60 protein-coding genes (2 of these 60 running past the window's edge) are annotated in these 54,283 nt (G+C 66.2%); 37 read left to right on the top strand and 23 right to left on the bottom strand.

The window, feature by feature from the left end; all coding sequences use genetic code 11:
• From K3M67_RS00275 to K3M67_RS00285, 3 genes are all read left to right on the top strand, one after another.
• Window positions 1–292: the 3' portion of a DUF3617 domain-containing protein gene (locus K3M67_RS00275; protein WP_285831971.1), read on the top strand. 278 nt of this gene lie to the left of the window's left edge; only the last 292 of its 570 coding nucleotides appear in the window; the start codon falls outside the window, past its left edge; it ends in the stop codon at window positions 290–292.
• A 34-nt stretch (window positions 293–326) separates the two neighbouring features.
• Window positions 327–563, top strand: coding sequence for an HNH endonuclease (locus K3M67_RS00280; protein ID WP_066864379.1), 237 nt, complete (start codon window positions 327–329; stop codon window positions 561–563).
• Between the two features lie 91 nt (window positions 564–654).
• On the top strand, window positions 655–1,161 hold the full coding sequence (locus K3M67_RS00285) for a DUF3617 domain-containing protein (protein ID WP_285831972.1): 507 nt from the start codon (window positions 655–657) through the stop codon (window positions 1,159–1,161).
• A gap of 9 nt (window positions 1,162–1,170) precedes the next feature.
• Here the strand turns inward: K3M67_RS00285 and K3M67_RS00290 are convergent, their stop codons facing one another.
• The 3 genes from K3M67_RS00290 to K3M67_RS00300 form a co-directional block, all read right to left on the bottom strand.
• Window positions 1,171–2,388 carry an MBL fold metallo-hydrolase gene (locus K3M67_RS00290; protein WP_285831973.1) on the bottom strand — a complete coding sequence of 406 codons (1,218 nt, stop codon included), beginning with the start codon at window positions 2,386–2,388 and terminating at the stop codon, window positions 1,171–1,173.
• A gap of 89 nt (window positions 2,389–2,477) precedes the next feature.
• Window positions 2,478–2,726, bottom strand: a complete 249-nt coding sequence (locus K3M67_RS00295; protein WP_066864370.1) for a hypothetical protein — start codon at window positions 2,724–2,726, stop codon at window positions 2,478–2,480.
• 238 nt (window positions 2,727–2,964) lie between these two features.
• Complete coding sequence (locus tag K3M67_RS00300; RefSeq protein ID WP_066864367.1) at window positions 2,965–4,485, bottom strand: fumarate hydratase; 1,521 nt, start codon at window positions 4,483–4,485, stop codon at window positions 2,965–2,967.
• 630 nt (window positions 4,486–5,115) lie between these two features.
• Between K3M67_RS00300 and K3M67_RS00305 the strand changes: the two genes are divergently transcribed.
• Window positions 5,116–7,014 (top strand): ribonucleoside-diphosphate reductase subunit alpha, encoded by a 1,899-nt coding sequence (locus tag K3M67_RS00305; protein WP_443019621.1) that lies wholly within the window; start codon window positions 5,116–5,118, stop codon window positions 7,012–7,014.
• A 46-nt stretch (window positions 7,015–7,060) separates the two neighbouring features.
• Here K3M67_RS00305 and K3M67_RS00310 read toward each other — a convergent pair whose 3' ends face one another.
• Window positions 7,061–7,306, bottom strand: coding sequence for a DUF2171 domain-containing protein (locus K3M67_RS00310; RefSeq protein WP_285831975.1), 246 nt, complete (start codon window positions 7,304–7,306; stop codon window positions 7,061–7,063).
• A 59-nt stretch (window positions 7,307–7,365) separates the two neighbouring features.
• On the opposite strand from K3M67_RS00310, the gene K3M67_RS00315 reads away from it, so the two are divergent.
• From K3M67_RS00315 to K3M67_RS00330, 4 genes are all read left to right on the top strand, one after another.
• The gene (locus K3M67_RS00315) at window positions 7,366–7,641 is read left to right on the top strand and encodes a hypothetical protein (RefSeq protein WP_285831976.1); all 276 of its coding nucleotides are present in this window, start codon (window positions 7,366–7,368) and stop codon (window positions 7,639–7,641) included.
• Between the two features lie 11 nt (window positions 7,642–7,652).
• Window positions 7,653–8,705 (top strand): ribonucleotide-diphosphate reductase subunit beta, encoded by a 1,053-nt coding sequence (locus K3M67_RS00320; protein ID WP_066864361.1) that lies wholly within the window; start codon window positions 7,653–7,655, stop codon window positions 8,703–8,705.
• A gap of 152 nt (window positions 8,706–8,857) precedes the next feature.
• Entirely contained in the window at window positions 8,858–9,112 is a 255-nt protein-coding gene (locus K3M67_RS00325; RefSeq protein WP_285831977.1) for a hypothetical protein, read from the top strand.
• 205 nt (window positions 9,113–9,317) lie between these two features.
• A complete protein-coding gene (locus K3M67_RS00330) occupies window positions 9,318–9,854 on the top strand; it encodes a glycine zipper 2TM domain-containing protein (protein WP_066864358.1) in 537 nt (178 codons plus the stop codon).
• Between the two features lie 349 nt (window positions 9,855–10,203).
• Here K3M67_RS00330 and K3M67_RS00335 read toward each other — a convergent pair whose 3' ends face one another.
• Complete coding sequence (locus K3M67_RS00335; protein ID WP_285831978.1) at window positions 10,204–10,806, bottom strand: thermonuclease family protein; 603 nt, start codon at window positions 10,804–10,806, stop codon at window positions 10,204–10,206.
• 151 nt (window positions 10,807–10,957) lie between these two features.
• Here K3M67_RS00335 and K3M67_RS00340 point away from each other — a divergent pair, with 151 nt between their 5' ends.
• On the top strand, window positions 10,958–11,368 hold the full coding sequence (locus K3M67_RS00340) for a group II truncated hemoglobin (protein ID WP_066864352.1): 411 nt from the start codon (window positions 10,958–10,960) through the stop codon (window positions 11,366–11,368).
• A gap of 2 nt (window positions 11,369–11,370) precedes the next feature.
• Here the strand turns inward: K3M67_RS00340 and K3M67_RS00345 are convergent, their stop codons facing one another.
• A complete protein-coding gene (locus K3M67_RS00345) occupies window positions 11,371–11,688 on the bottom strand; it encodes a hypothetical protein (protein WP_285831979.1) in 318 nt (105 codons plus the stop codon).
• A 140-nt stretch (window positions 11,689–11,828) separates the two neighbouring features.
• Between K3M67_RS00345 and K3M67_RS00350 the strand changes: the two genes are divergently transcribed.
• The 5 genes from K3M67_RS00350 to K3M67_RS00370 all read left to right on the top strand — a co-directional run bounded on the left by K3M67_RS00350 (window position 11,829) and on the right by K3M67_RS00370 (window position 14,878).
• Window positions 11,829–12,209 (top strand): RidA family protein, encoded by a 381-nt coding sequence (locus tag K3M67_RS00350; RefSeq protein WP_066864346.1) that lies wholly within the window; start codon window positions 11,829–11,831, stop codon window positions 12,207–12,209.
• 15 nt (window positions 12,210–12,224) lie between these two features.
• Window positions 12,225–12,581 carry an ArsC family reductase gene (locus tag K3M67_RS00355; RefSeq protein WP_066864342.1) on the top strand — a complete coding sequence of 119 codons (357 nt, stop codon included), beginning with the start codon at window positions 12,225–12,227 and terminating at the stop codon, window positions 12,579–12,581.
• Window positions 12,578–13,633 carry a glycerophosphodiester phosphodiesterase gene (locus K3M67_RS00360; protein WP_066864339.1) on the top strand — a complete coding sequence of 352 codons (1,056 nt, stop codon included), beginning with the start codon at window positions 12,578–12,580 and terminating at the stop codon, window positions 13,631–13,633. Before K3M67_RS00355 ends, K3M67_RS00360 begins: the two co-directional genes overlap by 4 nt.
• Window positions 13,634–13,723: 90 nt before the next feature.
• On the top strand, window positions 13,724–14,152 hold the full coding sequence (locus K3M67_RS00365) for an RrF2 family transcriptional regulator (RefSeq protein WP_066864336.1): 429 nt from the start codon (window positions 13,724–13,726) through the stop codon (window positions 14,150–14,152).
• Window positions 14,153–14,218: 66 nt separating this feature from the next.
• Window positions 14,219–14,878: an MBL fold metallo-hydrolase gene (locus K3M67_RS00370; protein ID WP_066864333.1), complete on the top strand. Its 660-nt coding sequence runs from the start codon at window positions 14,219–14,221 to the stop codon at window positions 14,876–14,878.
• Between the two features lie 14 nt (window positions 14,879–14,892).
• Here the strand turns inward: K3M67_RS00370 and K3M67_RS00375 are convergent, their stop codons facing one another.
• Window positions 14,893–15,324 (bottom strand): MAPEG family protein, encoded by a 432-nt coding sequence (locus K3M67_RS00375; RefSeq protein WP_066864331.1) that lies wholly within the window; start codon window positions 15,322–15,324, stop codon window positions 14,893–14,895.
• 220 nt (window positions 15,325–15,544) lie between these two features.
• Here K3M67_RS00375 and rpmF point away from each other — a divergent pair, with 220 nt between their 5' ends.
• The 5 genes from rpmF (at window position 15,545) to K3M67_RS00400 (ending at window position 18,592) form a co-directional block, all read left to right on the top strand.
• Window positions 15,545–15,724 carry a 50S ribosomal protein L32 gene (gene rpmF / locus K3M67_RS00380; RefSeq protein WP_066864328.1) on the top strand — a complete coding sequence of 60 codons (180 nt, stop codon included), beginning with the start codon at window positions 15,545–15,547 and terminating at the stop codon, window positions 15,722–15,724.
• 68 nt (window positions 15,725–15,792) lie between these two features.
• Entirely contained in the window at window positions 15,793–16,818 is a 1,026-nt protein-coding gene (gene plsX / locus K3M67_RS00385; protein ID WP_066864325.1) for a phosphate acyltransferase PlsX, read from the top strand.
• Entirely contained in the window at window positions 16,815–17,783 is a 969-nt protein-coding gene (locus tag K3M67_RS00390) for a beta-ketoacyl-ACP synthase III (protein WP_066864321.1), read from the top strand. Before plsX ends, K3M67_RS00390 begins: the two co-directional genes overlap by 4 nt.
• A gap of 91 nt (window positions 17,784–17,874) precedes the next feature.
• Window positions 17,875–18,165 carry an integration host factor subunit alpha gene (gene ihfA / locus K3M67_RS00395; RefSeq protein ID WP_066864319.1) on the top strand — a complete coding sequence of 97 codons (291 nt, stop codon included), beginning with the start codon at window positions 17,875–17,877 and terminating at the stop codon, window positions 18,163–18,165.
• Between the two features lie 88 nt (window positions 18,166–18,253).
• Window positions 18,254–18,592: a MerR family transcriptional regulator gene (locus K3M67_RS00400; RefSeq protein ID WP_066864315.1), complete on the top strand. Its 339-nt coding sequence runs from the start codon at window positions 18,254–18,256 to the stop codon at window positions 18,590–18,592.
• Window positions 18,593–18,598: 6 nt separating this feature from the next.
• Here the strand turns inward: K3M67_RS00400 and K3M67_RS00405 are convergent, their stop codons facing one another.
• Genes K3M67_RS00405 through K3M67_RS00420 form a run of 4 tightly spaced genes read right to left on the bottom strand, consistent with a single transcriptional unit; the run spans window position 18,599 to window position 22,825 of the window.
• Complete coding sequence (locus K3M67_RS00405; protein WP_285831980.1) at window positions 18,599–19,120, bottom strand: GNAT family N-acetyltransferase; 522 nt, start codon at window positions 19,118–19,120, stop codon at window positions 18,599–18,601.
• A 10-nt stretch (window positions 19,121–19,130) separates the two neighbouring features.
• Window positions 19,131–19,673, bottom strand: coding sequence for a SixA phosphatase family protein (locus K3M67_RS00410; RefSeq protein ID WP_285831981.1), 543 nt, complete (start codon window positions 19,671–19,673; stop codon window positions 19,131–19,133).
• Complete coding sequence (locus K3M67_RS00415) at window positions 19,670–22,423, bottom strand: ATP-dependent DNA helicase (RefSeq protein WP_285831982.1); 2,754 nt, start codon at window positions 22,421–22,423, stop codon at window positions 19,670–19,672. Before K3M67_RS00415 ends, K3M67_RS00410 begins: the two co-directional genes overlap by 4 nt.
• A gap of 42 nt (window positions 22,424–22,465) precedes the next feature.
• A complete protein-coding gene (locus K3M67_RS00420; protein WP_066864304.1) occupies window positions 22,466–22,825 on the bottom strand; it encodes a PilZ domain-containing protein in 360 nt (119 codons plus the stop codon).
• Window positions 22,826–22,956: 131 nt separating this feature from the next.
• Here K3M67_RS00420 and K3M67_RS00425 point away from each other — a divergent pair, with 131 nt between their 5' ends.
• Window positions 22,957–24,537, top strand: coding sequence for a lysine--tRNA ligase (locus K3M67_RS00425; protein WP_066864301.1), 1,581 nt, complete (start codon window positions 22,957–22,959; stop codon window positions 24,535–24,537).
• A 204-nt stretch (window positions 24,538–24,741) separates the two neighbouring features.
• Here K3M67_RS00425 and K3M67_RS00430 read toward each other — a convergent pair whose 3' ends face one another.
• The 3 genes from K3M67_RS00430 to K3M67_RS00440 all read right to left on the bottom strand — a co-directional run bounded on the left by K3M67_RS00430 (window position 24,742) and on the right by K3M67_RS00440 (window position 27,188).
• The gene (locus K3M67_RS00430) at window positions 24,742–25,212 is read right to left on the bottom strand and encodes an RcnB family protein (RefSeq protein WP_285831983.1); all 471 of its coding nucleotides are present in this window, start codon (window positions 25,210–25,212) and stop codon (window positions 24,742–24,744) included.
• Between the two features lie 265 nt (window positions 25,213–25,477).
• On the bottom strand, window positions 25,478–26,152 hold the full coding sequence (locus K3M67_RS00435; protein WP_066864295.1) for a prolyl hydroxylase family protein: 675 nt from the start codon (window positions 26,150–26,152) through the stop codon (window positions 25,478–25,480).
• A gap of 109 nt (window positions 26,153–26,261) precedes the next feature.
• Window positions 26,262–27,188 (bottom strand): RcnB family protein, encoded by a 927-nt coding sequence (locus K3M67_RS00440; RefSeq protein WP_285831984.1) that lies wholly within the window; start codon window positions 27,186–27,188, stop codon window positions 26,262–26,264.
• 242 nt (window positions 27,189–27,430) lie between these two features.
• Between K3M67_RS00440 and K3M67_RS00445 the strand changes: the two genes are divergently transcribed.
• The 3 genes from K3M67_RS00445 to K3M67_RS00455 all read left to right on the top strand — a co-directional run bounded on the left by K3M67_RS00445 (window position 27,431) and on the right by K3M67_RS00455 (window position 31,411).
• Window positions 27,431–27,970: a biliverdin-producing heme oxygenase gene (locus tag K3M67_RS00445; protein WP_443018178.1), complete on the top strand. Its 540-nt coding sequence runs from the start codon at window positions 27,431–27,433 to the stop codon at window positions 27,968–27,970.
• The gene (locus tag K3M67_RS00450; protein ID WP_285831985.1) at window positions 27,963–30,530 is read left to right on the top strand and encodes an HWE histidine kinase domain-containing protein; all 2,568 of its coding nucleotides are present in this window, start codon (window positions 27,963–27,965) and stop codon (window positions 30,528–30,530) included. Before K3M67_RS00445 ends, K3M67_RS00450 begins: the two co-directional genes overlap by 8 nt.
• A gap of 71 nt (window positions 30,531–30,601) precedes the next feature.
• A complete protein-coding gene (locus tag K3M67_RS00455; RefSeq protein WP_066864285.1) occupies window positions 30,602–31,411 on the top strand; it encodes a DODA-type extradiol aromatic ring-opening family dioxygenase in 810 nt (269 codons plus the stop codon).
• Here the strand turns inward: K3M67_RS00455 and K3M67_RS00460 are convergent.
• The 3 genes from K3M67_RS00460 to K3M67_RS00470 all read right to left on the bottom strand — a co-directional run bounded on the left by K3M67_RS00460 (window position 31,396) and on the right by K3M67_RS00470 (window position 33,720).
• Window positions 31,396–31,950: a (2Fe-2S)-binding protein gene (locus tag K3M67_RS00460; RefSeq protein ID WP_066864280.1), complete on the bottom strand. Its 555-nt coding sequence runs from the start codon at window positions 31,948–31,950 to the stop codon at window positions 31,396–31,398. The genes K3M67_RS00455 and K3M67_RS00460 overlap by 16 nt on opposite strands.
• Window positions 31,947–32,426, bottom strand: a complete 480-nt coding sequence (locus K3M67_RS00465) for a DUF2721 domain-containing protein (protein WP_198163031.1) — start codon at window positions 32,424–32,426, stop codon at window positions 31,947–31,949. Before K3M67_RS00465 ends, K3M67_RS00460 begins: the two co-directional genes overlap by 4 nt.
• Window positions 32,427–32,508: 82 nt before the next feature.
• On the bottom strand, window positions 32,509–33,720 hold the full coding sequence (locus tag K3M67_RS00470) for an LL-diaminopimelate aminotransferase (RefSeq protein WP_066864273.1): 1,212 nt from the start codon (window positions 33,718–33,720) through the stop codon (window positions 32,509–32,511).
• 143 nt (window positions 33,721–33,863) lie between these two features.
• On the opposite strand from K3M67_RS00470, the gene K3M67_RS00475 reads away from it, so the two are divergent.
• The 8 genes from K3M67_RS00475 to K3M67_RS00510 all read left to right on the top strand — a co-directional run bounded on the left by K3M67_RS00475 (window position 33,864) and on the right by K3M67_RS00510 (window position 43,378).
• Window positions 33,864–35,603: a PHA/PHB synthase family protein gene (locus K3M67_RS00475; RefSeq protein WP_285831986.1), complete on the top strand. Its 1,740-nt coding sequence runs from the start codon at window positions 33,864–33,866 to the stop codon at window positions 35,601–35,603.
• Between the two features lie 140 nt (window positions 35,604–35,743).
• The gene (locus K3M67_RS00480) at window positions 35,744–36,682 is read left to right on the top strand and encodes a phasin family protein (protein ID WP_066864269.1); all 939 of its coding nucleotides are present in this window, start codon (window positions 35,744–35,746) and stop codon (window positions 36,680–36,682) included.
• A gap of 116 nt (window positions 36,683–36,798) precedes the next feature.
• Entirely contained in the window at window positions 36,799–37,209 is a 411-nt protein-coding gene (clpS, locus tag K3M67_RS00485; RefSeq protein ID WP_066864265.1) for an ATP-dependent Clp protease adapter ClpS, read from the top strand.
• Window positions 37,210–37,342: 133 nt separating this feature from the next.
• Complete coding sequence (locus K3M67_RS00490; protein WP_066864262.1) at window positions 37,343–37,951, top strand: hypothetical protein; 609 nt, start codon at window positions 37,343–37,345, stop codon at window positions 37,949–37,951.
• Between the two features lie 108 nt (window positions 37,952–38,059).
• On the top strand, window positions 38,060–39,583 hold the full coding sequence (locus tag K3M67_RS00495; protein ID WP_285831987.1) for a glycerol-3-phosphate dehydrogenase: 1,524 nt from the start codon (window positions 38,060–38,062) through the stop codon (window positions 39,581–39,583).
• The gene (locus K3M67_RS00500; RefSeq protein ID WP_285831988.1) at window positions 39,568–41,046 is read left to right on the top strand and encodes a glycerol kinase; all 1,479 of its coding nucleotides are present in this window, start codon (window positions 39,568–39,570) and stop codon (window positions 41,044–41,046) included. The genes K3M67_RS00495 and K3M67_RS00500 overlap by 16 nt, the downstream gene beginning before the upstream one ends.
• Window positions 41,047–41,125: 79 nt before the next feature.
• The gene (locus K3M67_RS00505) at window positions 41,126–42,910 is read left to right on the top strand and encodes a sensor domain-containing diguanylate cyclase (protein WP_285831989.1); all 1,785 of its coding nucleotides are present in this window, start codon (window positions 41,126–41,128) and stop codon (window positions 42,908–42,910) included.
• A 90-nt stretch (window positions 42,911–43,000) separates the two neighbouring features.
• Complete coding sequence (locus K3M67_RS00510; RefSeq protein WP_066864250.1) at window positions 43,001–43,378, top strand: MerC domain-containing protein; 378 nt, start codon at window positions 43,001–43,003, stop codon at window positions 43,376–43,378.
• A 61-nt stretch (window positions 43,379–43,439) separates the two neighbouring features.
• On the opposite strand, the gene glpX is transcribed toward K3M67_RS00510, so the two are convergent.
• Entirely contained in the window at window positions 43,440–44,423 is a 984-nt protein-coding gene (gene glpX, locus K3M67_RS00515) for a class II fructose-bisphosphatase (RefSeq protein WP_066864247.1), read from the bottom strand.
• Window positions 44,424–44,530: 107 nt separating this feature from the next.
• Between glpX and K3M67_RS00520 the strand changes: the two genes are divergently transcribed.
• Window positions 44,531–44,965 (top strand): hypothetical protein, encoded by a 435-nt coding sequence (locus tag K3M67_RS00520; RefSeq protein WP_285831990.1) that lies wholly within the window; start codon window positions 44,531–44,533, stop codon window positions 44,963–44,965.
• A gap of 8 nt (window positions 44,966–44,973) precedes the next feature.
• On the opposite strand, the gene K3M67_RS00525 is transcribed toward K3M67_RS00520, so the two are convergent.
• Together K3M67_RS00525 and K3M67_RS00530 are read right to left on the bottom strand one after the other, a co-directional pair.
• The gene (locus K3M67_RS00525) at window positions 44,974–46,278 is read right to left on the bottom strand and encodes a homoserine dehydrogenase (protein WP_066865245.1); all 1,305 of its coding nucleotides are present in this window, start codon (window positions 46,276–46,278) and stop codon (window positions 44,974–44,976) included.
• A gap of 79 nt (window positions 46,279–46,357) precedes the next feature.
• Entirely contained in the window at window positions 46,358–47,236 is an 879-nt protein-coding gene (locus K3M67_RS00530) for a hypothetical protein (protein ID WP_443019622.1), read from the bottom strand.
• A 249-nt stretch (window positions 47,237–47,485) separates the two neighbouring features.
• Between K3M67_RS00530 and K3M67_RS00535 the strand changes: the two genes are divergently transcribed.
• The 5 genes from K3M67_RS00535 to K3M67_RS00555 all read left to right on the top strand — a co-directional run bounded on the left by K3M67_RS00535 (window position 47,486) and on the right by K3M67_RS00555 (window position 50,554).
• Window positions 47,486–48,148, top strand: coding sequence for an energy transducer TonB (locus K3M67_RS00535; protein ID WP_066864241.1), 663 nt, complete (start codon window positions 47,486–47,488; stop codon window positions 48,146–48,148).
• 72 nt (window positions 48,149–48,220) lie between these two features.
• Window positions 48,221–48,976, top strand: coding sequence for a MotA/TolQ/ExbB proton channel family protein (locus K3M67_RS00540; protein ID WP_198163016.1), 756 nt, complete (start codon window positions 48,221–48,223; stop codon window positions 48,974–48,976).
• Window positions 48,977–49,103: 127 nt separating this feature from the next.
• Window positions 49,104–49,592 (top strand): ExbD/TolR family protein, encoded by a 489-nt coding sequence (locus tag K3M67_RS00545; protein WP_066864236.1) that lies wholly within the window; start codon window positions 49,104–49,106, stop codon window positions 49,590–49,592.
• 24 nt (window positions 49,593–49,616) lie between these two features.
• Window positions 49,617–50,039, top strand: a complete 423-nt coding sequence (locus tag K3M67_RS00550; RefSeq protein ID WP_066864233.1) for an ExbD/TolR family protein — start codon at window positions 49,617–49,619, stop codon at window positions 50,037–50,039.
• Between the two features lie 185 nt (window positions 50,040–50,224).
• Window positions 50,225–50,554 (top strand): PilZ domain-containing protein, encoded by a 330-nt coding sequence (locus tag K3M67_RS00555; RefSeq protein ID WP_066864230.1) that lies wholly within the window; start codon window positions 50,225–50,227, stop codon window positions 50,552–50,554.
• A gap of 31 nt (window positions 50,555–50,585) precedes the next feature.
• On the opposite strand, the gene K3M67_RS00560 is transcribed toward K3M67_RS00555, so the two are convergent.
• From K3M67_RS00560 to K3M67_RS00570, 3 genes are all read right to left on the bottom strand, one after another.
• Window positions 50,586–52,373 (bottom strand): ABC transporter transmembrane domain-containing protein, encoded by a 1,788-nt coding sequence (locus K3M67_RS00560; RefSeq protein ID WP_285831991.1) that lies wholly within the window; start codon window positions 52,371–52,373, stop codon window positions 50,586–50,588.
• Window positions 52,374–52,576: 203 nt separating this feature from the next.
• On the bottom strand, window positions 52,577–53,869 hold the full coding sequence (locus tag K3M67_RS00565) for a class I SAM-dependent methyltransferase (protein ID WP_285831992.1): 1,293 nt from the start codon (window positions 53,867–53,869) through the stop codon (window positions 52,577–52,579).
• 195 nt (window positions 53,870–54,064) lie between these two features.
• Window positions 54,065–54,283 carry the 3' portion of a hypothetical protein gene (locus tag K3M67_RS00570; RefSeq protein ID WP_066864221.1) on the bottom strand. Its footprint extends 174 nt past the window's final position, so 219 of the gene's 393 nt are visible here — the last part of the coding sequence; the start codon falls outside the window, past its right edge; its stop codon occupies window positions 54,065–54,067.

The following is a 54,283-nucleotide window of genomic DNA, read 5'->3' on the forward strand; positions in this document are numbered from 1 at the left end:
GCCCGAGGAGGCCGCCAATCCGGGGGGTGAGATGTTCTCCGGCCAGGAGAACAGGAATTGCACCTATGGCGGGTTCGAGGCGAAGGACGGCGCGGTCAAGGGACAGGTGTCGTGCAAGTCGGAGGGCGGCACGATGAACGCCACCATGTCGGGCCGCTATGCGCCCGAACACTATAGCATGGACATGGACATGAAGATGGCGGGCGGTCCCCAGGGCATGACCATGGCGATGACCGCGCGGTCGGAGGGCAAGTGGATCGGGCCGGAGTGCCCGCCGGGCAGTGAGACCTGACGCGTCGGAGCGCTGCTGGCTCTGCGACCGGCCGATGGGCCGCCGGGTCGAGTGGCATCATCCGCTGCCCCGGAGCCGGGGCGGGCGCGACGTGGTGCCGCTGCACCCGATCTGCCACCGCACCATCCATGCGACGCTGGCCAATGCCGAACTGGCGCGGAGCTATACCGACCGGCAGGCGTTGCGCGCGCACCCGGTCATCGCCCGCTTCCTTGCCTGGGTCGGGGGCAAGCCGCCCGATTTCCACGCACCCACCCGGCCCCGGCGATGATGGGGGGCGGGTTGCGCCGATTCCCCCTTGCGCTTTGCGGGCGAGGCGTAGAGCCTGCACCCGTTCCGTGACGAGAACACAGGGAGAGGATATGCGAATGACTGTGCAGGCGGCCTTGCCGCTGGCGTTGACCCTTGGCCTGGCCGCCTGCGGCAGTGATCCCGCGCCCGCGCCCGAGGCCGAGGAGGCGCCCGTCGTCATGCAGGCGGGGCAATGGGCGCTGACCCGCAAGACCACCGGCTATAATACCCCCACCGTCACCCCGGCCGAATATCAGGAAGCGCTGAAGCAGGTCAGCGAGGACAAGCTGTGCATCGCCGTGGACAAGGACGGCCTGCCCGACCCCAACGCCCTCGCCGGCGCGGAAGGGACGGAATGCACTTACAAGGACAAGATGGCGCGCAAGGGTCGGTTGATCGCCACGCTGAGCTGCAAGGCCGGGGCGGGCACCTCAGAAATCGCGGTAGAGGGCAATTATACCGCCGACATGCTGACGCTCGGATCGACGATGACGAAGACCGAGAGTGGACAGCCGGTGCTGCGCACCACCCATGACCTGACTGGCCGTCGGGTCGGCGACTGCCCCTCGCCCTCCTGACCGGCCGCGTCACTCCAGCGCGCGGATCGCCCGCTCGTCGCATTTTCTGCGCCCCGGCACGACCGGGCTGACGGTCGGGACCAGCAGCGACTGCCCGATCCGCAGGGGGGCGAAGCGCCGCCGCTCTATCCCCTCGCAGCGCAGCGCCAGCTCCAGCATCCGGGGCGGCGTGTCCCATTGTTCGTAGGAGAGGCGGAACGTGCCCCAATGGATGGGGATGGCGGTCGATGCGCCCAGACGCCGGAACAGCTCCACCGCCTGCATCGGACCGAGATGGGCGTCCGACTGCATCTGCCCTTTCCAGAAGCGGAAGGCGCCGATCGGGATCAGCGCCAAGCGGATCGGGCCGATCCGCCGGGCCTCATAGGGCCAGCCCATGTCGCCCGCGCCGGTGTCGCCGGCGAAGAAGATGTTGCCCGCGCGCGTTTCGATGACGAAGCTGGACCAGAGCGCGCGGTTGCGGTCGGCGCCCCAGCGGCTGCTCCAGTGATGGTTGCGGGTCACATGGACGCGATAGTCGGGGCAATGTTCATAATGACCGCACTGGATGACGGCATCGGGCGCCAGCCCGTTGAGCGCCGCGCCGCTGACCGACTGGCCCCAGTCGAGCGCGGTCGCGGGGATGCCCTCCCGCTTCAATATCGCCTCGTTGCCCAGGCTGGTGACGATCTTCGGCCGGTCCCGATCCCACAGCCGTTTCAGCGTGGGCAGGTCCATATGGTCGTAATGATTGTGGCTGATGATGACCAGGTCGATGCGGGGCAGGTCGTCGAAACGGATGCCCGGCCGCGCGATCCGTTTCGGCCCGATCGGCGGAAAGGGGCTGGCATGATCGGACCAGATCGGATCGGTCAGGATGTTGAGCCCGGCCGCCTGCACCAGCACCGTCGCATGGCCGACCCAGGTCGCCACCATGCCGCGCGGCGCGGCGAAGGGGGCGGGGCGGCTGGGCTTGACGGCGATGGCGACGGGCCAGGGCGGCCGGTCGTCCGCGCCCAGCAGCCAGCGGAAGAGGAAGCCCTGCCGGCTGGTGCCGGGCGGCGCGGGCGTTTCGATCGCGCCGTCGGGGTTGAAGAAATGAGCGCCGTCATAATGGCGGCTGACCGGCCCGTCATGATAGATGCGGTCCAGAAAGGGCGGAACGAGCGTGATCGCCAGGCAGAGCGCGATGACCAGGAACAGCAGCCCGATGCCCGCGCCTCTGATGATGCTGATGAGGCGGTTCATGCTGCTCCCTGCGATCCGTGCAGCAGCGACATAGCGCAAGGCGCCGGCAGGACAAGGGCGTGCGGACTTGGCGCGCGCCTGCGTGCCGGTCAGCTCGGCTTGATCGCCGTCCCGCCGTTGGACCGGGCCGACGCATAAGGCAGGTCGCGGCCCATGGACCAGTTGCCCTGCAACCGCACCAGCGGATTGGGCGCGCACCAGATTTCCCCGGAATCGCTCAGCCCCGTCACCCAGATCAGATTATGCTCCTGCCCATAGTCGATGACGGCAAAGGCATAGCCCTTGCCCTTGCCTTCCACATGGACGGGCAAGGGCGGATCGAGCTGGGTAAAGGACATGAGGGGATGCTCCGGCAGGAAGGGGGTGCCGGGGAGAATGCGGGGCGACGGTGGGAGTTCCTGGCGCTTGACCAGGATCAGTCAGTTTGATCGGCCGCGCGCGAAGCGGGGGAGGGGGCGCCCCCGAGTTTGCGCGCCTGCCCGAGGCTCTGCCCTTTTGCCGGATCGCATCGCCGGTCCCGCATTGTGCCGCGCACATGGTTGCCCTCCCCATCTTGCGATGGGGAGGAAGGGAAGGTCATGCCTTTTCCAGCAGGCCTTCCCGCTTGATCTTTTCCTGCCACACCAGCGGGGCGAGGCGGTGGACATTCTGGCCCTCGCTATCGACGGCCACGGTGACCGGCATGTCCTCCACGGTGAATTCGTAGATGGCTTCCATGCCCAGATCCTCGAAGCCGACGACCCTGGATTGCTTGATCGCGCGGGCGACCAGATAGGCCGCGCCGCCGACCGCCATCAGATAGGCGCTCTTGTGCTTGGCGATGCTGTCGGTGGCGGCCGGGCCGCGCTCGGCCTTGCCGACGCAGGCGGCGAGGCCCTGCTCCAGCATCATGTCCATGAACTTGTCCATGCGGGTCGCGGTGGTGGGACCGGCGGGGCCGACCACCTCGTCACGCACCGGGTCGACCGGACCGACATAATAGATGACGCGGCCCTTGAAATCGACCGGCAGCTGTTCCCCGGCGGCCAGCATGTCCGCGATCCGCTTGTGCGCGGCGTCGCGGCCGGTCAGCATCTTGCCGTTGAGCAGCAGGCGGTCGCCATGCTTCCAGCTCTGCACGACTTCGGGCGTCAGCGTGTCGAGATCAACGCGGATCGCTTCCTTGCTCGGCTTCCAGTCGACCTGCGGCCATTCGCTGAGCTTGGGCGCTTCCAGATAGGCCGGTCCCGACCCGTCCAGCGTGAAATGCGCGTGGCGCGTGGCGGCGCAATTGGGGATCATCGCCACCGGCTTGCCCGCCGCATGGCAGGGATAGTCGTGAATCTTGATGTCGAGAACGGTGGCTAGGCCGCCCAGGCCCTGCGCGCCGATGCCCAGCGCATTGACCTTGTCGAAAATCTCGATGCGCAGTTCCTCGATCTTGTTCTGCGGACCACGGGCCTTCAATTCGCCCATGTCGATCGGGTCCATCAGGCTTTCCTTGGCCAGCGCCACCGCCTTTTCCGCGGTGCCGCCGATGCCGATGCCCAACATGCCGGGCGGGCACCAGCCCGCGCCCATCTGCGGCACCATCTCCAGCACCCAGTCGACGATCGAATCGCTGGGGTTCATCATCTTGAACTTGGTCTTGTTTTCCGAACCGCCGCCCTTGGCGGCGACGTCGACGATCACCTTGTTGCCCGGCACCATCTCGACATTCAGCACGCAGGGCGTGTTGTCCCTGGTGTTCTGGCGCGAGAAAGCCGGGTCTTTCAGGATCGACGCGCGCAGGCGATTTTCGGGATTGAGGTAGGCGCGGCGCACGCCCTCGTCGATGACGTCCTGCATCGAGCGGCTGTTATCGTCCAGTCGGCAATCCATGCCCCATTTGACGAAGACGTTGACGATGCCGGTGTCCTGGCAGATCGGGCGATGCCCCTCCGCGCACATGCGGCTGTTGGTCAGGATCTGGGCGATGGCGTCCTTCGCCGCCGGATTGGCTTCGGCCTCATAGGCTTTGCCCAGCGCGCGGATATAATCCATCGGGTGGTAATAGCTGATGAACTGGAGCGCGTCGGCGACGCTCTCGATCAGATCGGCGGTCTTGATGACGGTCATCTACCCTGGTCCCTATCTTGCGGCCCGCCTCTGCACAGCGGCGCCTGGCAAGGCGCGGCTATAGGACTTTGCGGGCCCGAGTCCAGATTTGGCGCGCATGATTCGGGCAGGGGCGCGGGCCTGCGGCCGGGCGGCCGCCCGATGATGGGCCGGGTGGCGGCGGGGCCGAAACCGCCCCCTACGCATTTGCGTGGCAAGCCAAATTTATTTTATCTCCGCCATCCTCCCCCTTGCCTTTTGCGGAGCAAAGGAAAGTCCGCGCGTCGCTGCGATGCGGCGTGCCGGAGCGGCGATGAAATGAATCGGATCAGCGGCAAACAGAGTCGCCGAAACGTCATTTACCCTCTTGCGCCTGAAAGCGGCTGTGGCACTATCCCTTGTATCGGGTTAACGGGGGTTCCCCAACAGGTTGTGATCGTGTCGCCGGATGCTTTTCCGGCGCAGGGGCGTTTTCGCCCCCGCGATCCGCCCGGTTGGGCCCATTTCCGTGCCTGCGCGGTGCGGTTCATGCTAGGATGTGCGCTTGCTCGCACCCCGGCTTGACCGAATCGAACGGAACAGGAACATTGGGGACTCGCAATGGATTTTCGGGACAGTGAACAGACAGGTGCTGGCGACGTGGCGACGGTGATGGACGAAATATTGGAAGCAGCGATCGAGACGAACAAGCCCGCGCCCGCCCCGGCGGCCGAGCCCCTGTCCTCGGAGCCCCTGTCCTCCTCCGCGGTGCAGGCGCGGCGTTTCCACGTCGCGACCGACGCGTCGCGCGATGCGCTGCTGACCGAATTCGGCAAGGATACGCTGAACGACCGCTATCTGCTGCCCGGCGAATCCTACCAGGATCTCTTCGCGCGCGTCGCGGCCGCCTATGCGGACGATGCGCCCCACGCGCAGCGCGTCTATGACTATATCTCGAAGCTCTGGTTCATGCCGGCGACGCCTGTCCTGTCGAATGGCGGCACTGGGCGTGGCCTGCCGATCAGCTGCTATCTCAATTCGGTGGACGACAGCCTGGAAGGCATCGTCAACACCTGGAACGAGAATGTCTGGCTCGCCTCGCGCGGCGGCGGCATCGGCACCTATTGGGGCAATGTCCGCGGCATCGGCGAGCCGGTCGGCCTCAACGGCAAGACCAGCGGCATCATCCCCTTCGTCCGGGTGATGGATTCGCTGACTCTCGCGATCAGCCAGGGCAGCCTGCGCCGTGGCTCTGCCGCCTGCTATCTCGACATCTCCCACCCGGAGATCGAGGAGTTCCTGGAAATCCGCAAGACCAGCGGCGACTTCAACCGCAAGGCGCTGAACCTGCACCATGGCGTGCTGCTGACCGACGAGTTCATGGAGGCGGTGCGCGACGGCGCCGAATTCCACCTGCGCAGCCCCAAGGATCAGTCGGTCCGTGGCACCGTCAACGCCCGCGCCCTGTTCCAGAAGCTGGTCGAAGTGCGCCTGGCCACCGGCGAGCCGTACATCGTCTTCAACGACACGGTGAACCGGATGATGCCCAAGCATCACCGCGACCTGGGGCTGAAGGTCTCGACCTCCAACCTCTGCTCCGAAATCACCCTGCCGACGGGTCGCGACCATCTCGGCAATGATCGCACGGCGGTCTGCTGCCTCTCCTCCATGAACCTGGAAACCTGGGACGAGTGGAAGGATCATCCGACCTTCGCGGAAGACATCATGCGCTTCCTCGACAATGTGCTGCAGGACTATATCGACCGCGCCCCGCCGGAAATGGCGCGCGCCAAATATAGCGCCATGCGCGAACGCTCGGTCGGCCTGGGCGTCATGGGCTTCCACAGCTTCCTCCAGGCGCGCAACATTCCGTTCGAAGGCGCCATGGCCAAATCGTGGAATCTGCGCATCTTCAAGCATATCAACGCCAAGGTGAACGAGGCGTCGATGATGCTGGCGCAGGAGCGCGGGCCGTGCCCGGACGCCGCAGACCAGGGCGTGATGGAGCGGTTCAGCTGCAAGATGGCGATCGCGCCCACCGCGTCGATTAGCATCATCTGCGGCGGCGCATCGGCCTGCATCGAGCCGATCCCGGCCAATATCTACACCCACAAGACGCTGTCGGGCAGCTTCGCGGTCAAGAATCCCTATCTGGAAAAGCTGCTGGTCGCCAAGGCCAAGGACAGCACGGCCGTGTGGAACTCGATCCTGGAAAAGGGCGGATCGGTCCAGCATCTCGACTTCCTGACCCCGGAAGAAAAGGATGTGTTCAAGACCAGCTTCGAGATCGACCAGCGCTGGCTGCTCGAACTCGCGGCGGATCGCACCCCCTATATCGACCAGGCGCAGTCGCTCAATCTGTTCATTCCGGCCGACGTGGAGAAATGGGATCTGCTCATGCTCCACTTCCGCGCCTGGGAACTGGGCATCAAGTCGCTCTATTATCTGCGGTCGAAATCGGTCCAGCGCGCGGGCTTCGCCGGTGGCGTGGAAGCCGACAACACGATCGACGCGCCCAAGTTCGAAATCGGCGAGACCACCGACTATGACGAGTGTCTTGCCTGTCAGTAAGCGCTTGAAGCGGCGCGCGACGGCCTATGCCGCCGCGCCCGTCCGCTCAAGCTTCTTCCTCGAACGTCACCGCGACGTCGGCATTGGCGGAAAGCCGCACCGTGCCGTCATCCTCGACCGCCGCGATCAGGCCCCGGCTGATATAGTGATGATGCCCCTTATGGCTGCCTTCCCCGCTGTCCTTCTTGGTCAGCTTGATCCGGTCTCCGTCCATATGGTCGACGGTGCCTATATGGACGCCATCGGCGCCGATCACTTCGGCATGTTCCTTGATGCTGGTCAGGTCGACCATGATATTTCTCCTGTGCTGGGGGTAGCGAGCGTTGAACGCGCGGGGGCGGAGATGGTCGCATGACTGATGGGCGCGTCTTTCTTTCGATCGTTGCGGTCATTGCCTTGGGGGTATTCGTGAACGGTTTGCGTTTCGCGCGCATGACCTCGAACCCCTTTGTTGGTCGCAGGCTGTTTGGAATGCCTATGGAAGGTTCGGAGTTGCCGATCGGCCGGTTGAACCTGATCGGCAAGATTCAGATGATTTTCGCGCCGCTATTTCTCGGTTTTGCCTGCGCTCTGACTTTCGGATTTCTCGGCCCTGTTGAGGGCATCGAAACAATCAAATTACATTAAGGATAGCCCCCATGCCTCTTCTTCAAGCCAGCAAGGTCTACAAGCCCTTCGAATATCCTTGGGCCTATGAATATTGGAAGCGCCAGCAGCAGCTCCACTGGCTACCCGAGGAAGTGCCCTTGGGCGAGGATTGCCGCGACTGGGCGCAGAAGCTCAGCGACCATGAGCGCAACCTGCTGACCCAGATTTTCCGCTTCTTCACCCAGGCCGACGTCGAGGTGCAGGATTGCTACCACGAGAAATATGGCCGCGTGTTCAAGCCGACCGAGGTCAAGATGATGCTGACCGCGTTCAGCAACATGGAAACCGTCCACATCGCCGCCTACTCGCACCTGCTCGACACGATCGGGATGCCCGAGAGCGAATATAGCGCCTTCATGCAGTATAAGGAGATGAAGGACAAACACGACTATCTGCAGCAGTTCGGCGTCGACACGGACGAGGACATCGCCAAGACGCTGGCCATGTTCGGCGGCTTCACCGAAGGGCTCCAGCTCTTCGCCAGCTTCGCCATGCTGATGAACTTCCCGCGCTTCAACAAGATGAAGGGCATGGGCCAGATCGTCAGCTGGTCGGTCCGCGACGAGACGCTGCATTGCGAAGGCATCATCCGCCTGTTCCACGCCTTCGTGAAGGAACGCGACTGCCTGACCGCATCGGTCAAGGACGACATCATGGACATGTGCCAGAAGACCGTCCGCATCGAGGACGCCTTCGTCGACCTGGTGTTCGAAATGGGTCCGGTGCCGGGCATGACGCCCAAGGACATCAAGAAATATGTCCGCTACATCGCCGACTGGCGCCTGGGGCAGCTGGGCCTGAAACCCATCTACATGATCGACGAGCATCCGCTGCCCTGGCTGACCCCGCTGCTGAATGGCGTGGAGCACGCCAATTTCTTCGAAACCCGCGCGACCGAATATTCGAAGGCGGCGACCCGCGGGCAGTGGAACGACGTCTGGGACGCGTTCGACCGCCGCCAGAAGGTCAAGGGCGACGCCGCCGCCAACGCCGACGATGAAGGCCCCGACATGTTCAAGGCTGCCGGCATCGCGGCGGAGTGAAGAGAAAAGCGAAAGGCGGCTCCGCCGTGACGGTGCCGCCTTTCGGTTGATCGGGAGCGAGGATGCGCCTGCGCCCGCAAGACGCAGGGCGATGTGTCCATAACGGATCAACATCCCGCCAAAACGGCGCAAGTCGCGTTTATGCTCACCGCATGACCGAGCCAGCCACACCTCACCCCGCCTCTGTCCGACACGCCTATATCTGCCACGTCTGTGGTAGCGATCATGTCACCCGCGACGCATGGGCGGAATGGAATGTGGAGGCGCAGGACTGGCTATTGGGCGTGGCCTTCGACCACGCCTATTGCCATCGCTGCCAGAATGACACCCGACTGGATCGCGTCGTGCTGACGAGTCCGGTCACTTTCTCGGCCCCGGAAGGCGCGGGAGGTGGGATGGCTACCTAATCGCTGCTTCCGATCCATGCTCCCGATTTTTGGCGCGCACGCAGTCATCGTCACCGCCCGCCCGATTACCGATCCGCCCCGCCATTTGTCCGCGCTCGCCGCCTGTCCCCCGGCTGAACGGCCGGTTTTGTTCCGTTCATGCAACATTCGTCACGCCCATGGGTTCTACGATCGATCATCATTATCGAGGGAAGGAGCCTCACCCATGAGTTTCTCGCTGAAACAGGCCATCGCGGCCTTTTCGCTCGGCGCGATGACGCTGACCGGCATCGTCGCGACCCCGGCCTTTGCCGATCCGGGCAACGGCCGCGGCCATGGCCGCCATGGCAATCCCGGGCATGGCCGGGGCGACTGGAAGCATGGTGGCAAGCATGTCGATCGCGACTGGCGCCAGAGCCGCCGCGACGATTATCGCCGTCCCGGCCGCGTCGTCTACGCCTATGACTATAACCGGCCCGATCCGCGCTATGGCCGCTATTATCGGCCGGACCGCTATTATCGCGACGGCTATGCCCCGATCCGCGTCGATCGCCGCACCCGCATCTATCGCGGCTATGACGACCGCTATTATTGCCGCCGGTCGGATGGCACCACCGGCCTGATCGTCGGCGCGGCGATCGGCGGCCTGCTCGGCAGCCAGATCGATCGCGGCCAGTCCAACATCGCTGGCATCCTGATCGGCGGCGGCGCGGGCGCATTGCTGGGCCGCGAGATCGACCGTGGCGGGGTCAGCTGCCGCTGATCCGCTGACCTGGCGCATCGTCCGAAACAGTGATGCGTCACCAAAAAGCCGGAGCCCGCGGGCCGAGACTTGCGGTCGCGCGTTCCGGTCATGCCATGTCATCCGCCCGCGCAACGGCGCGCGTGCCGAAGCTGCCGGGCGAAGCAGGCGCAAGCCCCGAACTGTCGACCCGTCCTCGTGCCAGGCCTGATCGCGCCTGGGGCCACACAGGTCGCTCGACATCATTCCATTCGAGACTGCGTTGCATTCAGTCCGATATACGGGAAGGCGCGACTTACCAGAGCTATCGCTCAATGTGAAAACCGGTTCCCATAATTTGCAGCCCGTCAGGGCTGAATGTCGATCGGCGCTAGCACCAGGGATGGCGGCTGCCGTCCCAGCTGCGGGCCAGCCCTTCGGCGACCATCATGCCGCCGATCGATTCGCCCTCCCGCGTCACCACGCGCAGCGCGCGGCCATAGCGGTCGGTGTCGCGATCGCCGCTCTCCAGCGAGAACGGGCCTGCGTTCATCAGAGCCTGCAAGCGCCGCGTCGCCTGCGCGCCCAGTTCGCCTTCCGCCGCGCAGCGCGGCCCATGGGTCTCGGGGGTGTCGCCGTCGACCACGCAGTTGGTTCCGCCGCCCCTATGGCAGAAACCGAAATCGGCCGACAGCAGGTCGGCGGATCGGGCCTGGGTGGAGCGGGTGCCGGGGAGATGGATGTCGCCGGGCAGGCGCAGCGTCGGGACATGCACCCCGGCCTCGTCGATCCGTTCGACCCAGCCCGGCCCGTACCAGCCCAGCAGCAAGCCCAGGCACAAGGTGTAGATCAGCGCGGGACCGCTGAAACCCTTGCTTCGCCGTGGCCGCTGGTATCGCGCGCTCTGGTCGCCGTTCCGCGCCTGGGCCAGCCAGGCCTGCTGCACCCTGCCCTTGCGCGACGGCGCCTGCCGACCTGTCTCTCGTCTTGCCATGCCGCCATGCTAACGGCCCGTTGGCAAACAGCCCGTTAAAGCCGCTCCAGCTTCCCGCCGATCCGGCGGCGCAACGATTTGACGCATGTCAATGCCGCTCCGACGCGGCCTGCCATGCTGTGACGGGACCATCCGAAACGGAGCCGATTTCATGAATGCCGCCGCGCCGCCCAGCCCCTATGCCCGCATCGGCGGCGAGCCGGTGGTCCGCGCCATCGCGCACCGCTTCTACGACCTGATCGAACAGGACGCGGCCTATGCGGCGTTGCGCGCCATCCATGCGGCGGACCTGACCGCCGTGCGCCACGGCCTCACCCGGTTCCTGTGCGGCTGGCTGGGCGGTCCGCGCGACTGGTTCGAGCGCGGACCCTGCATCATGTCGCTGCATCGCGCCTTCCCGATCACCCCGGCTCTGGCGGATCAATGGGCGACCGCCATGGCCTGCGCGATAGCGGGCGAAGAGGATCTCGATCCCGCGATCGGCGACGCCATGGCCGAAGCGCTCGGCCACATGGCGCGGGGCATGATCAATTTCGGGCTGGAGGGCAGCGCGGCGGCCTGACCTCAATCCTCATCCTCATCGTCGGTCGCGCCATAGCTGTCCATTTCGTCGTCCATCGGCGGCTCGCCGGCATAGGCGTCCATGTCGATCCGGCCGGAGCGGGTCATCGCCTCCATCTTCTCGACCAGATCCTCGGTATCGTCGGGCGTGATCTGCGCCGGGTTGCTTCGTCCGCCGCGCTCGCTGTCCTCGGCCAGGTCGGTCGAGCGGGCGCGCGCATCGTCGGCGACATCCTGCGCCTGGGTGCCGGCCTCGGCCTGCTCGCCATTCTCGTCCGGTTCGGTAACGGGCAGTTCGCGATCCGGGGTAGGGCGGTCCATCGCGGCTCTCCTTGATTGAAGGGATGATGCCGCCTCAACGGCCCGCGTGCCCGGCTGTTCCGGCGAAAGCGCTGGACAGCGCCAGGACAAGGGGGCAAAGGCGCGGTCGATCCTTTCGCACTGCAGCAGGAATCCCCCTCATGCCCCGCCAGCTCATTTCCTCCGGCTCGCCTTTCGAGGCGCAGGTCGGCTATTCGCGCGCCGTCGTCCAGGGCGACTGGTGCTTCGTCGCCGGTACCACCGGCACGGACCCTGAAACCAAGACCATGCCCGAAAGCGTGGTGGAGCAGGGCAGGAACGCCCTCAAGGTGATCGGCAAGGCGCTGGAGGATGCGGGCTTCGCCTTTTCCGACGTCGTGCGCGTTACCTATTATATCACCGACGCCGCTTACTGGGACGTGATGGGTGAGATTGCCGGCCCCGTGTTCGGCGACATCCGCCCCGCCGCCAGCTGCGTCGTCGCCGGCCTCGTCAAGCCGGACATGAAGATCGAAATCGAAGTCACCGCCTTCAAAGGGTAACAGGAGCGCAGCATCATGATTACCATGTACGGCATCAAGAATTGCGACACGATCAAGAAGGCCCGCAACTGGCTGGACAATGAGCGCGTCGCCTACGGCTTCCACGACTACAAGGTCGCGGGCGTCGACAAGGCCAAGCTGGAGGAATGGGTGATGGAGCATGGCTGGGAAACCATCCTCAACCGCTCCGGCACGACTTTCAAGGCGCTCGACGCCGGTGACAAGGCGCATATCGACGCGGACAAGGCGATCCTGCTGATGATCACCAACCCCTCGATGATCAAGCGCCCGATCCTCGACACCGGCAAGGGTACGATCGTCGGTTTCAAGGCGACGACCTATGAAGAGGCGTTGCAGGGCGTGAAGGCGTGATCGGACGGGGGCTGGCGCGCATCGGGGCGATCCTGCTCATGAGCCTCATCCCCCTTTCCGTCGCCCCGTCGGCCTCGGCTGCCGAACCGATCCTGATCGCCCATCGCGGCGCCAGCGGCGAACGGCCCGAACATACGCTCGCTGCCTATGAGCGGGCGATCGACCAGGGCGCCGACTATATCGAGCCGGACCTGGTCCTGACGAAGGACGGGGTCCTCGTCGCCCGGCATGAGAATGAGATCAGCGGCACTACCGATGTCGCCGACCACCCGGAGTTTGCCGACCGCAAGACCAGCAAGACGATCGACGGCATCCAGATGGTCGGATGGTTCACGGAGGATTTCACCCTCGCCGAACTGCGCACCCTGCGCGCGCGCGAACGACTGCCCGACCTGCGTCCGGCCAACCGGCGTTTCAACGATCTCTATCCGATCCCGACCTTCGAGGAGATTTTGAAGCTGGTCCGCGCCAAGGAAGCGGAAACCGGCCGCCGCATCGGCCTCTATCCCGAAACCAAGCATCCCGGTTATTTCGCGGGGCTGGGCCTGCCGCACCAGGCGGCGCTGCTCGAACTGCTCAGCCGCTACGGCTATCAGACGGAGGCGGACCCGGTCTTCATCCAGTCCTTCGAGGTCGGCAACCTGCGCGCGCTGCGCGCCGCGACCCGCCTGCGCCTGATCCAGCTGGTCGACGCGGAGGGCGGCCCCGCCGACCTGCCCGGAACGACCTACGCCGACATGCTGACGGTACGGGGGCTGTCCGACATCGCGGCCTATGCCGACGGCATCGGCCCGTCGGCGGCGCTGCTGATCGCGCCCGAAGGCCCGACCGCGCTGGTCGGGCGTGCCCATGATGCGGGGCTTGCGGTCCATGCCTGGACGCTGCGGATGGAAAACAGCTTCCTGCCCGCCGCCTACCAGCGGCTCGACGATCCGCAGGGGCGGGGCGACTTCGCCGGCTATGTCCGGGCGATCGCAGCGACCGGTGTGGATGGCCTCTTCAGCGACTTTCCCGGCCAGGCGCGCGCGGCTTTGACCGCCGCCAATCCCTGATCGGGGTAAAGCGCCGCCAGCCCGGAAAACTTCCTTCGCGACCGGGTCACTTGACTTGCCAAAGCCCGCCCGCAGGCGAATAACGAAGTCATGCTGTCCCAGAAGACCCGTTACGCCATCCGCGCCCTCCAGCATCTCGCCGACCGCTACCGCCAAGGCCCCGTACCCCTGAACGAAATCGCCACGCGACAGAATATCCCGGCCAAGTTCCTGACCGTGATCCTGTCCGAATTGTCACGCGAAGGGCTGGTGGCGACGCAGCGGGGGCGGGACGGGGGCTATTGGCTGGCGCTGGCACCTGTCGACATCAGCTATGGCGACATCGTCCGGCTGACGCGCGGATCGCTGGCGCTGACCCCCTGCGCCAGCCGCTTCGCCCATGAAAGCTGCACCAACTGCCTGCCCGAATCGGAATGTCGCCTGCACCGGGTGATGCTGCGCGTTCGCGACGAAACGGCCAAGGTGCTGGACAGCATCAGCCTTGCCGAGCCGTTCGCGGTGGCGGATGACGGAGCCTGACCCCCACGCCGGACGGCCCAGCCTGGGTCTTGCGCTGGCCGCGCTGCTTCGCCACATGCGTAAGCCATGACCACGCCGCCGCTCAAAGCCGTCCTGATCCCCGTCACCCCGTTGCAGCAGAATTGCACGCTCTTCTGGTGCACGGAAACGATGCGCGGCACCTTCGTCGATCCGGGCGGCGACCTGCCGGTGCTCAAGCAGGCAGCGGCACAGCATGGCGTGACGATCGAGAAGATCCTCGTTACCCATGGCCATATCGACCATTGCGGGCAGGCGGGGGTGCTGGCGCGCGACCTTGATGTCCCGATCGAGGGGCCGCATGAGGATGACCGTTTCTGGATCGACCGGCTGGCTGCCGATGGCGAACGCTGGGGGCTGCCGGGCGAGAGTTTCGAGCCGGACCGCTGGCTGCAGGACGGCGATCAGGTGACGGTCGGCAATCTGGTGCTCGATGTCATTCACTGCCCCGGCCACACGCCGGGCCATGTCGTCTTCCACCATGCGCCCAGCAAGCTGGCCATCGTGGGCGACGTGCTGTTCCAGGGGTCGATCGGCCGCACCGACTTCCCGCGCGGCAATCATCAGGATCTGATCGACGCCATCACCGGCAAGCTCTGGCCGTTGGGCGGCGACACCGCCTTCGTCCCCGGTCATGGCCAGATGAGCAATTTCGCCCATGAGCGGCGCACCAACCCCTTCGTCGCCGATTCGGTGCTGGCGCGCTGACGAACGACGGTTGGTTAGGCCCGCGCCGCCAGCGCCGGTGGTGCCGGCACCTCGCGCGTCGCACTATAGGCCAGCATCAGCGCCGCGATAGCCAGCACGACCATGATGATCCAACTGAGCAGCGCACCGCCCGCGCGGGTGGCCGTGGGCTTGTCGGCGTCCATGCCGAAACCATGGGCGACGCGCGCCAGCACATAGGCCAGCGCCCCGATCCACAGCCACAGCGACGCGCCTACCGCCAGTTCGATCAGCGCGAACAGGATCAGCACGATCGGCGTATATTCGACGAAGTTGGCGTGCGCGCGCATCCGTCGCGCCAGCAGGCTGTTGCCGGCATCGCCATGCAGCACCCTGTCGCCGATGCGAATCCGTGCGCAGCGAATCGCGAGCCAGAGGTTGAGCAGCGCGCAGGCAGCGGCAAAGGTCAGCGTGATCGGCAGCAGCATCGTCAAATCCCCCTTGTCTGGTGGGCCGCACCCTAGTCCGCGGGGGCAGGGGGGCAAGGTCAAAGGATAAGGAAGCACTTGCGCCTCCGTCAAAAAGCGCTATAGGCGCAGGGCTTCGCGATCACCCGGGCCGCATGGGTCTGCGGCGCCGTTGGCGTCGGCACCATTCGGATACCGGCCAGTCGCACAACCAGATTGATATATGGAATAAGGTGCCGACATGGCTGTCCCCAAGCGCAAGACTTCTCCTTCCCGCCGCGGTATGCGCCGCAGCCATGACGCACTGCGCGTCGAGGCGTTCCAGGAATGCTCGAACTGCGGTGAACTGAAGCGCCCGCACAATCTGTGCGACGCCTGCGGTCACTATAACGGCCGCGAAATCGTCGCCGTCGGGGCGTAAGCCCTTTTCTCTACTCCGCAAAGGGGTGAACTAAAGTGTCAGGCCAACCGCGAATCGCAATCGACGCGATGGGCGGGGACGAAGGTGTGCGCGTGATGATGGCAGGGGCCGCGCTGGCCCGTCGCCGTCATGATGGGCTTCGCTTCACCCTGTTCGGCGACGAGGAGCGGATCAAGGCTGCGCTCGACCATCACCCCAATTTGCGGGCGGCGTCGGACATCGTTCACGCCGACACGGTCGTCGACGGCTCGGACAAGCCCAGCGTCGCGATTCGCAAGAAAAGCAGCTCCATGGCCAAGGCCATCGCCGCCGTGAAGGCGGGCGAGGCCGGGGCGGCGGTGTCCGCCGGCAATACCGGCGCGCTGATGGCGATGGCAAAGGTCGCGCTGCGCACCATGCCGGGTGTCGACCGGCCCGCGCTCGCCGCGATGCTGCCCACGCTGGGCGACAATGACGTCATCATGCTGGACCTGGGCGCCAACACCGAGTGCGACGCCCGCAACCTCGTCCAGTTCGCGGTCATGGGCGCGGCCTATGCGCGCATCGCCTTCGATCTCGACCGGCCGCGCGTGCGCCTGCTCAACATCGGCACCGAGGAACTGAAGGGCACCGACGAGATCCGCGACGCCGCCGCGGTGCTGCGCAGCGCCGACAGCCTGCCACTCCAGTTCGACGGCTTCACCGAAGGCGACAAGATCGGCCGCGGCGACACCGACGTCATCGTCTGCGACGGCTTTTCCGGCAATGTCGCGCTCAAGACGGCGGAGGGCACCGCCCGTTTCGTCACCGACGTGCTGCGCAAGGCCTTCACCAGTTCGATCCGGTCGAAGATCGGCTTCCTGATTTCGAAGCCGGCCATGTACATGCTCAAGCATCATCTCGACCCCAACAATCATAATGGCGCGGTTTTCCTGGGCCTGAACGGCGTGGTGGTGAAGAGCCACGGCAGTGCGGACGAAAAGGGCGTGGCCAATGCCGTCCATGTCGCCGCTCGCTTGCTGGAAGAGGACATCACCCGTCGCATCGCCGCCGACATGGCGGGAATAGGGGGGCTTTCGGCCGCCGCGTCGAAGCTGGAGCAGCCCGCCAAGTGATCCGCCGTTCGATCCTTCTGGGGACGGGCTCGGCCCTGCCCGCGCGCATCGTCACCAATGCGGAACTGGCGCAGACCGTCGACACCAGCGACGAATGGATCGTCGAGCGCACTGGCATCCGCACCCGCCATATCGCGGGCGAGGGCGAGACGACCGCGACGCTCGCCACCGATGCCGCCCTTGCCGCGCTGGACGCCGCCGGCCTCGCCGCACAGGAGATCGACCTCATCATCCTGGCGACGGCGACGCCGGACCAGACCTTCCCCGCCGCCGCGACCAAGGTGCAGGCGGCGCTGGGCATCGACGACTGCGTCGCCTTCGACGTCGCCGCAGTCTGTTCGGGCTTCCTCTATGCCGTGACCGTGGCTGACAGCATGATCCGGTCGGGGGCGGCCAATCGCGCGCTGGTGATCGGGTCGGAGACGTTCAGCCGCATCCTCGACTGGGAGGATCGCACGACCTGCGTCCTCTTCGGCGACGGTGCCGGCGCGATTGTGCTGGGTGCGGAGGAAAGCTTGGAGGGCGCGCGCGGCATCCTGGCGTCGAAGCTGCACGCAGACGGCCGCCACAATCAGCTTCTCTATGTCGATGGCGGTCCATCGACCACGCAGACGGTCGGCAAGCTGCGGATGAAGGGGCAGGAAGTGTTCCGCCATGCCGTGGTCAACCTCGCCTCCGTCCTGACCGAGGTGATGACGCAGGTCGGGCTGCCGGCCACCGAGATCGACTGGCTGGTTCCGCACCAGGCCAATGCCCGCATCCTCGACGCGACGGCGCGCAAGCTCAAGCTACCGGCCGACCGGGTCATCATGACCGTGGATCGCCATGCCAACACATCGGCCGCCTCGGTGCCGCTGGCGCTGGACGTCGCCGTCCGCGACGGCCGGATCAAGCCGGGTGATCTGGTCGTGCTGGAAGCGATGGGCGGCGGCTTCACCTGGGGCGCCTGCGTCCTTCGGGTCTAACCTTTTGGGTAGTCTTGCCGAATCACTGTAAATCCGTCAGATTCGCGGGTAGGTCATCGGGGGGTGATCGCGAGGCGAGAGGGGACGGGAAATGAGCGGCACTGGGACGTTGACGCGGGCGGACCTCGCGGAGAGCCTGAATCGCCATGTCGGTCTGTCGCGAGCGGAAGCGGCGGCGCTGGTCGAATCCATTCTCGACCATATGTCGGCGGCGCTGGAGCGCGGCGAAAATGTGAAGATATCGAGTTTCGGCACCTTCGTGCTGCGGGACAAGACGCAACGCATGGGCCGCAACCCCAAGACCGGAGTCGAGGTGCCGATCGAGCCGCGCCGGGTGCTGACGTTCCGCGCCAGCCAGACGATGCGCGACCGGGTGGCTTGAAACGGGACGGTCGGCCGCCGCTTTTTCTGCCTTAACGGCCATTTACCACGGTTGACCTGGCCGGGATGATGGGTGCAACATTCCTGTCATGAAAAAAGCGGAGGGGGCCTTTCTTACGATCAGTGAACTGGCCGGCGAGCTGGGTTTGCCCCAACATATATTGCGCTATTGGGAAACGCGCTTTCCCCAGCTGCGGCCGCTGCAGCGATCGGGCAATCGCCGCTATTATCGGCCGGATGATGTGGCGCTGGCGCGGCGCATCCACCATCTGCTCCATGTCGAGGGCTTCACCGTCAAGGGCGCGCAGAAGGCGCTGGCCGACGGGGAGGGCGCCGCTGGGGCGGCGCCTGCCGACGCACCGGCGGAGGATCTGGTCGTGCGGCTCGAGGGCATACGCGCCGCGCTGGCCGCTGCGCTGAAACTCTGAAAGGCCCTACAGCGTCCGGGCGTAGATCAGGTCCCGGAACGGCTCGTCGCCGACCATGAAGGTCAGCTCGCCGACATGGACAAAGCCGTGCCGGGCATAGAAGCGCCGGGCGCGCTCATTCTGCGGATAGACCGCCAGCAGTAGCCGCTGCGCGCCGCGACGCCGCGCTTCTTCCTCTACCAGCGCCATCACCCGGTCGCCATGGCCTCCGCCCTGCCATCCGGCGAGCAGATAGACGCGCTTGATCTCCAGGTCGCGGGCCGCGTCGGTCGGCAGCGGCAGGTCGGGCGGCGTCATCATGACATAACCCACCGGCGCGCCGAGCGGCGTTTCCCCGATCAGGACGGTCTGAGCCGGATCGGCGAGCGCGGCCTGATAATAGGCCTCGCCATGCGCGTTCCGGATATGGGCGACCAAGGCGGCGCCCGGATGGTCGTGCGCGAAGCTGGCGAGGAATGTCGCGCCGCCCAGGATCGACAGCGCGGCGGCGTCCTGTGGCTCGGCGCGTCGCCAGGCGATCGGCGTCATGCCCGGCGGCTCAGCGCGTCCCCGGCCCCAGCGCGGGGTCCAGGTCGCGCGGGCGGGTGAAGCTGGCCAGCGTCGCGCCCTTGGTCGCCGCCTGGCGCCAGTGGTCGATCGCCAGGTCCAGCACGGCCAGGCTGGCTGTCGGGAACTTGACCTCCACATCCTCGCGCAGCGGATTGGCGCCATCGTCGGGCACCAGGTCCAGTATCAGTTCCTCGAAGCCCGGATTATGCCCCGCCATCAGCACATGTGCGGCGCTGTCGGGCAGGTCGCGCACCACGTCCAGCAGGGTCGGCGCGGAGGCGAGATAGATGCGGCGATCCCAATGGGCGTCCAGCGTCTCGCCATAGCCGGCGAAGAATGTGTCCAGCGTCTGCACCACCCGCACCGCGGGAGAGGCGACCAGAAAGTCGAACGCCATGTTCCGTTTTGCGGCGAACTGGCCCATCAGCAGCGCGGCCTTCTCTCCCCGGCGGTTCAGAGGCCGGTCGAAATCGCGCGCCACCGGATCATCCCAGTCCGATTTGGCGTGGCGCAACAGGGTCAGACGCTTCATTTTCTCTCCTGTTGGGGCAAGCCGGATTCGCGCCCCTGATGCCCTAACGAACCGGCTTCGCCAAGCGTTTCGCTGCTCGCCCCGGCGCTGACGGCAATGATCGCCTCGTCCAGCGTCAGCCGGCGGATCGGCGTGCCGGGGGGAAAGGCGGTCAAGAGGCGGCTTGGCATGGCGGCCGACAGGATGACGAAACTGCCCCGGTCCTCGGCCCGGCGGATCAGGCGACCGAAGGCTTGGGCGAGCCGCGCCCGGATCAGCCGGTCGTCATAGGCGTTGCCGCCGCCGGCGAGCCGACGCGCGGCGTGCAGGACGGTCGGCTTGGACCAGGGCACGCCTTCCATCACCACCAGCCGCAGCGAATGGCCCGGCACGTCGACGCCGTCCCTCAACGCGTCGGTACCGAGCAGCGAGGCGCGCGGATCGTCGCGGAAGATGTCGACCAGTGTGCCGGTGTCCATCGGATCGACATGCTGGGCGTAGAGCGGCAGGCCGCCACGCGCGAGCCGGTCGGCGATGCGGGCGTGGACGGCGCGCAGCCGCCGGATCGCGGTGAACAGGCCCAGCGTCCCGCCGCCCGCCGCCTCGATCAGCCGGCCATAGGCACCCGACAGCGCGGCGATGTCGCCCCGCTTGATGTCGGTGACGATCAGCACCTCCGCGCGGCCCGGATAGTCGAACGGGCTGGTCGCCTCGAACCGCTCCGCGCCATGGGGCAGGTGACGCGCGCCGCTGCGCCTTTCGGCATTGTCCCATTCGCCCCCGCCCTTGAGCGTCGCGGAGGTGACGATCACGCCCTGTGCCGGTTTCAGCACGGTTTCGGCGAGCGGGCGGGTCGGGTCGAGCCAGTGGCGGTGGATGCCGATGTCGAACTCGCGCCCCTCGATCCGGTCGACGGTCATCCAGTCGACATAATCGGGGTCGGCCGGGCCGCCGATCCTGGCGAGCAGCGCCAGCCAGGCGGCGATCAGGTCGCGTCGCCAGCCCAGCGAGGCGACCGCACCCTCGATCCGCGCCCGCGCCGGGCCGTCCAGCCAGTCGGGCGCATCCTCGATCACCGCCTCCAGCCGGCGGGCGAGGCGGACGAGCGGCTTGACGAGGGCGTCGAGAGCCAGCGCGGCCTCCTGCGCGGCTTCCACCAGCGCGCCGTCGGGCTCCGCCAACTCGGTTTCCAGTCCATAGCCGGCGTCCGCCTCCCCGGCGTCTGCGGCGCGAGCGTAGACGGTGCCCCGGACCGCGCCGAGCAGCGCCTCCAGCGGGCCGAAGGGTTCGCCCGCCACCACGCGCTTCAGCCAGTCGTCGGCGGGCAAGGCCTGCGCCGCGTCCACCGCCGCGCGGATCGCCTGTCCGCCCTCCTCGTCATAGCTCGCCATGTCGGACAGGCGCGCGGCCAGGCCCCGGCGGCGTCCACGCGATCCGCCCTCCGGCCCCATGATCCAGCGACGCAGCTCGATCGCCTCCTGCCCGGACAGCGCGACCGAGAAGGTCGAATCGGCGGCGTCGAAGAGATGATGGCCTTCGTCGAAAATGATCCGTTGCGGCCGCTGCCCCGTTTCCCGTCCGCGCGCGGCGTTGATCATCACCAGTGCATGGTTGGCGATGACGATGTCGGCATCGACGCTGGCGCGGGCCGACCGCTCGATGAAGCATTTGCGGTAATGCGGGCAGCCGGCATAGATGCACTCGCCGCGCCGGTCGGTGAGGGCGGTGGAGCCATTGCGGCGGAACAGCGTCGGCAACCAGCCGGGCAAGTCGCCGCCGACCATGTCGCCATCCTTGCTGAACGCCGCCCAGCGCGCGACCAATTGCGCCAGGATCGCGGCGCGCCCGGAAAAACCGCCCTGGAGCGCATCTTCGAGGTTGAGCAGGCAGAGATAATTTTCGCGCCCCTTGCGCACCACCACTCGCCTGGCCGCGACCGCCGGATCGGGGAAGAGTCGCAGCGATTCGCGGTCGAGTTGGCGTTGCAGCGCCTTGGTGTAGGTCGACACCCACACCGTCCCCTGCGCCTCTCCCGCCCAGAGCGAGGCGGGGGCGAGATAGCCCAAGGTCTTGCCGATGCCGGTTCCGGCTTCGGCCAGCAGCATGTTGGGCTGGTCGCGATGCTGGCGCGGGCGAAAGGCGGTGCTCGCGGCGGCGGCATAGGCGCGCTGGCCGGGACGGGGTTCGGCCATCGCTCCGGTCAGCGCGTCGAGCCGGGCCAGCACCTGATGTTCGGGCAGGGTGATGCTGCGGGGGGCGGGACGGGGCTGCGCCTCCTCCCATTCAGGCAGCTTGGAAAAGAGCCAGCGTTCCGCTTCCTTCGGCCGGGCGATGCGCGGCGCGACCAGCGGCGACCAGGGCCAGCGCAGCCGGTGCAGCGCCTGCGCGGCGGTCCAGCCGCCTTCGCGCTCCGGCCAGTCGGGCGATGCGAGGCGGGCCAGCAGCAGCGTTGCGCCCTGTTGCAGCAGCGCGGGAATATCCCCTTCATGGGTGGGTGCGGGCAGGTCCAGCGCCTGCGCCAGTCCCTTGGGCGTCGGCACCAGGAATCGGGCAGGGTGGAGGAAGGCCCAGAGTTCGAGCAGGTCGAGGCCATTGAGGTCGGGATAGCCGAGCCTTTGTCCCGTCAGCGGCGCATTGAGCAGCAGCACCGGCGTTTCGGCGGCGCGCGCGATCGCCTGTCCCTTGGCCAGCGCCTGGGTGCGGCCGTCGTCGCGCAGCCAGATTCCGCCATGGCTGGCGTGGAGTGCGGGCAATGTGGCGGGATCGATCACTCGCCGGGGTTTAGGCGAACGGGAACAAAAGGAAAACCTGATTCAGCCGATCCGGCGTCCGAATCCACCACCGCCCATCATCGCCTGAATGCGGGGCTGGAACGCGGCGGGCGTGCGCTTTGCAGCGCGGGCCAGTTCGAGCCGGTCGAACAGCGGTCCGTCGCTCAGTTCATAGGGAAAGCGGATGCCCATCCGGTCCTCTTCGGACCAACGCACCGTGCCGAAGGTGATGAAGCCATCCAGATCGATCTGGCAGGAACTGCCGGCAGGGAGGCTGCACCCCACGACCTGCGCCCCGCCTTCGCTCAGGTCGATGATCGTGCCTTCCAGGCTGTCGAGTACCGTCGTCACGACGATCGGGATGTCCACCGAGACGCGCTCACGGCTGCGCTGTATGTGCATAGGGCCTCCAATCGCCGCAATCATGCACAAACAGGGTTAATGAAATGTAAAGGTGAGAACGATTCTCAACGCGCTTTTGCCTCGAAATAGCGTTTCCTTCGCGCATGTCCGGGGCTAGGGGCTTTGGCACTATGACCATGTCCGACATTCTCCGCAGCGCCGCTCAGGCGTCCAAGGCTTGGCCCTATGAGGAAGCCCGGAAGCTGCTCAAGCGCTACCCCGGTGCTGCGCCCGACAAGGGGCATATCCTGTTCGAAACCGGCTATGGCCCGTCGGGCCTGCCGCATATCGGCACCTTCAACGAAGTGCTGCGCACCACCATGGTCCGCAACGCCTTCCACGCGCTGTCGGATATCCCGACCCGGCTGGTGGCGTTCAGCGACGACATGGACGGGCTGCGCAAGGTGCCGGACAATGTCCCCAACCAGGCGATGCTGACCGAATATCTGGGCAAGCCGCTGACGCAGGTACCCGATCCCTTCGAGAAATATGAGAGTTTCGCGCATCATAACAATGCGATGCTGCGCGAGTTTCTCGACCGTTTCGGATTCGACTATGAATTCGTCTCGGCGACCGAGCGCTACAATGCAGGTGCCTTCGACGAAGCGCTGCGCCAGGTGCTGCGCCGTTACCAGGCGATCATGGACATCATGCTGCCGACCCTGCGCAAGGAACGGCAGGCGACCTATTCGCCGGTGCTGCCGATCAGCCCGAAGAGCGGCATCGTGCTTCAGGTGCCGGTCGAGGTGATCGACGCAGAGGCCGGTCTCGTCCGTTTCGAGGATGAGGGCGAGATGATCGAGCAGTCGATCCTTTCGGGCGGTGCCAAGCTGCAATGGAAGGTCGACTGGGCGATGCGCTGGTACGCGCTGGGCGTCGACTATGAAATGGCGGGCAAGGATCTGATCGATTCGGTGACGCAGTCGTCGAAAATCTGCCGCGCGCTCGGCGGCCGCCCGCCCGAAGGCTTCAACTATGAGATGTTCCTCGACGAAAAGGGCGAGAAAATCTCCAAGTCCAAGGGCAACGGTCTCAGCCTGGAACAATGGCTGACCTATGGCCCGCAGGAGAGCCTGGCTTTCTACGCCTATCGCGAGCCGAAGAAGGCCAAGCAGCTGCACATGGGCGTGATCCCGCGCGCGGTCGACGAATATTGGCAGTTCCGCGGCAATTATCCCCGCCAAGCGATCGAGCAGCAACTGGGCAACCCGGTGCATCACATCCACGACGGCAAGCTGCCGGAGGGGGAACTGCCGGTCACGTTCGGCCTGTTGCTGAACCTTGTGGGCGTGATGGGTGACGCCAGCAGCGACCAGGTCTGGGGCTATCTCCAGAATTATGTGCCCGGCGCGAGCGCGGAGACCTATCCCGAGCTCGATGCGCTGATCGGCCATGCGCTGGCCTATCACCGCGATTTCGTAGCCCCGACGCTCCAGCGGCGCGCGCCCGAGCCGAACGAGGCTGCGGCGCTCGCCCGGCTGGACTCGGAACTGGCGGCGCTGCCGGGCGAGGCTACGGCTGAAGATATCCAGAATATCGTCTACGCCATCGGCAAGGATGAGGCGTTCGGCTTCGCCGAACTGCGCGACTGGTTCAAGGCGCTTTACCAGACGCTGCTGGGCGCCGACCAGGGACCGCGCATGGGCAGCTTCATCGCGCTCTATGGTGTTGAAAACAGCCGCAAGCTGATCGCAGAGGCGTTGGCGGGATAATTTATTGCGCAAACCGGCGCGGAACGGGAACATTCTACCCGATTTCGCGTTTGCGCATATGGTCCACCCCCCTTTCGGACTGGTGATGCGCCTTGCGCGTGTCATCGGCCGCGTGCGCCCGGAAACGGGCGGCGCGGCCAAGGGCGGGAAAGAGGAAACGGCCCCGATCGGATGATCGGAGCCGTTTTTTTTCTCTCGCAGCGCTTACCAGAAGAAGCCGCGATTCACCTCCATCACACGACCGGTACGGACGTTGACCAGCAGCACGTCATTATAGTGGCGGACCCAGCGCAGGTTCGCGCCCGGACGGGGCAGGCGATAGCGATAGGGGTCGGCGATATAATAGCGCGAGCTGTAATAGGTCGGCCGCAACTGCGCGCCCCGGTTCCAGGCGGTGTAGCGGAAAGGCGCGCGCCAGTTGCCGCCGCGATAGACGTCGCGGTGCGATCTGCGATAATCCTGCCAGTCCTCGCGTGCTTCCTGCCGGGCGTCGCGGACATCGCGGCGCGCCTCGCGCACGTCATGGCGGTCGCCATAGCGCTGCGCCTGGCGCAGGTCGCGCTGTTCTTCACGCACATTGCGTTCGCTGCGGCGCGCCTCGCCATAGGATTGGGCAGACGCGACGCCGGGAACGACGGTGGCGGCCAGCAGACCCAGAATGATGAACTTACGCATAGAATATCTCCCATTCGGCTTGACGGATGAACCCCGTCAGTGAGGCCGGGTTCCTTCGTCAACGAGAGGAGATATGCCCTGCCGCGCCTGAACGGGTCGGGAATGATCCAGTCAGATTCCAGTCATTTATGTCGCAAAGTGTATCGCCGGCTGGTGTCTGAAAATGCGCTGGAACGCGCGTGTCGAGGCGGCACCGGCCGGCTCCCCCACCCATATGATATTGGCGCCGGGCGGCACGCTGGGGCGCAGGTCGACGCAGCCGGCATCACCCCCAGGGGCGTTCGCGAAACCATTTGGTGACGACATATTTTGTGCCACGTTCGACCGGGCGCGCCGCGTGCAGGCTGAAGCGGTTGGGTGCGCCGTCGCGGTCCATATTGTTCCAGATCAGGATCATACCCTCGACCGGGGGCACCATGAATTCGCACTGCGGGAAATGCGTCTCTCCCCCCGCCTCGACGGGCGAGAGGTAGATCATCGCCGTCCAGGTGCGCTGCCCCCCGCTCTCGCGCATGGCCTGCCAATAATCGGCTGTCACCGGGAAATAGTCGCAATGGACCCGATATTCCTGGCCCTCGGTATAGCGCTGCCCCTGCAACGTTTCGCCATGGCTGGCGGGCAGGCCGGTGAGCGCGCAGATGCGGCCGGTGATGGATTCGACCAGCGGGTTCCACGGGCTGAGATTGCCGCTATGGCTGGTGCGATAGTCGGCGTTGGCGCTGCCGGAAAAGAGCGACGACGGCCTGGCGCTGGCGTCGATCAGTTCGCGCAGGCCGGCGCATTCCTCCGCGCTCAGGAAATTCTGGCGGCCGTAGATGTCCAGATGCGGCGAATCGATCCGGCTCACCATCGGATTGCGGTCCAGCCGGGCGCGGACGCTGGCGCCAAATTGCGCGCGGGCGGGCGAGGCGATGCCCCCGTCGTCGATCATGTCGGTCATCCCCGCCCATTGCCACAGCGGAGGCGGGCATGAAAAGACCCCGGCGCGTCGCCACGCCGGGGCCAGGCACTCCTGAAGGCCAGTTCAGGAAGGGGAGTGGGCCGTCCGCCTACCAGAAGAAATCATGGATCACGTCGACGACATAGCCGTCGCGCAGATCGACCAGCAGCGCATCGTCATAATAACGCACCCAGCGCAGCGTGCCGTAGGCGGGCGGCAGGCGATAGGCATAGGGATCGCTCAGCCAGTAGCTGTTGGAATAGAGCAGGCTGTTGAGGAATATCCCCACCGAAAAGCGCCGATAGCCATAGTCCCAGCCGCGCGGGGCATAATAGCGGCCGATCCGGTAGCGGTCGCCATAGCGGCTGCGATAGCTGCTCCAGTCATAGCGGCGATCGTTGCGCCAGCCATTGTCCCAGCGCCGCTGGCTGCTCCAGCGGGTGCGGTCGTCGTAGCGGCGGCCATTGTTCCAGCTGGTGCCGCTCCAGCCGCGATTGTCGGTCCAGCGCCGGTCGTCGCGCCGGTCGTTCCGCCAGTCCTGCCGGTCATCCCTGCGGTCGTTGCGCCAGTCCTGGCGATCGTCGCGGCGGTCGTTCCGCGCATCCTGCCGGTCATCGCGCCGGTCGCCGCGCCACTCCTGTCGATCGTCCCGCCGATCGTCGCGCCAATCCTGTCGCTGCTCGCGCCGTTCGCGCACCGCCTGCTCGACGGCGCGGTTGGCGGGCAGGTTGGGTTCCCCGCGCCAGCGTGAATCGGGGCGCGGCGGGGCCATTTGTCCGGCAGGCGGTTGGGCCGCACGCTGCTGCCAGCGCTGCCCGCCAGCATCGCCGCGCTGTTGCCAGCGTTGCGCGCCGCCCTCGCCGCGCGGCTGGTTTGGGCGTTCGCCGCGCCAGCCCGCGCCGTCGCCACCCGCCCGGGCAGCGCGCTCGCCGCGATTGCCGCGTTCCTGCCCCGCCTGCGCCTGGGCATAAGCGGGCGCGATCCCGCCCAGCAGTGTCGCGCCCATCAGGCCGGCCAGCATCATTTTCCTGAACATCGTTCATATCCTCAACCGGGGACAGACCGTCCCGTCATGATGCCGGTATAGGTGATGCGGCGTGTCGCAAGTCTGAACCCGACCGTCAGCGTTCAGAAAGGAAATCGACAACCCAATATGGACATCGGGGCATATATTTCTCATCCTTCGTTGTTGTAGCGGCGCAGCAACAAAATTGCGACGCGGCGGAAAAGCTGATCCAGATCAGTGCAAGCCGCTTTCACTCCCTTTAGGACTGCCGAGTGAAGAAATCCCCCGATGACGGCCGCGTGCGTCAGGCCCTGCGTGATGCGACGATGGACAGCCATCGGCGCGTGGATGCGCTGTTCGCGGATTTGCCGCTCGATTCGGCGACAAGCTACCGCGTCTTCCTGACCGCCCATGGCCGTGCGCTCGGTGCGATCGAGCCGGTCGCCCGCCCGGCATCGCCGCGTCTGCCGCTGCTGGCCGACGATCTGGATGCATTGGGAACGGCGTTGCCCGCGCCGTTGCCAGCCGCCGACGAAGCGGCCGACGGCTATCGCTGGGGGCTTCTCTACACGCTCGAAGGATCGCGGCTGGGCGGCGCGATGCTGGCGCGGCAGGTGGGGGAAGGCCTGCCCAGCGCCTATCTCTCCGCCGTTCATGGCAAGGGCGAATGGCTTTCCTTCCAGCGCGCGCTCGACAGCGCTGCGGCGGAAGGCGGCGAAGGCTGGCTGGAGGACGCCGTGCAGGGCGCTCTGGCCGCCTTCGCCCTGTTTGCCAGGGCGGGCGAGGAAGCGCGGATGGCCGGACATGGCTGATGGCCGTGATCCTGGCGCGATCGATTTCGCCGTCGACCTCACCAACTGCGATCGCGAGCCGATCCATGTGCTGGGCAAGGTCCAGCCTTTCGGCTTCCTGATCGCGTTGACGGCCGACTGGCTGGTGTCGCGGGTGTCGGCGAACAGCGCCGCCTTCATCGGCCTTGCGCCGGACGATCTGCTGGGCCGGCCGATCAGCGCGATCTTCTCCGGCGATGCCATCCATGCGCTGCGCAATCGCATCACCCTGCTTCGCGGTCCCGATTCGGTCGAGCGCGTCTTTTCGCTCGCGCTGATGGACGGCGGCACGGCCTTCGACGTGGCGGTGCATTTCTCCGGCCCGCTGGTGGTGATCGAGGCCGAACCCGCCAGCCATGACGAAATGGAGGCGAGCAGCACCGTCCGGTCGATGGTGGCGCGGCTGGGACAGGCGGACGGCATGACCGCCTTCCTGCGCGATGGCGCGCGTCAGGTGCGGGCGCTGACCGGTTTCGACCGGGTGATGGTCTATCGCTTCGCCGACGGCGGCGACGGCGAGGTCGTCGCCGAAGCGCTCAAGCCCGGCGTCGACAGCTTCCTCGGCCTCCACTATCCGGCGTCCGACATTCCGGTCCAGGCACGCGCGCTCTATCTGCGCAACATCTTCCGCATCATCGCCGACGTGCACGCGGAGCCGGTGCCGGTCGTGCCCGCGCTGGACCCGACCGGGGCGGCGCTCGACATGTCGCTGTGCCTAACGCGAGCGGTGTCGCCGATCCATATCGAATATCTCGGCAATATGGGCGTGGGCGCGTCGCTCTCCATCTCGATCATCGTCGACGGCAGGCTGTGGGGGCTGTTCGCCTGCCATCATTACAGCCCGCGCCTGCCGACATTCGCGCAGCGCAGCGCGGCCGAACTGTTCGGCCAGATCTTCTCGATGATGCTCGAAAGCCGCGAGCGCGCCGAAACCGCCACCTATGAGGGCAAGGCGCGGCAGGTCGCCGACCGGCTGCTGGCGGCGGTGGCGCAGGATCATGACCTGCTGTCCAATGCGCGCTGGCTGGGCGACATCATCTTCGACACGATTCCCGCCGATGGCGTCGGCGTTTATATCGACGGGCAGATGACCTTTTCGGGCCTGACGCCCGACGAGCCTGCCTTCGTCGCGATCGTGCAGATGCTGAACCGGGTCGCCGCCAGCCAGGTCTATACGACCGACAGCCTGACCCGCGTCCTGCCCGAAGCGGCGGTCCATGCCGATCGCGCCGCCGGCATCCTCGCCATTCCGTTGTCGCGCCGGCCGCGCGACTATGTCGTGCTGTTCCGCGCCGAACAGTTGCGATCGGTGCGCTGGGCGGGCAAGCAGGACAAGCATATCGAATATGGCCCGAACGGCCCGCGCCTCACTCCGCGCAAGAGTTTCGAACAATGGTCGCAACTGGTGCAGGGCGTGGCGCTGCCTTTCACACCGGCCGAACTGCGCGTTGCCGAAGCGCTGCGTACCGCGTTGCTGGAGGTGATCCTGCGCCTGTCGGACTCCGCCGATGCCGAACGGCAGCGCGCGCATGAGAAGCAGGAACTGCTGATCGCCGAACTCAACCACCGGGTCCGCAATATCCTCTCGCTGATCCGCGGCCTGCTGTCTCAGACCCGCGACAGCGCCGGATCGGTGGAGGAATTTATCGCCACGCTGGAAAGTCGCGTCCATGCGCTGGCGCGTGCACATGACCAGATCACCGCCGATCGATGGAGCCCGGCACGGCTCTACGACCTGATCGAGGTGGAGGCGGGCGCCTATCTCGGCGAACGCAGCGACCGGGTGCGGCTGACCGGCCCCAATGTGCTGCTGACGCCCGGCTGCTTTACCGTGCTGGCGCTGGTCATCCATGAAATGCTGACCAACGCCGCCAAATATGGCGCGCTGTCGGACAATGGATCGGTGTCGATCGATTGGCGCGTGGACCAGGATGGCAGCCTGCTGATCGACTGGGTCGAAAGCGGCGGCCCGCCGGTGGTCGCGCCGACGCGTCGCGGCTTCGGTTCCACCGTGATCGAACGCTCGATCCCCTATGATCTGGGCGGTCATGCGGAGATCCATTATCGGCTGGCCGGGATCGAGGCGCAATTCTGCGTGCCGTCGCGCCATGTCGTTTCGGTCCTGCCCGACGGCATCGGGCGGGAGCGTGCAAAGCCCGCGGCGCCGGCGACGCCCAGCCTGCTCAAGGGCCGCCACGTCCTGCTGGTCGAGGACAATATGATCATCGCCATGGACGGCGAGGATGCGCTGCGCGACCTGGGGGCGGAGGTGATGACCGCCGCGAGCGTCGGCCGCGCGCGCGAAGCGATCGCGACCCAGCCGGTTGATCTGGCCGTGCTCGACTTCAATCTGGGCCATGAGACCAGCCTGCCGGTGGCGGATCTGCTGGCGGAACGGGGCATCCCTTTCCTCTTCGCGACCGGCTATGGCGACGGGCTGGAACTGCCGGTGCGTTTTCAGTCCATGACGCTGGTCAAGAAGCCCTATTCGGGCGCGACGCTGGCGCAGGCGCTGGGGCCGGTGATGGACGCCCAGGGCTGAAACCGACAGCGAAACAGACAGTTTCCGCATTGTCCGTTGTCCGCATCGGGCGCAGTCCCGATTGTACGACCATGACACAACCGACCTTGTTCATCCCCCATGGCGGCGGTCCCTGCTTCTTCATGGACCCTTCCGATCCCGACCGGCCGCACAGCGACCCGATATGGCATCCGATGCAGGATTATCTGGCGGGCCTGATCGCCGACCTGCCCGAACGGCCAAGGGCGATCCTGCTCGTTTCGGGACATTGGGAAGAGACCGACTTCACTGTCCATGTCGGTGTCCAGCCAGAGCTGCTGTTCGACTATCATGGCTTTCCGCCGCACACTTATGCACTGCGCTGGGATGCGCCGGGCGCTCCCGATCTGGCCCGGCGCGCGGCGGGCCTGCTGCGCGATGCCGGCTTCGCCACGGGCGAGGAAGCGGCGCGCGGCTGGGACCATGGCGTCTTCATTCCGATGAAGGTGGCGCTGCCCGATGCAGACATTCCGATCGCGCAGCTTTCACTGCGCCATGACCTCGATCCGGCGGCCCATATCGCCGCGGGCTGCGCCCTGGCGCCGCTGCGCGACGAAGGCGTGCTGATCGTCGGGTCGGGCATGAGTTTCCACAATCTGCGCGTGCGCGGGCCGCAGGCGATCGCGCCGTCGACCGCCTGGGACTATGCGCTGACCGCCGCCGTCACCGACCCGGACCCGGAGCGCCGGGCGATGCGGGTCGCCGCCTGGGACCAGTTGCCGCAGGCCCGCTTCGCCCATCCGCGCGAGGAGCATCTGCTGCCCCTGATGGTGGCGCTGGGCGCAGGAGGCGACGATGCGGCGACCTGCGACCATCGCAGCAGCGTGATGGGCTGGACCGTGTCGGGCTATCGCTTCGGCTGAGCGGTGGGGCGGCCGAGAGCCGGAACCGTCCGCGCCGCCTCTTCGGGCGCGATGCCCGGTGGCGGCGCAGCGGCCACCTGTTCCTCCCCCCGCATGATCCGCCCCGCGCGCTTGATCGCGCCCCGGAGCCGGGGATAGATGCCGCAGCGGCAGATATTGGTGATCGCGGCGTCAATCTCCTCGTCGCTCGGATCGTTGGTCCGGCGCAGCAGCACCGACGCGGCCATGATCATGCCGGGGATGCAATAGCCGCATTGCGACACATTGTCGGCGGCGAATGCCTGTTGCAGCGGATGGCCGCGATCGGGCGAAAGCGCCTCGATCGTGGTGACGAAGCGCCCCTCGGTCTTGCCGATCGACACCTGGCAGGCGCGTATCGCCTCGCCATCGATGTCGACCGTGCAGGCGCCGCAGTCGCCGGTGCCGCAGCCATATTTGGTGCCGGTGAGGTTGGAGGCATCGCGCAGCGCCCAGAGCAGGGGCGTGTCCGGGTCCATCCGATATTGCACCGGCCGGTCGTTGACGGTGAATTTGGTCACGCCGCCTCTTCCTCCTCCACCTTGTGGTAGAGGACTTCGTTGCGGATATGGATGGTGCGCGAGGCGAGCCGGATTTCCTGGATGAAGGTGGCGAAGGCGCCCGCCTGCAACAGCATGGCCAGGCTGAACAGGATTGCGATCGGCGTGCCGAGATGGGCGCCGAACAGATTGCCCGCGAACAGCAGGATGACGACCAGGCAGACCGCGCAGGCCGATGCAACCGACAGGAAGATGGCGGCATTGACCACGCTCATCCGCCGGTCGAGCACGCGGATCTCGCTCACCATCCGGTCATGCTCCTTGCCCCGGGTGGTGAGCACCAGCTCCTCCACCGCGCGGGCGCGATCGATGATCCGCGCCAGGCGGCTGACGCAGACATTCAGGAAGGCGCCGATGCCCGCCAGCAGGAAGACCGGTGCGAGCGCCAGCTGGATCGTCTGTGCGACCTGCGAGACTTGGGGGAGGGCGGGGATCATGGTCATCCCCGCTTCCCTACCAACCAGCGGATCAGGAGAAAAGTGGCGATGCCGTGCCCGCCCGTCCGGTCCGGTCGATAGTTCAGGCCACGCCCTTGGACGAAGGGGTGTTGATGCCCATGGACTTGAGATACTGCTTGATGTTGCGCGCCGCCTGGCGCAGCCGCTGTTCATTCTCGACCATGGCGATCCGCACGAAGCCCTCGCCATCCTCGCCATAGCCCACCCCCGGCGCGACCGCGACCTTGGCGTGGGTCAGGAGCTGCTTGGAAAATTCCAGGCTGCCCATCTCTTTCAGCGCGGGCGGCAACGGTGCCCAGCAGAACATCGACGCGCGCGCCGGCGGAATGTCCCAGCCCGCCCGGCCGAAGCTTTCGACCAGCACGTCGCGGCGCTTGTGGTAGAGCTGCCGGTTCTTCTCGACGATGTCCTGCGGGCCGTTCAGCGCGGCGCAGGCCGCTGCCTGGATCGGGGTGAAGGCGCCATAGTCGAGATAGGATTTCACCCGCGTCATCGCCGCGATCAGCTTCCTGTTGCCGACCGCGAAACCCATGCGCCAGCCGGCCATGCTGTAGGTCTTGCTGAGCGAGGTGAATTCGATCGCGACATCCTTGGCGCCCGGCACCTGGAGGATGGAGGGCGTCGGGTTGCCGTCGAAATAGAGTTCGGAATAGGCGAGGTCGGACAGGATCCAGACCTTGTTCTCCTTCGCCCAGGCGACCAGCCTTTCGTAGAAGGCGAGGTCGACCGTCTCCGCCGTCGGGTTGGACGGATAGTTCACCACCAGGATCGACGGGCGTGGCACGGTGAAGGCCATGGCGCGATCGAGTGAACGAAAATAATTCTCGTCCGGCGTGGTCGGCACCGACCGGATGGTCGCGCCCGCGATGATGAAGCCGAAGGTGTGGATCGGATAACTGGGGTTGGGGGCCAGCACCACGTCGCCCGGCTCGGTGATCGCGGTGGCGAGGCTGGCGAGGCCTTCCTTCGACCCCATGGTCACGACGACCTCGGTTTCGGGGTCGATGTCCACGCCGAAGCGGCGACCATAATAGTTGGCCTGCGCCTTGCGAAGGCCGGGGATGCCACGCGACTGGGAATAGCCGTGGGCGCTCGGCTTCTGCGCGACCTCGATCAGTTTCGCGATCACATGGTCGGGCGGCGGCAGGTCGGGATTGCCCATGCCCAGATCTATAATATCCTCCCCCGCGGCGCGGGCCGCGGCCCGCATCGCGTTCACTTCGGCGATGACATAGGGCGGCAGGCGCTTCATGCGGTAGAATTCTTCGGACATTATTGGGGCTTTCCTGAAAGCTCTCTGTAGGGAATAGTGCGTGACGCGCCGCTGACGTGTCACAATCTGGCTATAACCCGCCAATCTGTGACGCGCCAGTGAAAGCCGCGCCCACGGACGATGCCAGGAAGAGGAAGGTGGCCATGCAGAACGCCGACATCATGGAGCCCCATCTGCCCACTCTGGAAGAGATGCAGCAATGGACCCAGGTGATCGGCCGCGCCCAGCAATTGATGCTGGAGCAGGCGGCGGGCACCACCGGCCAGACCCTGCCCTTCGACCCGGCGATCGTCGCCCGCATCCAGACCAGCTTCGCGGACGAGGGCATGGCCTTGTGGCGGCGCTTCCTCGATTCGGGCGGACTGCTGCGCAGCCAGCCGGCGCCGGCGCCGGCGACCAGCCCCGCTTCGCGCAAGGATAGGCGGTTTGCCGACCCGGCCTGGACCGAACATCCCTTCTACGACCTGATCCGGCAAAGCTATCTGCTGCTGTCCGACTATCTCATGAAGATGGCTGACGCGGTCGACGGGGTGGACCCGAAGCAGAAGGCCAAGCTGCGCTTCGCCACCACCGGCCTGCTCGACGCGATCGCGCCCAGCAATTTCCCCTTCACCAACCCGCAGGTCGTGCAGAAGACGATCGAGAGCGGGGGCGAGAATCTGGTCAAGGGTCTCAAGCATATGCTCGCCGACCTGGAGAAGGGCCAGCTCACCCATACCGATGGCACCCAGTTCGAGCTGGGGCGCAACATCGCCGCGACGCCGGGCAAAGTGATCCACGAAACCCCGCTCTACCAGCTGATCCATTATGCACCCACGACGGACGCGGTGCTGGAGACGCCGCTCATCATCTTCCCGCCATGGATCAACCGCTTCTACATTCTCGACCTTTCGCCCGAAAAAAGCTTCGTCAAATGGGCGGTGGACCAGGGGATCAGCGTCTTCCTGGTGTCCTGGAAGTCGGCCGATGCGTCGATGAAGGATCTGGTCTGGGACGATTATATCCTGAAGGGGCAGGTGGACGCGATCGACACGGTGCGCGACCTGCTGAAGGTGAAGAGCGTCCACACGATCGGCTATTGCGTGGCCGGGACCACGCTGGCCGCGACGCTGGCGTTGCTCGCGGCGCGGGGTGAGGCGGACAAGGTGGCCAGCGCGACCTTCTTCACGGCGCAGGTCGATTTCAGCCAGGCCGGCGACCTGGCCCTGTTCGTCGATGACGAGCAGATGAAGATGGTCGAGCAACTGTCATCCAAGGGCTTTTTGGACGGGCGCTATATGGCGGCGACCTTCAACCTGCTGCGCGGTCGCGACCTGATCTGGAGCTATGTCGTCAACAATTATCTGCTCGGCATGGATTATCCGCCCTTCGACCTCCTCTACTGGAACGGCGACACCACCAACCTGCCGGCGCGCTGGCATCGGGATTATCTGACGCAGCTCTATCGCGACAATCTGCTGGTGGTTCCGGGCGCGATCAGCATCGACGGCACGCCGATCGACCTGACCAGGATCATGACCCCGGCCTATGTCCAGGCCGGCAAGGAGGATCATATCGCGCCGCTGGAAAGCGTGTGGCAGCTGACCCGGAACCTGTCCGGGCCGATCCGCTTCCTGCTCGCCGGTTCGGGCCATATCGCGGGCGTCATCAACCCGCCCGCGGCGATGAAATATCAATATTGGGCCTGTGACGAGGCGCAGCCGACGCTGGAAGCCTTCCTGGCGGGTGCGAAGGAGACGAAGGGCAGCTGGTGGCCCGACTGGCGCGGCTGGATCGAGGGACTCGATTCGCGGACGGTGCCGGTGAAGGGCGCGCGCGTGCCGGGCAAGGGCCGGTTCAAGGCGGTCGAGGATGCGCCGGGACGTTACGTTAAGGCGCGTTAACTCCTTCTAATCCTGCCTTTGCGACAGGGCGCCGGAGTCTTGCGGCGGGTCGTGGATGGCAGTTTTGTTGCACTGCACAATAAGTGTTGCATTGGACTTGCGATCGCTATATTGTGCACTGCAACAAACGGAGGATGGTCATGGCCGATACCCCGAAGACCCCGAGGAACACACCGCGCAGCAAGGCCGGTACGACGACATTGTCGGCGACCGAGGCGCTCAAGGCTGCGGAAGCGGCGATCGGCGTTGAACCCGTCAAGAAGAAGCCTGCCCCCAAGCCCGCGCCCCGCAAGGTCGCGACAGCGAGCGTGAAGCCGGTGGACAGCAATCCGCAGGATAATGTGCCGCCCGTCGACACCAACCCTCAGGACAGCGTGAAGCCGATCGACGTCAATCCGTCGGGTCAGCCCGCCGAGCCGGAGGCAATGCCGGTCGATCCGGTGGCCGTCATCGCCGCCACCACCGCCGTCGATGCTGCGCCCGAGCCGGAGCCTGCGGCCGAGACGCCGGCGCCCGTCATGGCGCCGACCGTGACCGAACCCGAAATTACAGAGAGCCTGGCCAAGGCCGAAACCATCGCGACCCAGCCGCTGCCCGCCACAGAAGGAACCAAGATCATGAACGACGTCATCGAAACCGGAAAGAAGTTCGCCGAGGAAACCAAGGCCAAGTTCGAAACCGCCTATGCCGATTTCAACGAGAAGGCCAAGGCCAATGTCGAGAAGTCGACCAAGGCGATCGAGGAACTGAGCGACATCGCCAAGGGCAATGTCGAGGCGCTGGTCGAATCCGGCAAGATCGCCGCCAAGGGCATGGAATCGCTGGGCCAGGAAGCCGTCGACTATGGTCGCAAGAGCTTCGAGAAGGCGACGACCTCGTTCAAGACCTTCTCGACGGTCAAGACCCCGACCGAATTCTTCCAGTTGCAGAGCCAGCTCCTCTCGAGCAGCTTCGACGAATTCACCAAGGAAGCCGCCAAGAGCAGCGAAGCGCTCATGAAGCTGGCCGGTGATGTCGCCCAGCCGCTGACGGCGCGCGTGACCCTGGTCACCGACAAGGTGAAGTCGCTCGCCGCCTGAGGCGTCCCGACCCCCGGACTATAGCGCGAGGGCGCCCCTTCCACCGGGAAGGGGCGCCCTTTGCATGAGGGCGATGCGCTCCGTGGCGCGCCGAGTGGCCACAGCGACCCCTTGCCATGACCGGACGAATCGCCATATCCTGCTTCATCATGAACAATGTCACCACCGCATCGGCGTGGTCCGTGAAGATGGCGGGCCGGGATCAGGACGATCAGGGCGAGGGACCGGGCGGCCCCAGCGTCGGCATCGCGACCCGTACCCGCACGCGCACCAAGAAGCCGTCCCTCTACAAGGTGTTGATGCTGAACGACGACTATACGCCGATGGAATTCGTTGTGCATGTCCTGCAGAGCTTTTTCCGCATGGACATGGAGGAAGCCACCCGGGTGATGCTCCATGTCCATCAACGCGGCGTCGGCGTCTGCGGCATCTTCAGCTACGAAGTGGCCGAGACGAAGGTCAACCAGGTGATGGATTTCGCCCGGCAGAACCAGCATCCGTTGCAGTGCACGCTGGAGAAGGCGTGACGCCCTGCCCGCGTCGACCGGTCGAAAGCCTGTGTAGCGCTTATATTTCATCTCATTACATGACTGAAATATAAGGTTTTTTTATAAATTCATCGCATGATGTCCCTGCCAACATGAAGTGGGGACTTCAAGCATGACCAGCATATCCAATAATTATGGCATGGCGATGCCGCCATCGCCGCGCGCGATGATGGATCGTCGCATCGACGCCGCCGTGGAGGCGGGATCGCTCTCCGAAGTGGACGGCGACGCCCTGGAAACCGCGCTCGATTCGATCGACAGCGCGCTGTCTTCCACGGCGAGCGACGGCACGTCGCGGCTCGATCCGTCCGAGATGCAGGACCGGATCGAGTCGCTGATCGAGGAACAGGTTTCGGCGGGCACGCTGACGGAGGAACAGGCGACGCAGCTCCAGAGCTTTTTCGCGCAAGGGCCAGGGGGCGGTTCCGGCACCGATGCTGCCAGCAGCGATGGCGGCATGGCGGTCGAAGGCATGGGCGGGATCGGTGGTACCGGCGCGATGCGTGGCCCGCCGCCCGGACCGCCGCCGTCCGGCAGCGCGAGCGAGGACAGCAGCGGTTCGACCGACAGCAGCGATAGCGCCAGCGCCACCGAGCAGCTCGATTCGATCATCGCCTTTCTGGAAAATCTGCGATCGAGCCTGACGCAGTCGCTCTACGGCGGCACGGCAACGAGCACCGACAGCAGCAACAGCGGGCTGGTCGTCGACAGCCTGGCCTGATCCTGACGTCACCGGGGACGGGTGACGGAGCCGGCGGGGCTTCGCCGTCCCGCCGGCATCGCCTTTAGATGCTTCCCTTGCCCGACGGCGCGTCCTACATCTGCGCCGGTGAGCGAGGAGAGCCAAGCCGCCATCCATGATCTGGCCGTCATCGGCGGCGGGGTGAATGGTTGCGGGATCGCCCGCGACGCGGCGGGGCGGGGCGCCAGCGTGCTGCTGCTGGAGCGGGGCGACTTGGCGCAGGGCACATCCTCCGCCTCCACCAAGCTGATCCATGGCGGGCTGCGTTATCTGGAGCATGGTGCGTTCGCACTGGTGCGCGAGGCGCTGTCGGAGCGCGAGCGGCTGTGGCGGATCGCCCCACACATCATCCATCCCATGCGCTTCGTCCTGCCTTGGACCAGGGGGCTGCGGCCGCGCTGGATGCTGCGGCTCGGCCTGTTCCTCTACGATCATATCGGCGGCCGCCGCGCGCTGCCCGCGACCGAGGCGATAGACCTGCGCCATCATGTGGCGGGCGCGCCGCTCAAGCCCGGCTTCGGCCCCGCCTATTGCTATTCGGACGGCTGGGTCGATGACGCCCGGCTGGTGATCCTCAATGCGCGCGATGCGGCCGACCGGGGCGCGGACATCCGCACGCGGACCGAGGTGACGGGGCTGGCGCGTGCCGATCATGGCTGGATCATCGACGCGCGGACCGGCGATGGCGCCCCGCTGCGTTTTCGTGCGCGGGCGCTTGTCAACGCGGCCGGGCCGTCTGTGCTGGCGCTGATGTGCATGGCTCGTGGGAGGGGCGACGGCCGGATGCGGCTGGTGCGCGGGTCGCATATCGTCGTGCCGCGCCTGTTCGATCACGGCTTCGCCTATTTTTTCCAGCTGCCCGACGGGCGCATCTTCTTCGCCATTCCCTATGAGCGCGACTTCACCCTGATCGGCACCACCGACCGCGACCATGATGGCGGGCTGGACCATGTCGCGGCCAGTCCCGATGAGATCGCCTATCTGTGCGCGGGCGCGAACCGCTATTTCGCCCGGTCGATCACACCGGCCGATGTCGTGTGGAGTTATGCCGGAGTGCGGCCGCTGATCGATGACGGGTCGACCCGGCCCGAGGCGGCGACGCGCGGCTATCGGCTGGAACTGGAGGGGGACGCGGACGGTGAAGCGCCGCTGCTCCATGTGCTGGGCGGCAAGATCACAACCTATCGCCATCTCGCGGAGGAAGCGGTGGCGCTGCTCCAGCCGCATCTGCCCATGCTGCAAGGCGGCGACTGGACGGCCGACGCGCCGCTGCCGGGCGGCGATTTCGCGACGGCGGGACTTGCCGATCTGATCGCGGGGCTGGCGCGCGACTATCCCTTCCTCGACGCGGCGAGCGCCGACCGCATCGGCCGGGCCTATGGCACGCGGGCGCGCGACTGGCTGGGCGAGGCGCGCGGCATGGCCGATCTGGGTGTCCATTTCGGTGTCGGGCTGACCGAGGCCGAAGTCGCCTATCTGGTGGCGCGCGAATGGGCGCGAACGACCGAGGACATCGTCTGGAGAAGGACCAAATTGGGCCTGCGGCTGAATGCGGCGCAGCTCGCCGCGCTCGACGCATGGCTGAAGGAGAGGCAATGGGCGAACGCATGATCCTGGTGCTGGACGAAGGCACGACCTCGACCCGCGCGATGCTCTACACGGTGGAGGGGGTTCGGGTCGGGACTGCGCAGCGGGAACTGACCCAATATTATCCCCGTCCCGGCTGGGTCGAGCATGATGCGGCGGAAATATGGGACCGCACCCTGGCCTGCGCGCGCGAGATGGTCGCCCAAGCCGGCGGGGCAGGCCGGATCGCGGCGATCGGCATCACCAACCAGCGCGAGACGGTCGTCGCCTGGGACCGGCGCACCGGCGCGCCGCTGGCGCGCGCCATCGTCTGGCAGGACCGGCGGACCGCCGGCCGGTGCCAAGCCCTGCGCGAGCAAGGCCATGAAACGCTGGTCCAGGCGCGCACCGGGCTTGTCATCGATCCCTATTTTTCCGGGACCAAGATGCGCTGGCTGATCGACCATGCACCCGATGTCGCGGCTGCGGGGGATGCGTTGGCGCTGGGAACGGTCGAAAGCTGGCTGGTCTGGAAACTGACCGGCGGCGTGCATGTCTCCGACGCCAGCAATGCCAGCCGCACCCAACTGATGGCGCTGGACGGGCAGGACTGGGACGCGGGACTGTGCGGCCTGTTCGGCGTGCCAGGGGCGGCGCTGCCCCGGATCGTCGACAATGCCGGCGCGTTCGGCGCCGTGATGCCGGACCTGCTGGGCGGACCGATCCCGATTTGCGGGCTGGCCGGGGACCAGCAGGCCGCGACAATCGGGCAGGGTTGCCTTGCCCCTGGTGCGGTCAAGGCGACGCTGGGGACGGGGGCGTTCATCCTAGCGCCTACGGGCGCGACGCCGCCCGTCTCGTCCCATCGCCTGCTGGGCACCGTGCTGTACCAGAACGAGGGCGTTCGCCATTATGCGCTGGAAGGCGCGATCTTCGTGGCCGGCAGCCTGGTCCAGTGGCTGCGGGACCGGATGGGGCTGATCGAGACGGCGGCCGACACGGAAGCGATCGCCCGATCCGTCCCCGACAATGGCGGCGTCGTCCTGCTGCCCGCCCTGTCGGGTCTGGGCGCGCCGCATTGGCAGGCGGGCATGACCGGGAGCATCCACGGCCTGACCCATGGCACCGGCCGGGCGCATATCGTCCGCGCCGCGCTCGAATCGATCGCGCACCAGGTGCATGACCTAGCGGCTGCCTTCGCTGCCGATGGCGCGCCCTGGCACATGCTGAGGATCGACGGAGGCATGAGCGCCAATGACTGGATCGCGCAGGATATGGCGGACATATTGCGCCTGCCGGTCGATCGGCCCGCCGATGTCGAAACCACCGCACGCGGCGCGGCGATGCTGGCGGCGGTGGGGGCGGGCATATTCCCGACGCTGGCGGCGGCGGTCGCGGCGTGGGAATCGCAGCGGACCCACTTCGCCCCCGTCATGCCGGCGGCAGAACATGCGGGGAGGCTGGCCGGCTGGCAATCGGTCCTGGCGAAAAGCCTGCCGACGGTCTGAGCTTCGCGCGCCTGCGTGGCCCGGCCATTTCGCGCATCGTGAGCAAATATTAAGGTTAGCATTGTATCGCGGTCGCACCATGTCGCGGCCCGTCCCTCGCCAATCCTCGTCCCTGCTTTCGCTGCTGATTACCGGCAGCGTCTATTTCGTGGTGGCGTCGATCGCGCTGATGGCCTCGCGCTTCGAAGGCGGCCTGGCGTTCATTTGGGGCGCCAATGCCTTCCTGATGGCCCAACTTCTGACATCGCGCACGGCCCACTGGCCCCGGACCATCATCGCCTGCGCCATCGCCAGTGCTCTGTCCACGTCGCTGTTCGGAATGGGGCCGCTGGCCGCTCTGCCCATGGCGGCCATCAACGTCAGCGAATCGCTGATCGTCGCGCTCATCTGCCGCCACTATCTCAGCGAGCGGGCCGTCACCGGGTCGGTGCGTCCGCTGGTCGTCTTCATCCTTGCCCTGTGCGGTGTCGCCGATGTCGTGACGGGCGTCGCGGCCGCAGCGGTGGCATCGCTGCTGACGCCCGTCGGCTTCACCGCGTCCTGGCTGCAATGGTATACCGGCCATGCGCTGGGCGGCCTGACCTGCACGCCGATCCTGCTGATGCTGTTGCAGGGAGAGTTCGGACGGTGGATGCGCCACACGCCGACCGCGGTGAAGCTGGAGGCATTGGCCTTGCTGGCCCTCTTCACGCTGGTGACCGTGCATATCTTCTACTGGGCGCGCTATCCGATGCTGTTCGCGCCCCTGCTCCCGCTGGTCCTGATCGCATTCCGCGTCGGTCATATGGGTGCGGCGGCATCCATCGTCATCCTTGCGGTGATCGGGGGCATGGCGACCCTGTCGGGCCTGGGGCCGCTGATGATCATTCCCGCGACGCTGGGCGAGCGGGTCCAGGCGTTTCAATTCTATCTGGCGCTCAGTTTCCTGCTGTCCATGCCGGTTGCGGCCGAACTCAATGGCCGGCGGCGGCTGTTCCAGATGTTGCAGGAAAGCGAATCGCGTTTCCGCGCGATCGCCGAACATAGCGGGGACCTGGTGCTGGACATCCGTGTCGACGGGGTGATCACATATGCCTCGCCCTCGGCGCTGGAGCAGATCGGGTGTGCGCCCGATCTGCTGGTCGGCCAGTCCGCCGCCGATCTGGTCGATCCGCGCGATCGCGCCGTCGTATCCGCCGCGCATCGTCGTGCGCTGGCGCAGCCCGGCGCAGTCCACAAGGTCGAGTTTCGTCCCCTTCTTGCGGTCAGCGATCTCGATTGGTGCGAAATGGTCAGCCGGGCCGTGATCGACGACCGCGGCCAGCCCAGCGGGGTCGTCAGCATGATTCGCGACATATCGCGGCACAAGGCGCGGCAGCGAGCGCTGCAACAGGTCGCCGCACGCGATTCGCTGACTGGCGCCGACAGCCGGCGCGCCTTCCTGGAAAAGCTCGACGCCGAAATGCTGCGCGTGCGGCAAGGCGCGCGGTCGAGCCTGCTGCTGATCGACATCGACCATTTCAAGTCCGTCAATGATCGCCACGGCCATAATGCGGGGGACCGCGTGCTCACTGGCTTCGTCGAGCGGCTGGTAGCCGGCTTGCGCGGCGTGGACAGCATCGGCCGGCTGGGGGGCGAGGAATTCGCTATATTGCTGGTCGACTGCGACATCGACCGGGCGACCATCCTCTGTGAACAGCTGCGCGCGCGGCTGGTCCGTCCGATCGAACTGAATGACCGGGGTGAGGCGATCGGCATCACCTTCAGCGCGGGCCTGGTCGAACTGGATGGCGATTCGACCCGATCAGCCATGCTGGAAGCCGCCGACAAGGCGCTCTATCGTGCCAAGCATAGCGGCCGCAACTGCCTGCGCCTGGCGGCCTGATCCCGCCGCCCGACAGCTATCGCCGCAATGCCGAAATATTCCCGATGTTATGTTGTAACTTACAGCGGGCTGCCCTATGTAGCGACCATCATGCCGCAGAGCCTTCGCCATGCCTTTCTGACCGGACGCCTCGATCGCATCGCGATCGCGCTGTCGGGGCTGTGCGTGGCGCATTGCTTCGTGACGGCCGTGGTGCTCGGCCTGCTCGCCTCGGCGGGGGGCATTTTCGAAAGCCCGATCTTCCATGAAGTGGGGCTGGGCCTTGCCATCCTGCTGGGCGCCGTGGCGCTGGGCCATGGCGCGATCGTCCATGGCTTCATGATGCCCGCCGCGATCGGATCGCTCGGACTGGGTGTCATGGCCGGCGCTCTGACCATGGATCATGGCCCGCAGGAAAGCCTCTACACGCTGATCGGCGTCGGTATATTGGCGCTCGGCCACGACCTCAATCACCGCGCCGGTCGATAGCTGGACATGAAAAAAGGGAGCCGGTTCAGGCTCCCTTTTTCGTTCGGCCGACCCTGGCTGGTCAGTTGCCTCGATGGTCGCTGCGATGTTCGCCCCGCACCCAGCGCACGGTTCCGGTGCTGGCGCGCATCACCACGCTTTCGGTGGTGAGCCTGCCGCCGGGCAGGCGCTTGACTCCATGGAGCAGCGACCCGTCCGTCACCCCGGTCGCCGCGAAGATGCAGTCGCCCTTCGCCAGTTCCTTGATGTCGTAGATGCGGTCGAGATCGGTGATGCCCCATTTGCGCGCGCGCGCCTTCTCATCCTCGTTGCGGAAGAGCAGGCGGCCCTTGAACTGGCCGCCGACGCAGCGCAGCGCCGCGCAGGCCAGGACGCCCTCGGGCGCGCCGCCCGATCCCATATACATGTCGATCGTGGTCTCCGGGTCGGTTGTGGCGATCACACCGGCGACGTCGCCATCGGGGATCAGCATGATGCCGCAGCCGATGGCGCGCAGTTCGGCGATCAGCTTTTCATGGCGGGGCCGGTCGAGTACGCAGACGATGATTTCGTGCGGATCGACGCCCTTGGCCGCGGCGACCGCCTCCACATTCTCCTTCACCGACCTGTTGAGGTCGATGATGTTGTCGGGATAGCCGGGGCCGACCGCCAGCTTTTCCATATAGACGTCGGGGGCGTTGAGCAGGCCGCCTTCTTCGGAAATGGCGAGGACGGCGAGCGCATTGGGGCCGGCCTTGGCGGTGATGGTCGTGCCTTCGAGCGGATCGAGCGCGATGTCGATCTTAGGCCCGGTGCCGATCGCGTTGCCGACCTTCTCGCCGATATACAGCATCGGCGCCTCGTCGCGCTCGCCTTCGCCGATCACGACCGTGCCGTCCATGTAGAGATCGTTGAAGGCGAGGCGCATGGCTTCGACCGCGGCGGCATCGGCGGCCTTTTCATCACCGCGCCCGATCAGCTTCGACGCGGCGATCGCGGCGGCTTCGGTGACGCGGACCATTTCCAACACCAGGACACGGTCGAGAATCGAGCTTCCCTGCACCATCTTGTTCCTCTTCCCTTTGCTTTGATTGAGGGCGATAGGCGCTGGGCCGGCCCTTGTCGAGCGTCGGCCATCATGCGGCCATCATTGGATGATTTCCTTCTCAACCGATGAAAATATCGGGCCTTCCTCTCGCGTTCCTGCTGATGCCGCCGGCCGGTGCGATGGCGGCCGAAGGGCAGGATCCGATGGTGGTCTATCGCGCGAAGACGCAGGTGGCGAAACCGTGCGACAGGAGCGGCGGCGGCATCGTCGTGTGCGGTAGCCGGGCCGAGCGCAATGCAAAGGAGCGGCTGCCGCTGCCGCGCGATCCGGCGGATGGAGGCGTGGCGAAAGGCGACGCGCCGCGCGCGTCGGCCGCGCCGGTCAAGCAGGGGAGTTGCGGCGTGGTCGGTGGGCAGGGGGCAGGATGCACGGGTGGCCTGCCACTGTTCCAGGCGGCGGGCATCCTGTTGAAGGCGGCGACCGCGATCATCGATCCCGATGCCGATCTCGCTCCGCCGCCGGCGCTGCCCGATCGCTTGGACGGCGCCGGGCTGCACTGACCGACGGGTCAGTCCAGAATGTGCATCACCATCGGCGTGTCGAGCAGGCTGTCCGATCCGGCGAGCCGTTCCAGCGTGTTCCGCACGGCGCGCTCCTCGCTCGCATGGGTGACGATCGCGACCAGCACGCCATCTTCCTGATGGGCGCCGCGCTGGATCATGCTTTCGATCGACACGCCCGCATCGCGGGTGGCGGCGGCGATCTCGGCCAGCACGCCGGGCTGGTCCTTGACCTTGAAGCGCAGATAGGCGCGGCCCACGCGCTTTCCGGCGTCGGCGGTCTTCTGTGGGGTGAGCGCGGCGACCGGCATGGCGAAGGCGTCGCCATATTCGTCCCGCGCGACATCGATCAGGTCGGCGACCACGGCCGAGGCGGTCGGGCCATCGCCCGCGCCACGCCCCTGAAAGAAGAGGCGGCCGACAAAATTGCCTTCCGCCACCACGGCATTCAGGGAGCCGTCGACATGGGCGAGCGGATGGTCGAGTGGCACCAGCATCGGGTGGACGCGCTGGAACAGGCCATCAGGTCCATTTTGCGCCATGCCGACCAGGCGGATGCGGAAGCCCAGCGCGGCCGCTTCGGCGATGTCGGCGGCGATGACATGGCGGATGCCGGTGGTGGCGACCGCATCGAAGTCCAGCTCGGTGCCAAAGGCGAGGCTGGCGAGGATGGTCAGCTTGTGCGCGGCGTCCACGCCGTCGATGTCGAAGCTCGGATCGGCTTCGGCATAGCCGAGTTCCTGCGCTTCCTTCAGTACAGCGTCGAAGCTGCGGCCCTCCTTTTCCATGGTGGTCAGGATATAATTGCAGGTGCCGTTGAGGATACCGTAAACCCGGCTGATCTCGTTGGCGGCGGCGCCTTCGCGCATTCCCTTGATGACCGGGATGCCGCCGGCGACCGCGGCTTCATATTTGAGGGCGATGCCGCCCTTTTCCGCGAGGCGGGCGAGGTCGAGGCCGTGATGCGCCAGCATCGCCTTGTTCGCGGTGACGAAGGGCTTGCCGATGGTCAGGCATTGGCGGGCAAGGGTGAGGGCCGGGCCGTCCGCGCCGCCGATCAGTTCCACCACCACATCGACATCGTCGCGCGTCGCGAGCGTCGTCATGTCGTCGACCCATTCATAGGGCGACAGATCGACGCCGCGGTCCTTGTTGCGGTCGCGCGCGGAAATGGCGACGATCTGAATCGGGCAGCCCGCCCGGCGCGCGATCAGGTCGCCATTTTTCTCCAGCAGCCGAATGACGCCGCCGCCCACCGTGCCGAGGCCGACGAGCGCGACGCGCAGCGGGGCATGGCGGTGCAGATTGGTCATGGCGGCTATCTTCCTTTCCGACGTTCCGAAAGCGGCGCTGATAGCCGCCTCTGCGCCCCTGTCCAAGGAAAAGCGCGATTCAGGCCGCAGTGCGCGTTCGGCCGCAGGAACCGAGCGCATCGAGCACCAGCCTGTAGTCGGTCTGTGCCGCTTCCGCATCGGTGATCGAGAGCGTACGCACCGCGCGCGGCGGCAGGGCGGGGGGCAGGCTGCACGCCAGCCGGTACCAGAGCAGGCTACCCGGTTCGGGCGGGCGGGCTGCCTCGTCCACGATCTCGCCCAGGGCGACCGCCCAACGCGGCCCCTGGCCAGGGCGACGCAGGATGGACAGCGAGACGGGCGTGCCGTTTTCGGTGCGCAGGAATATCTGCGTCTCCCCTTCGCCCGCGATCGTGCCCGCGACATGAAAGGCGTCACCCAGCCCGAGAATCCTGGGCGGGGCGTCCGGCGCCACCAGCGCCGACAGAATCTGTTTCACCCGCTCGACCTCGCCGGGGGTCGCCGGGATCTGTGCATCGGGCGCGATCAGTTGGATTTCGCCGGGTCGCCCGCCCGGGCGGGCGAAGAGAATGACCTGGGCCTTCTTCAGCTTGGGCAACTTGCCCCGGGCGTCCAGCGGCGCGTCGTACAGATAGGCCACGGTGGGGCTGATTCCCCCTTCGCCGCGAATCAGGCCGGTGACATCGGCCTCCAGATAGAGCCGCCGATGCCCCTGCGGCACCGTTCCGGCCTGTTCCGGCTTGAGGATGATGATGTTGCGAATACGCACATTGGCCACTAGCGGCGCTTTGTCCGCCAGGTCCACAATATCCGCATAGGACAGGCCCGGACGCGTAGCGGATGTTTGCGGTACCATCGGTCCAATTTGAGCAAAGGCGGGGAAAACCGTAGGATATGCGGCGGAAATGAGGCAGGCGATGCCCAGCGTGCGCGAGAGGATGGCGGATTTCTTCAACAGCTTCGTCCTATGGTTTTGGCCCGTGGCAAGGATATCACAGGCAAGTCTTTCTGATAGGAATTGGTACACGCAAATGAGGATATCGATAAAGCGTTTGCGTGCCACGGTGCGCCGCGATAGGAGTTCGCTCGGTAGCAATTGGACGGACAGGGGCCAAAGGTGGCCGGGATAGCTCCCGGGCAGCTTGGGTCGTTTTTGGCTGATTTGTATAAACCACTGGTAAGATGAGTTAAGGAGTGTCGTTGCCGAATGGCCTATGCTGACCACTCGCAAGGATCGAGTCGCACGATATCGATCGTCATCGTCGCCCTGATTCACGCTGTTCTCGGCTATGCCTTCGTCACCGGTCTTGGCATGAAATATGTCAAAAAGGCGGCGGAACAGCTGAACGTGATCGACGTGAAGGAGGAACCGCCGCCACCGGACGAGGAGCCGCCGCCGCCGCCGCCAGACCAGCCGGTCGAACCGCCGCCGGTCGTCGCACCTCCGCCGATCGTTCAGACCCCGGCTCCGGCGCCGCCGATCCAGACGGTTCGGACGCCCCCGCCGGTGTTCAATCCGGTCCCGGTCGCCGCACCGCCGCCGCCGCCGGCCGCACCGCCACCGCCGCCTCAGGCTGCCACGCGGGCTTCGCCGCGCAGCTCGCCAGGCAGCTGGCTCAGCGATGCGGACTATCCGAGCCGCGCCCAGCGTGAAGAACGTTCGGGTACCGCAGGTTTCCGTCTGGAAATCGGCGCCGATGGCCGGGTGACCAACTGCACCATCACTTCGTCGACCGGCCATGCCGACCTTGACGAAGCGACCTGCCGCCTGCTGCCGCGCCGTGCGCGGTTCAAGCCGGCCAAGGGTTCCGATGGCGCGGAAATGCCCGACACCTACAACGGGCGCATCACCTGGCGTCTGCCGGAATAATCGAAATCGGGAGGGTGCGCGCCCGGCGCCGCCCGTCCCAAGCTTGATCTCATTGAGAGGGAAGTCTTGAACATGTTGATGTATCTCGCAGCTGCGGCTCCGAAGCCGGAAAACCCCTATGGTCTGATGGAAGCCCTCGAGCAGGGCGGCACCATCGCCTGGACCGTCTTCATCATCCTGTGCGGCATGTCGGTCGGCACTTTCTACATTCTGTTCACCAAGCTGATCGAACAGCAGAAGGTGATCAACCAGGGCAAGAAGGTCCGCGCGACCTTCTGGCGTTCGGCCTCGCTCAAGGAAGCCTCGGCCAAGCTGGAAAAGAACTCGGCCTACAAGCAGATCGTCGACGACGGCATCAAGGCTCAGGAAGAGCATGGCAAGCTGAAGGATCCGGTCGAAGCGCATGACTGGCTGCACGGCTCGCTGGCTCGCTCGGAAGCCGCGATCAACTCGTCGCTGGGCGGTGGCCTGGCCTTCCTCGCGACCGTCGGTTCGACCTCGCCGTTCATCGGTCTGTTCGGTACCGTTATCGGCATCTACCGCGCCCTCATCAAGATCGGCGCCGCTGGTCAGGCCTCGATCGACGCCGTTGCCGGCCCGGTCGGTGAAGCTCTGATCATGACCGCCCTGGGTCTGGCCGTGGCCGTTCCCGCGGTGCTCGCCTACAACTTCCTGCAGCGCCGCAACAAGTCGATCGCCGAACAGCTGAACGGCTTCACCGTCGACCTGCTGGCCTATCTGGTTTCGGACGGCGCCGTGAAGCCGGCCGTCACTGCCGCTCCGGCTGCTCCGGCCGCCAAGCCGGCCGCCGCACCGACCAAGGCCTGATCGGTCTCAAGACGCCGGCGCAGGGAATCGGGTGGCGGCTGCGACCGCCCGGTTCCCCCGCCGACCATGGCCCTCGCGATGCCCGCATTGACGGGGCGCCATCGACACCAAGGTTAGGATAGTATCAATGGCAATGAGTGTTGGCTCCGACGGCGGTGACGACAAGCCGATGTCCGACATCAACACGACGCCGCTCGTCGACGTCATGCTGGTGTTGCTCATCATCTTTCTCATCGCGGTCCCGGTCGTCGTCCAGACGGTCGATCTGCAGCTTCCCAAGGTGGCGTTCGAGCCGACCACGACGAAGCCGGAAAATGTGTCCCTCTCGGTCACCACGGCTGCGGATGGCAGCTGCGCGGTTTTCTGGGGCATGGCTCCGGTCAATTCGAACGAGCTGCTCGACCGTGCGGTCGCGAAGCTCGAAGCGGACATCAAGAAGGCTGGCGGCGTTGAAAACATGACGCCGGAGGATCTGCCTGAAGTGCATATCCGCGGCGACATCAATACCCCCTATCGGTGCATCGGCGGCACCATCTACACGATGCAGCGCGCCGGTTTCCCGAAGGTGGGCTTCATCTCCGAACCGGAACCCGGTTCGGGCACCACCCGCCTCTGATCGGCCGAAGAAGGAGAATTCGCCATGGCAATGAGTGCCGGCTCCGAAGATGGCGAGCCGATGGTGGAAATGAACACGACGCCGCTCATCGACGTCATGCTCGTTCTGCTCATCATGTTCATCATCACCATCCCGATCCAGACCCATGCGGTGAAGATCGACCTGCCGCAGAACGCGCCGCCTACGGACAGCGTGATCGACCCGGTCAAGAACAAGGTCGCGATCGACGCCGGTGGCGTCATCACCTGGAACGGATCGCCGATCGACCTGCTGACCCTGCGTCAGTATCTGCAGCAGTCGCTGCGCCTGCCGGTTGAGCCGGAACTCCAGTTCCAGCCGGCCGCAGCAACCCGTTACGTCGTCGTCGACGAGGTGCTGGCGGAGATCAAGCGTGCGGGCGTGACCAAGCTGGGTTTCGTCGGCAACGAACAATATGGCAGCTTCTAAGCGCTGAAAGCCAGCCGGTCCGCGCTGTCAGGACTTCCCCCTCACGCGGGGCGGCAGGAATCAGGGCTCATATCTGCCTGCATCTTCAGGGGTCGCTTCGGCGGCCCCTTATTTTTTCCGCGCAGCAGGGCGTCCCTTAACATTTTCCTTACCCTGATCCGCGATCATGCGGGCAAGGACGGACCATGGGCGCAGAACCGCATCTTGAACAGGATCGCAAACGGCGTGGAGCTGATCGCCGGCATGTGCAGATCGGCGTCAAGGTCCGCCGTCCCGGTGAGACCTGGTTCACCAGCCGCATCGCCGACCTTTCGCTGAGCGGATTCCGTCTTCAGAGCTTCATGAAATTGTCGGTCGGCAGCGATCTGTGGGTCATGCTGCCGGGGTTCGAAGGCCGTCGCGCGCGCATATTGTGGACTCGCGGGCATGAGGCGGGATGCACGTTCGAACGCCCCCTTCACCCCGCCATCCTCGACCATATCGTCCGGCTGGGACAGGCCGAAGCGGCCGGCTGACACGCCGATCCCCCGTCAGACGATCGGCCAGTCAGGCGACCGGTCCGTCCTGAAATTGCAGGCTCGCGAGGCGTGCATAGAGGCCGCCTTCACCGACCAAGGCTGCATGGTCGCCCTGCTCCACGATCCGGCCATGATCGAGAACGATGATGCGATCGGCCGCGCGCACAGTCGCGAGCCGATGGGCGATGACGATCGTCGTGCGCCCCTGCATCAGGCGCGCGAGCGCATCCTGCACCAGCCGCTCGGATTCGGCATCCAGCGCGGAGGTCGCTTCGTCGAGCAGAAGGATAGGGGCATCGCGGAGCAGAGCGCGGGCGATCGAGATACGCTGGCGCTGCCCCCCCGACAGGCGCGCGCCGCCCTCGCCCAGAAATGTGTCCAGCCCCTGCGGCAGGGCGCGCAGGAAGCTTTCGGCATTGGCGGCGCGGGCAGCGTCCCATATTTCGGCGTCGCCGGCATCCCAGCGGCCATAGCGCAGATTGTCGCGCGCGGACGCGGCGAAGATGACGCTGTCCTGCGGCACCATCGCCATCATGGCGCGGACCATGGCCGGATCGGCGTCAGGCAGCGGCACGCCGTTCAAGCGGATCGCTCCGCCGTCGGGATCGTAGAAACGCAGCGCAAGCTGGATCAGCGTGGACTTGCCGGCCCCTGACGGGCCGACCACCGCGACGGTTTCCCCCGGTGCGATGTCGAGCGTGACGCCATTCAGCGCGGCCTGGTCCGGGCGGGTGGGATAATGGAAATGCACATCCTCGAAACTGATTCGTCCACCTTGGGCAATGACGGGCACGGACGTCGGCGCGGGCGGGGGCAGGATGTCCGGTTTGGCCCGCATCAGCTCGTCAAGCCGGCTCGCCGCGCCGGCGCCGCGCAGCAGGTCGCCCCAGCTTTCGGACAGTGAGCCGAAGGCGCCCGCCACCAGCCCTCCGGTCAGCACGAAGGCGGCGATGCTGCCGCCCGACAGGCGGCCCGCCGCGACGTCGATCGCACCCAGCCACATGACGCCGGTAATCGACCCGAACACCAGCGCGAAGGCGATCGCTGTCATGGCGGCGCGCAACAGGATGCGACGCCGCGCGGTGACAAAGCCATGCTCGACCGTCGCGTCGAAGCGGGCGGCCTCCCGCGCCTCCTGTCCAAACGCCTGGACGATCCGCATCGCGCCCAGCACTTCGGTGGTCAGGCTGCCGATATCGGCGAGCCGGTCCTGGCTGGCACGCGACAACAGGCGCACCCGCCGGCCCAGGCTGACGAGGACGAGCAGGATGACCGGGATGCCGAGCAGCAGCAGCCCCGCCAGCTTGGGCGCCAGGGCAAACAGATAGGCAAGGCCGCCAATGCCCGTCACCATGTTCCGCAGCGCGACCGACACCGTCGAGCCAACGACCTGCTCGACGATGGCGGTGTCTGCGGTCATGCGCGACGCGATTTCGGAGGGGCGGTTTTCCTCGAAGAATCGGGGCGCCTGACGCAACAGATTCGCCTGGGTGGCGCTGCGGATGTCGGCGACGACGCGCTCGCCCAGCCAGGAGACGAAGTAGAAGCGCAGCGCGCTCGCCAGCGCGAGCACGACCACGATCAGCAGCAGATATTCGAACCAGCGGCTGATGTCGCCGCCGCCCATGAAGCCTTTGTCGATGACCAGCCTGAACCCGTTGGGGATGGCGAGGGTCGCGGCGGACGAGACGATCAGCGCTGCCAAGGCGCCCGCGATCCGCCCGGGATAGCGCCGGACGAAGCGCCAGAGCATCGCCAGGCTGCCGAGAGCGGGGCGTTTGGGCGCGGGCGGCGAAATGGGTGCGGCATCCTCCATGGGCGGCGCTTAGAGCATTTTGAAGTCAGCTGGAACAGCTGACGACTAGCAAAATGCGACAGGCAAATGACCGGCATTTTGAAGTCAGCTGGAACAGCTGACGGCTCGGAAATTGCGACAGGCGATCGACTTGGAACTGCCGGCAGCGCGCAAAACAGGACAAGCGAACCGTTGGCAGTCCGCTCCGCCGCCTTAAAGGCCGATCAGCTCGCAGGCGCTATGGTTGCCGCCAGTTCCATGATGCGGCGAGGGGTGGCCTGTCCGGTGAGGGCATAGGCCATGTCGCCCGCCTCCCAATAGGCGATGACGTCCCCGGCGCGCTCCGCCAGCATCGGCTTGGCGTCCGCAGGGGTTTCCGCACGGTCGGCGAAGAAGGAGAGATGCTCGCCGCGCGGGCTTTCCAGCGACATGGCGATCGCCGGGCTGTCGGCGGTGGGGAAGAGCTGGACATCGGCGACGCGCCAGCCGACCGGAAGGGCGGGCAGGATAATGCCGGTCGATCGCTCGATCTCCTGAGGGTTCAATGTTGCGCTCTCCACTTGGGACGCCATCGCCTGGCGCAGCAGGGCGGCGCGGCGGGAAGCTGCCGCCTCGTCGAGGAAGCTGCTGGCCTGCGCCGGCTGGGGAAATTCGCCCAGTGCTCCGCGTGCGATCCAGCCCGTCGCGATCAGCGCTGCGATGCCGGCGGCGCGGCCAAGGTGGCGCCAGGTGCGGCCGGCGTCGTTGTCGTTCGCGACCGGCAAGGTGACGTCGCGACGGCGGCCGACCAACGTGCCCTTGGTGCCGTCCTTCATCAGGCGGAAGTCGATATGCGGCCAGCGCTGCCGCCAGCGTCGGGCCACCAGCCGCTCGCCAGGGCGGGCGGCATCGTCCAGCAGCACCACGCCATCGGGGGACAGGCGCGCGAACAGGCTGTCGGCGGCGCCGCGCACCAGCGGATGCACGCTCCAGGGCGGGCCGTCGATGATGAGCAGGTCAATCTGGTCTGGCAGGTTGTCGATCGCATACCAGCGGCCCGGCCAGTCCGCGCTTTCGCGGGTCAGCGGCGCGTGGCGAATGTCCACGCCCAGGCCGTTGTCGGCCAGCCACTGGCGGGTGGCATCGACGAAACCGCCATGCTGGTCGAAACTGTGCAGCCGTCCGCCGCCATGCAGTTGCAGGGCGCGCGCCGCGACCAGGGAGGAGGCGCCGGCACCCAGTTCCACGACATGAGCAGGGCGGAGCCGGGTGATTTCGCGCACGATGTGGCGCAGGAAGCCGACGTCCGCCTTCCAGCTGCCCAGATGCGGCAGGGCGTCATGGGCGAGGCCCAGCTCGTCCAGCAGCGCGCGCTTGTCCGCCTTGCGCCCGCCCGACAGGCTGGCCAGCAGCCAGGGCCAGCCGATCGCGCCGAAGCCGATGCGCCAGGCCATGTCGGACAGGCGGCGCGGCAGGTCGTCCTCGCCGGGTTGCGTCTCGCTCAGGGGAAGAAAGCCGGTCAGTTCGCGGGATGTCACGGAGCAGATGTTCCTTCTGGAAAGGCGGACTTATGCCGGCCGACCTGTGTCAGCCATATGACGATCGGGGACAGCGTCAATGGGTGACGTTGGGAACGCGGACAGCCCGTATAATTTCCGCGACCGCTGTATGACGGTTCGAGCCGTCCCGATTGGTCATGCCATGGGACCGGGCGGCCCCCGGAAATCCATCGCTCAATATCCGAGCGTCAGCCCCAGCGCATAATATTTCGGGCCGACATTGGCCTTGGCGCGCAGCTTGGGGATGAGCGGCATGGCCAGGGTCGCATAAGGGCGGGTGTTGTCGCCGCTGAAGCGCACACCTGCGCCGATCGTGACCGACAGCGGAATGGTGTAGGCGGCCTCGACCCGGCCATAGAGCCGGGTGGCGCCATCGCGCAGATAGACGCCGCC

Origin of the sequence: Sphingobium sp. V4 (assembly GCF_029590555.1) — a bacterium.
In the GTDB taxonomy this organism is placed as follows: Bacteria; Pseudomonadota; Alphaproteobacteria; order Sphingomonadales; family Sphingomonadaceae; genus Sphingobium.

Excerpts from the sequence above, each read along its gene's own strand:
- K3M67_RS00280 (WP_066864379.1), top strand. The coding sequence starts at position 327 with ATGGGCCGCCGGGTCGAGTGGCATCATCCGCTGCCCCGGAGCCGGGGC.
- K3M67_RS00285 (WP_285831972.1), top strand. The coding sequence starts at position 655 with ATGCGAATGACTGTGCAGGCGGCCTTGCCGCTGGCGTTGACCCTTGGC.
- K3M67_RS00290 (WP_285831973.1), bottom strand. The coding sequence starts at position 2,388 with ATGAACCGCCTCATCAGCATCATCAGAGGCGCGGGCATCGGGCTGCTG.
- K3M67_RS00295 (WP_066864370.1), bottom strand. The coding sequence starts at position 2,726 with ATGTCCTTTACCCAGCTCGATCCGCCCTTGCCCGTCCATGTGGAAGGC.
- K3M67_RS00300 (WP_066864367.1), bottom strand. The coding sequence starts at position 4,485 with ATGACCGTCATCAAGACCGCCGATCTGATCGAGAGCGTCGCCGACGCG.
- K3M67_RS00305 (WP_443019621.1), top strand. The coding sequence starts at position 5,116 with ATGGACGAAATATTGGAAGCAGCGATCGAGACGAACAAGCCCGCGCCC.
- K3M67_RS00310 (WP_285831975.1), bottom strand. The coding sequence starts at position 7,306 with ATGGTCGACCTGACCAGCATCAAGGAACATGCCGAAGTGATCGGCGCC.
- K3M67_RS00315 (WP_285831976.1), top strand. The coding sequence starts at position 7,366 with ATGACTGATGGGCGCGTCTTTCTTTCGATCGTTGCGGTCATTGCCTTG.
- K3M67_RS00320 (WP_066864361.1), top strand. The coding sequence starts at position 7,653 with ATGCCTCTTCTTCAAGCCAGCAAGGTCTACAAGCCCTTCGAATATCCT.
- K3M67_RS00325 (WP_285831977.1), top strand. The coding sequence starts at position 8,858 with ATGACCGAGCCAGCCACACCTCACCCCGCCTCTGTCCGACACGCCTAT.
- K3M67_RS00330 (WP_066864358.1), top strand. The coding sequence starts at position 9,318 with ATGAGTTTCTCGCTGAAACAGGCCATCGCGGCCTTTTCGCTCGGCGCG.
- K3M67_RS00335 (WP_285831978.1), bottom strand. The coding sequence starts at position 10,806 with ATGGCAAGACGAGAGACAGGTCGGCAGGCGCCGTCGCGCAAGGGCAGG.
- K3M67_RS00340 (WP_066864352.1), top strand. The coding sequence starts at position 10,958 with ATGAATGCCGCCGCGCCGCCCAGCCCCTATGCCCGCATCGGCGGCGAG.
- K3M67_RS00345 (WP_285831979.1), bottom strand. The coding sequence starts at position 11,688 with ATGGACCGCCCTACCCCGGATCGCGAACTGCCCGTTACCGAACCGGAC.
- K3M67_RS00350 (WP_066864346.1), top strand. The coding sequence starts at position 11,829 with ATGCCCCGCCAGCTCATTTCCTCCGGCTCGCCTTTCGAGGCGCAGGTC.
- K3M67_RS00355 (WP_066864342.1), top strand. The coding sequence starts at position 12,225 with ATGATTACCATGTACGGCATCAAGAATTGCGACACGATCAAGAAGGCC.
- K3M67_RS00365 (WP_066864336.1), top strand. The coding sequence starts at position 13,724 with ATGCTGTCCCAGAAGACCCGTTACGCCATCCGCGCCCTCCAGCATCTC.
- K3M67_RS00370 (WP_066864333.1), top strand. The coding sequence starts at position 14,219 with ATGACCACGCCGCCGCTCAAAGCCGTCCTGATCCCCGTCACCCCGTTG.
- K3M67_RS00375 (WP_066864331.1), bottom strand. The coding sequence starts at position 15,324 with ATGCTGCTGCCGATCACGCTGACCTTTGCCGCTGCCTGCGCGCTGCTC.
- rpmF (WP_066864328.1), top strand. The coding sequence starts at position 15,545 with ATGGCTGTCCCCAAGCGCAAGACTTCTCCTTCCCGCCGCGGTATGCGC.
- plsX (WP_066864325.1), top strand. The coding sequence starts at position 15,793 with ATGGGCGGGGACGAAGGTGTGCGCGTGATGATGGCAGGGGCCGCGCTG.
- ihfA (WP_066864319.1), top strand. The coding sequence starts at position 17,875 with ATGAGCGGCACTGGGACGTTGACGCGGGCGGACCTCGCGGAGAGCCTG.
- K3M67_RS00400 (WP_066864315.1), top strand. The coding sequence starts at position 18,254 with ATGAAAAAAGCGGAGGGGGCCTTTCTTACGATCAGTGAACTGGCCGGC.
- K3M67_RS00405 (WP_285831980.1), bottom strand. The coding sequence starts at position 19,120 with ATGACGCCGATCGCCTGGCGACGCGCCGAGCCACAGGACGCCGCCGCG.
- K3M67_RS00410 (WP_285831981.1), bottom strand. The coding sequence starts at position 19,673 with ATGAAGCGTCTGACCCTGTTGCGCCACGCCAAATCGGACTGGGATGAT.
- K3M67_RS00420 (WP_066864304.1), bottom strand. The coding sequence starts at position 22,825 with ATGCACATACAGCGCAGCCGTGAGCGCGTCTCGGTGGACATCCCGATC.
- K3M67_RS00425 (WP_066864301.1), top strand. The coding sequence starts at position 22,957 with ATGACCATGTCCGACATTCTCCGCAGCGCCGCTCAGGCGTCCAAGGCT.
- K3M67_RS00430 (WP_285831983.1), bottom strand. The coding sequence starts at position 25,212 with ATGCGTAAGTTCATCATTCTGGGTCTGCTGGCCGCCACCGTCGTTCCC.
- K3M67_RS00435 (WP_066864295.1), bottom strand. The coding sequence starts at position 26,152 with ATGACCGACATGATCGACGACGGGGGCATCGCCTCGCCCGCCCGCGCG.
- K3M67_RS00440 (WP_285831984.1), bottom strand. The coding sequence starts at position 27,188 with ATGTTCAGGAAAATGATGCTGGCCGGCCTGATGGGCGCGACACTGCTG.
- K3M67_RS00450 (WP_285831985.1), top strand. The coding sequence starts at position 27,963 with ATGGCTGATGGCCGTGATCCTGGCGCGATCGATTTCGCCGTCGACCTC.
- K3M67_RS00455 (WP_066864285.1), top strand. The coding sequence starts at position 30,602 with ATGACACAACCGACCTTGTTCATCCCCCATGGCGGCGGTCCCTGCTTC.
- K3M67_RS00465 (WP_198163031.1), bottom strand. The coding sequence starts at position 32,426 with ATGATCCCCGCCCTCCCCCAAGTCTCGCAGGTCGCACAGACGATCCAG.
- K3M67_RS00470 (WP_066864273.1), bottom strand. The coding sequence starts at position 33,720 with ATGTCCGAAGAATTCTACCGCATGAAGCGCCTGCCGCCCTATGTCATC.
- K3M67_RS00475 (WP_285831986.1), top strand. The coding sequence starts at position 33,864 with ATGCAGAACGCCGACATCATGGAGCCCCATCTGCCCACTCTGGAAGAG.
- K3M67_RS00480 (WP_066864269.1), top strand. The coding sequence starts at position 35,744 with ATGGCCGATACCCCGAAGACCCCGAGGAACACACCGCGCAGCAAGGCC.
- clpS (WP_066864265.1), top strand. The coding sequence starts at position 36,799 with ATGACCGGACGAATCGCCATATCCTGCTTCATCATGAACAATGTCACC.
- K3M67_RS00490 (WP_066864262.1), top strand. The coding sequence starts at position 37,343 with ATGACCAGCATATCCAATAATTATGGCATGGCGATGCCGCCATCGCCG.
- K3M67_RS00500 (WP_285831988.1), top strand. The coding sequence starts at position 39,568 with ATGGGCGAACGCATGATCCTGGTGCTGGACGAAGGCACGACCTCGACC.
- K3M67_RS00505 (WP_285831989.1), top strand. The coding sequence starts at position 41,126 with ATGTCGCGGCCCGTCCCTCGCCAATCCTCGTCCCTGCTTTCGCTGCTG.
- K3M67_RS00510 (WP_066864250.1), top strand. The coding sequence starts at position 43,001 with ATGCCGCAGAGCCTTCGCCATGCCTTTCTGACCGGACGCCTCGATCGC.
- glpX (WP_066864247.1), bottom strand. The coding sequence starts at position 44,423 with ATGGTGCAGGGAAGCTCGATTCTCGACCGTGTCCTGGTGTTGGAAATG.
- K3M67_RS00520 (WP_285831990.1), top strand. The coding sequence starts at position 44,531 with ATGAAAATATCGGGCCTTCCTCTCGCGTTCCTGCTGATGCCGCCGGCC.
- K3M67_RS00525 (WP_066865245.1), bottom strand. The coding sequence starts at position 46,278 with ATGACCAATCTGCACCGCCATGCCCCGCTGCGCGTCGCGCTCGTCGGC.
- K3M67_RS00535 (WP_066864241.1), top strand. The coding sequence starts at position 47,486 with ATGGCCTATGCTGACCACTCGCAAGGATCGAGTCGCACGATATCGATC.
- K3M67_RS00540 (WP_198163016.1), top strand. The coding sequence starts at position 48,221 with ATGTTGATGTATCTCGCAGCTGCGGCTCCGAAGCCGGAAAACCCCTAT.
- K3M67_RS00545 (WP_066864236.1), top strand. The coding sequence starts at position 49,104 with ATGGCAATGAGTGTTGGCTCCGACGGCGGTGACGACAAGCCGATGTCC.
- K3M67_RS00550 (WP_066864233.1), top strand. The coding sequence starts at position 49,617 with ATGGCAATGAGTGCCGGCTCCGAAGATGGCGAGCCGATGGTGGAAATG.
- K3M67_RS00555 (WP_066864230.1), top strand. The coding sequence starts at position 50,225 with ATGGGCGCAGAACCGCATCTTGAACAGGATCGCAAACGGCGTGGAGCT.
- K3M67_RS00560 (WP_285831991.1), bottom strand. The coding sequence starts at position 52,373 with ATGGAGGATGCCGCACCCATTTCGCCGCCCGCGCCCAAACGCCCCGCT.